Here is a 55,031-nt window from a genome sequence, read left to right as displayed (position 1 = left end):
TCGTCCCAGTTCACGGCGAGCTTCTTCTCGTTCTTGTCGACCATGGTCTCGATGAAGGAGAACAGATTGCGGGCATAGAGGCTGGAGGCCGAGGCTGCGACGCGGCCGGCGACGTTGGTGTAGCCCACGATCTTGATGCCATCGAGGTCGACGACCTCGCCGGCCTTGGCGCCCTCGACATTGCCGCCGCGCTCGACGGCGAGATCGACCAGCACCGAGCCGGGCTTCATCGATCTCACCATGTCGGCACTGACGAGCTTCGGCGCCGGCCGGCCCGGAATCAGCGCGGTGGTGATGACGATGTCCTGCTTCTTGATGTGCTCGGCAGTGAGCGCGGCCTGCTTGGCCTGGTACTCTTTGGACATTTCCTTGGCGTAGCCGCCGGCGGTCTGTGCGTTCTTGAACTCCTCGTCCTCGACGGCGAGGAACTTTGCGCCGAGCGACTCGACCTGTTCCTTGGTTGCGGGTCGGACGTCGGTCGCGGTCACCACGGCGCCGAGACGGCGGGCGGTCGCGATCGCCTGGAGGCCGGCGACGCCGACGCCCATCACGAACACCTTTGCGGCGGGCACGGTGCCGGCCGCGGTCATCATCATCGGAAAGGCGCGGCCGAAGGCCTCGGCGCCCTCGATCACGGCACGGTAGCCGGCGAGGTTGGCCTGCGAGGACAGCACGTCCATCACCTGCGCGCGGGTGATGCGCGGCATCAATTCCATCGCGAAGGCCGCGACGCCCGCATCCGCGATCGTCTTCAGCGCGGCCTCGTTGCCGTAAGGGTCCATGATGGCGATGACGAGGGCGCCGCGCTTGTACTGCGCAAGCTCGGAGGCCTCGGGACGCTTCACCTTGATGATGATGTCGGCGTCCTTGAGCGCGTCTGTGCTGACGATGGCGCCCACGGCGGTGAATTCGGAATCCGGAAGGCCCGACTTGATGCCGGCACCCGGCTCGACGGCGATCTCGGCGCCGAGCGCCTTGAATTTTTTCACCGTATCAGGCGAAGCGGCGACGCGCGGCTCCGACGGATCGATTTCCTTGGCAACGGCGATCTTCATAGGCCCTCCGGCGACGCGGGACAAAGCGCGCACGCGAACTTAGCGTTACTCCCGCAACGTTGGATACCGGTTTTAGAACCGGCTTGAATGCAAATTTTATGGGCACCGACAGCGCTGGCGGTGCGGCAACGGACGGATCAGGTGAGGAAGATCGCCATCAGGATCACGATGAGCGCGACCGAGGCCGTGCCGTATTTCACCAGTTTGATGAAACCCTCATAGGTCTGCTCGTGGGCAACGTAGTCGTTGCCGTCGGCAGTGGTGTACGCCACTTCGCTATGATCAGCCATGGATTGTCCCCAGTCGAACGTCGAATTCTCGGGCTGGGATACCTGAAAGATTTAGACAGGGCAACGGCACCGAAGCGGGGTTTTCCCGCAAATCGGGTCATTTGGAATTCCAATTGTCGCGAATCCAGCGCGTCAGGCTCTGCTCGCTGACTTCGCCGGCGGCGAGCGAGAGGATGATCGTCGTCGCCTCCGCAGGATCGGGACTGAAGGCCACGCCGTTCTTATGAAGGAAGACCATCATCACCATGAAGGCGATGCGCTTGTTTCCGTCGACGAATGCATGGTTCTTCGCGAGGCCGAATGCATAGGCTGCAGCGAGTTCGTCCATCGGCGCCCGTTCATAGCGCCGTTTATTGAGCGGGCGCTCCAGCGCGGAGCGCAGCATGCCCTCGTCGCGCAATCCCGGCGCACCACCGAAGTGCCGGAGTTGGCGGCCGTGAATTGCGACAGCCTGCTCGTAGGTCACCCAGAGCGGCTCCTGAGGATCGCTCATGCGCGTCGCCGACTTATTTTGCGAGAGCGGCGAGCGTGTCGCGATACTTGTCCATCACCTCGTCGGCGATTTCCATCGTCCGCTCGAAGTCGGGATCGTAGGGCAGCAATTGAAAACCACCGCCAGGCAATTCCACGACATGCAATTGCTGCCCCCGCTTGAGATCGAGGCGCTGCATGAGCTCGCGGGGCAGTAGCAATCCGTCCGAATTGCCAATCTTCTTGATCTCGATTTTCATGACATGGGCTCCAGCACGTTATACATATGTATAACATCGCCGAAGCCCTAGTTCAACAGATGTTTTACGCGCGCCCATCGCCAAAAGCGCCGCGCGCCTCAGCCCATCGCCTCGAGTTCGTCGATCATCCCCGCGATGACGCTGAGCCCGCGGTCCCAGAACTTCGGGTCCTTCGCATCGAGCCCGAACGGGCGCAGCAGCTCGGAATAGTGCTTGGTGCCGCCGGCGGCGAGCATGTCGAGATAGCGCTCGGCAAAACCCTCGGCCGCGTTCTCATAGACCGCATAGAGCGAGTTCACGAGACAGTCGCCGAATGCGTAGGCGTAGACGTAGAACGGCGAGTGGATGAAGTGCGGGATGTACATCCAGTAGTTCTCGTAGCCCGCCTTGATCTCGATCGCCGGCCCGAGGCTCTCGCCCTGCACCGACAGCCAGATCTCGCCGAGCCGCGTCGCGGTGAGCTCGCCGTTCTTGCGCTCGGTGTGGACCGCGCGCTCGAAGGAATAGAACGCGATCTGCCGAACCACGGTGTTGATCATGTCCTCGACCTTGCCGGCGAGCAGCGCCTGGCGCTGCTTTGCGTTCTTGGTCTGGGCCAGCAGTCGCTTGAAGGTGAGCATTTCGCCAAACACGCTCGCGGTCTCCGCCAGCGTCAGCGGCGTCGGCGCCATCAGCGCACCGTTCTTTGCCGCGAGCACCTGATGGACGCCATGGCCGAGCTCATGCGCGAGGGTCATCACGTCGCGCGGCTTGCCCTGGTAGTTCATCAGCACGTAAGGATGAGCCGATGGCGTGGTCGGATGCGAGAACGCCCCCGGCACCTTGCCCGGCCGCACCGGCGCGTCGATCCAGCGGTCGGTGAAGAAGCGCTCGGCGATATCGGCCATTTTGGGCGAGAAGCCGCGATAGGCCGTCAGCACCATGCTGCGCGCCTCCGGCCAGGCGATGACGTCAGTCGCCGCAAAAGGCAGCGGCGCGTTGCGGTCCCAATAGGCCAGCCGCTTCTTGCCGAACCATTTCGCCTTCAATGCGTAATAGCGATGCGACAGCTTCGGATAGGCTGCGCGCACCGAGGCGACCAGCGCGTCGACGACCTCGCGCTCGACGCGGTTGTTCAGATGGCGGGAATCGGCAACGTCCTTGAAGCCGCGCCAGCGGTCGGAGATGTCCTTGTCCTTGGCGAGCGTGTTGGTGATCAGCGCAAAGGTGCGCTCATTGGCCTTGAAGGTCTTCGCCAGCGCCTCCGCCGCGCTCTTGCGCTTGGAGCCGTCGCGGTCCTGCAACAGGTTGAGAGTCGGCTCGATCGCGAGCTCCTTGGTGCCGAGCTTGAAGCGCAGGCTGGAGATGGTCTGGTCGAACAGCCGGTTGAAGGCCGAATAGCCGGTTTGCGCCTTCTCCAGGAAAAGCTGCTCGAGCTTGTCGTCGAGCTGGTACGGCTTCTCCTTGCGCAGATCCTCGATCCAGGGACGGTAGTGCGCGAGCTCGGCGGCCTGCATCGCGCGATTCAAAATATCGTCATCGATCCGGTTGAGCTCGAGCGCGAAGAACAACAGATGCGTGGACGCCGCCGTCAGCCGTTCGGACACATCGCCGTAAAACTTTGAAATCGCAGGGTCCACGCTGTCGCCGGCATGGACGAGGCCGGCATAGGAGCCGAGACGGCCGGCGAGATCGTCGATCGCCTCATAGCGTCGCACCGCTTCGGCGAGCCATTTTCCGCCATCTTCGTTTGCTGTCCCTGTCGCCAGCTTGCCCTTGTAGTCCGTCTCGAAGGCGACGCAGTCGGCATCCATCTTTTCGAGATCGCGCGCCACTTCCGGCGCGTCGATCCCGGAGTAGAGGTCGGCCAGGTTCCACTCGGGAAGCTTGCCGGTCTTGCTCGCAGCTTTGGAGGGTCTTGCCTTGGCGACGGATTGTTTGGCGCTTGGCTTACGGAGAGCGGGCTTGCTGGAAGCGGACTTCTTCAGAGCGGTCTTCTTAAGAGCGGGCTTGTTCGAGGCAGACTTGGAGCGCGAATTCATTGTGTGGGAAACCTGTGTTCAACAATCGCGGCGGCGGGCGGGGGCATCAAGGATTAAGCGTGCGTTAATCGGCTTCGGCCAGAGTGCCCCGATTCGAGACAGATAGTAGTAGCGTGCGGGGAACACCATGGCTGCCAGTATTTTGATCGCCGACGACGACGCTGTAGCCCGCCGGCTGGTCGAGAACATGGTGCAGAAATGCGGCTATGAGACGGTCGTCGTGGACTCCGGCGACGCCGCAATCGCCGCCCTCACCGCTCCCGACGGACCGGCCATCGACGCCGTCATCCTCGATCTCGTGATGCCCGGCCTCGACGGCATGGGCGTATTGGCCAAGATCCGCGAAGCCGGCCTGAGCGTCCCCGTCATCGTGCAGACCGCCCATGGCGGCATCGACAACGTGATCTCCGCGATGCGCGCGGGCGCGGCCGATTTCGTCGTCAAGCCGGTCGGCGTCGAGCGGCTCCAGGTCTCGCTGCGCAACGCGCTCAACACGTCCGCGCTCAAGGGCGAATTGCAGCGCATCCGTCACAGCCGCGAAGGACGGCTCACCTTCTCCGACATCATCACCCGCTCCGAAGCGATGGCGGGCGTGATGCGTGCCGCCCAGAAGGCGGCAAACTCCGCGATCCCCGTGCTGATCGAGGGCGAGTCCGGCGTCGGCAAGGAGATGTTCGCGCGCGCCATCCATGGCAGCGGCGAGCGCAAGGCCAAGCCGTTCGTCGCGGTCAATTGCGGCGCGATTCCAGACAACCTCGTCGAGTCCATCCTGTTCGGGCATGAGAAGGGCGCCTTCACCGGCGCCACCGAGCGGCACACCGGCAAGTTCGTCGAGGCTCATGGCGGCACGCTGTTTCTGGACGAGGTCAGCGAGCTGCCGCTGACGGCGCAAGTGAAGCTGCTGCGCGCGCTCCAGGAAGGCGCCGTGGAATCGGTCGGCGGCCGCAAGCCGCTCAAGGTCGACGTCCGCATCATCTCGGCCACCAATCGCAAGCTGCTGGAGCGGGTCAAGCAGGGACATTTCCGCGAAGACCTGTTCTATCGGCTGCACGTGTTGCCGCTAACGATCCCCTCGCTGCGCGCGCGGCGCGAGGATATCCCGCATCTGCTCAGGCATTTCATCGCGCGCTTCGCCGCAGAGGAGAACCGCCCGATCACCGGGATCAGCGGCGAGGCGGTGGCCCACCTTGCCCAGCTCGACTGGCCCGGCAACATCCGCCAGCTCGAGAACGCGGTCTACCGCGCCGTGGTGATGAGCGACGGAGACCAGCTCGGTCTCGGCGACTTCCCGCTGCTCGCCTCGCAGCCACATCCCGCCACGGAAATTCCGACCGCCCCGCTGATGCTCGAGCCAGCGGCGACGCCCTCCCTGGTGTCGGGTAACGAAATACCAATCGCTCCGCTCCCCCTGGTGGGAACGCTCTCCATGCTCACTGCGACCGGGGATGTCCGCCCGCTGGAAGACATGGAGAACGAGATCATCCGTTTCGCGATCTCGCACTATCGCGGCCAGATGTCCGAAGTGGCTCGCCGCCTCAAGATCGGCCGCTCGACGCTCTACCGCAAACTCGACGAGGCCGGGGTTCCCGGGCATGGCGGCAAAAGCGGTGAAGAGACGCACTGAGCCCAGCGTGAATGGGGGTTCGCGCCGCGGTGCGAGACCGCTCTAAGCCGTTCGCGTGCCGACGGAATTCGTCTGCGATTTGAACCGTGACTTGGAAGTGACAGACAGAGGGAAAAGCGCGTGGCAGAAGCGTACAATCCGTTGCCAAGAGGCTCCCTTGAAGTCAGTTTGTCGTGAGTCGTCCCGGGTAGCGCTGGCTGCAAAATCGGGGCCTGTATATCGTCTGCGTCAGAATCGTTGCGTGCAGGCGTGCAACTTTCGAGAGGCCGGCGCGGTTTTAGCCGTAACTCATCACTAGGCGATAACGAAGCTGTTCCACGAAGGAACAGCTCACCCGAGGGGTGCGACACAATGCGTGACTGTTTGAACCATCGTGTGGGCTTTGACCGTGTCTTGATGACGGTCGCGGCAACCTTCCTCACGGTGTCGGCCAGCTCGGCCCTGGCGCAGGATCAGGTGCGCAGCAGCGCCGCCGAGCTCGCGATCGAAGCTGCGATCCCGCGCCCCGAGCCCGCAAACGTCCCGCCCCCGACTGCAGCCGACATCAAGCTCGACACCACCGCCACGGTGCAGGATTCGACGAAGGACGCCGCGAGGGACTCCGCCAAGATGGACGTCGCGCCAGCGCCGGACAAGGTCGAGACCAAGCCGTCCGACGTCGCCACCACACCCGCGCCAGAAGCGCCGAAGGGCGAGACTGCGAAGACCGAGCCGGCAAAGACCGAGCCTGCCAAGGCCGACACCGCGACCGCCACGCCGGCGGCTCCCGCCGCACCGGCCGCCGAGCCGGTGAAGGCCGCAAGCACCGTGCCCGCCGCCGACCAGCCGGTCGCGGACAGGCTCAAGGACATGATCGGCGCCAAGACCTCGCGCCATTTCGACCGCAAGAACGAGCGGGCGGCCGTCGAGAAGTTTTACGGCGCGCGCGACTTCGCGCCGGTCTGGACGCAAGGCGGCAGCCTGACTGCTGCGGCCAAGGGCGTGATCGCGCGGCTCAAGGACGCGGCCTCCGACGGTCTCAATCCCGCCGACTATCCGGTGCCGGATTTCGCCGCCGCCACGACGCCCGATGCGCTGGCCGATGCCGAGCTCAAGCTCACCGCCGGGATGTTCGACTACGCCCGCCACGCCCAGAGCGGCCGCATGCATTGGTCGCAGGTCAGCGGCGACATCCTCTATCCCGAGCACCCGGTCGACCCCGGCGAGGTGCTCGCCAAGGTCACGACCGCGAGCGATGCCTCCGCGGCGCTCGACAGCTACAACCCGCCGCACAGGCTCTACAAGGAGCTGAAGGCCAAGCTCGCCGAGCTGCGCGGCCAGGGCAGCGGTCCGGTGATCGAGATCGCCGACGGTCCGGCGCTGAAATATACCCCGGCCGGCAAGAAGCAGGCTGAGATCGTCGTGGAAGATCCGCGCGTGCCGCAACTGCGTGCCAAGCTCGGCCTCGCCGAGAATGCCAGCGACACCCGCTACGACGCGGCGGTGGCCGAAGCCGTGCGCAAATTCCAGACCAGCGTCGAGCTGAAGCCGACCGGCATCCTCGACGACAAGACGGTCAAGGCGCTCAACACCCCCAAGCGCGACAAGCAGATCGACGTGGTGCTGGTGAACATGGAGCGCTGGCGCTGGCTGCCGCGCGACCTCGGCACGCCGGCGCTGGGCGATGCCTATGTCATCCTCAACATTCCGGACTTCACGCTGAAGGTGATGCAGCGCGGCCAGCAGGTCTGGACCACCCGCGTCGTGACCGGCAAGCCGGGCTCGCATGCGACCCCGCTGCTCACCGAGACGATGAAGTACATCACGGTCAATCCGACCTGGAACGTGCCGCCGTCGATCGTCTACAACGAATACCTGCCGGCCTTGCAGCAGGACCCGACCGTGCTTCAGCGCATGGGCCTCAGGCTCGAACAGAACCGCGACGGTTCGGTGCACATCTCGCAGCCGCCCGGCGAAGCCAACGCGCTCGGCCGCATCCGCTTCAACTTCCCGAACAAGTTCCTGGTCTATCAGCACGACACGCCGGACAAGCATTTGTTCGCCCGGGACGAGCGCGCCTTCAGCCACGGCTGCATGCGCGTGCAGAATCCGGATCAGTACGCCTCCGTGCTACTCAACATCGCCATGCCGAACGAGAAGTACACGCCGGAGCGCGTGCGCAGCATGTACGGCAAGAGCGAGATCGATCTGAAATTTCCGACCCCGATCCCGGTCAACATCACCTATCAGACCGCGTTCGTGGACGACGCCGGCAAGCTGCAATTCCGCAAGGACGTCTATGGCCGCGACGCGACCATGATCAACATCCTGAAGAACAACCGCGGCAAGGACCTCGAGGCCGTCGTGGCGCATTCCCAGCCGAGCTATTCGCGTCCGGCGACGACGCTGCCCTCCGGGGTGGCCGTGGCCAACAGCGGCTTCGGCTCGTCCGGGCCCAACTTCTTCGAGCGGCTGTTCGGGGCGCCCACCCAGGCCGTGCCGCCGGCGCCGGTCGGCCGCCGTCCGCAGCGGGTGTTTACCCGCTGAGCCTCGCTCGGCACCCTTAGCTTACAGGAATTATGTAATGAAATCAGCGGCCTCATCCCCAGGATGAGGCCGCTTAACGTTAACCATGCTGCGACCCGCCCTGGGGCGGCGGGCGTTTTTTTGCCACAGTCAACGGCTTAGGATCGTATTCTGACTTGGTTTGGGGGCGGGAAGGTCAACTTCAAATTAACCTTCTCGCTTTAAGAAAGCGTTCATCCTCTTTCGCGCTGCTAACGGGGTTGGCGGGAGAGTCCATTTGAACGCTCGTCGACTGGGTGGGCTCATACGTGCTGACTGGTCTCGCACGCCAACTTGCTGTGCTGTCGTTGTCCCATGCGGGCGTGAAGGCCGGATCCCGGATCGGCCTCGCGGCTGCATTGCTGCTTGCGGCCGCCGGTTCGGTTCATGACGCCGCCGCGCTGAACGAGACCAAGACGCTCTCGTTCCACCACACCCATTCCGGCGAAGACCTCACCGTCACCTTCAAGCGCGACGGGCGCTATGACGAGGCGGCGCTGAAGCAGCTCAACCACTTCCTGCGCGATTGGCGCACCCAGGACGAGACGGTGATGGACCGCCGCCTGTTCGACATCCTCTGGGAAGTCTATCGGGACGTCGACGGCAAGCAGCCCATCCAGATCATCTCCTCCTATCGCTCTCCCGCCACCAACGCCATGCTCCGCCGCCGCTCCTCCGGCGTGGCGCGCGCCAGCCAGCACATGCTGGGACATGCGATGGACTTCTACATCCCCGGCGTGCCGCTGGAGCAGATCCGCTTCGCGGGCCTGCGCCTGCAGCGCGGCGGCGTCGGCTTCTATCCCACCTCCGGCTCGCCCTTCGTGCACCTCGACACCGGCAGCGTCCGGCACTGGCCGCGCATGACGCATGACCAGCTCGCGCGCGTGTTCCCGGACGGCAAGACGGTGCATCTGCCAACCGACGGCGTGCCGCTGAAGAACTATGAGCTCGCCAAGGCCGAGATCGAGCGCCGCGGCAGCGGCGACGATGCCGGCAGCAAGCCGAATTTCTTCGCCGCGCTGTTCAAGGGCAAGTCGGCAGCTCCGGCCGCCAGCGACGAGGATGACGAGGGCGCGCCCGCTCCGGCCGCGAGGCCGGCGGCACCGACCGTCGTCGCAGCCACCGCCAAGCCCGCAGAGCCGGTGCCGACGCCGCGCGCCAAGCCGCAGATCGCCACAGCGATCCAGCTCGCCTCGGCCGATGCGCAGATCGTCGCGCCGCCCAAGCCGAAGCCCGCGCCCGTGGCTGACAAGCCCGCTTCCGGCAAGCCGGAGACCCCGGCCGACATCATCAATGCGCGCGGCTTCTGGGATGACGTTCCTGCGACGCCGCAGCAGGCGACGCCGGCGCAGGTCGCAGCGCTGAAGGCGCGCCAGGCGCTAGCTGCGGCTACCGATCCGCAACCAACAGCGAGCGTGCCCAACGCGGCCCTCCAGGCCCTGGCTTTCGCGCCGGCGGCCTCGCCGGTCGACCGCGCCAATGTCGTCGCCGCCTCCGCGCCGATCCCGCGCACCGCCCGTCCCCGCAGCGCGGCCCAGGCAGCGGAGATCAACACGGTGGTCGGCAAGAGCATCGACGGCAGGATCGCAACCGCGACCCGCCTCTCCGCGGCCAAGGGCGAGAGCATCTGGCTCAAGATCGTGATGCTGTCGCCGAGCGCCAGCCGCGCGATGTCGGTGACGCTGATGGGCGAGCTCGATACCGCGGCGCTGCGCGGCTATTTCGTCAAGCCGAAGGCCGTGATCGCGATGGGCTTCTCCGACGATCCGATGCTGGGCCTGTCCTGCGACAATTTCTCGGGCAGCGCGACCGCAAAGCTCGAGACGACGTCGTTCGTCGTGCGCACCGCCGCGCTGCGCTGAGGCGCATAGCGACCTCCACGAATTCAGTCTCGTAGTCCATCTTGCGATGATCGCAGGCAGTCTCCGCCGCGCGCCAGATCAAGCCGGCAGGCCTGCCCGAAGAAGGCCTGCCTCATAGCGCTGACGATCGACCTGCTGCTTGTAATGCTGGGTAGCAAGATGATTGGCCACCGAGAACGCCGGCTCACGCTTGAGAACTTCGGCCGCGTGCGCACCGGCAGCCACTGCATTGCCCATCTGCGCGAAGATCCCGGCAAGGAACGCATGATGGGTGTGATCGGGACGTGAGATCCGCGAGAAAGCTTCGGCGGCTTCGGCGTATTTCTCGGCACAGTAATAGGCACGCCCGAGATGGCTCCAGAATCGTTCCGGGTGATATGGGTTGAGCCGCATCGCCTTCTTGATCCAGTCGATGCCCTCCTCCGGCCTCCCCAGCCAGGTCAGCAGTTCGCCCTGCTGCACCACCACGAGATCATAGTTCGGGTTGAGCGCGAGCGCGCGTTCCTGATGGTAAGTGGCCTTATCATGGTCGTCGCGATTCAGATTGAGTGCCGCGAGGATGCGATGGACGTCGCTGTCGTTGTCGTCGAGGACCAGCGCGGTTTCCAGCTCTGCAGCCACCTGTTGGAAGGTGGCGTCGCGATCCGCGCACCAATTATAGACCCAGGTCTGGCCGAGGACGCACGCCTTCCACGCATGCGCGTGCGCATAGCTCGCGTCGAGTTCGAGCGCCCGGTCGAGCAGAAGTTGCGCCCGCGCATTGTCTTCGCGATTGGAGCGATGGTGCAAGACCTTCGCGGCCAGCACGCATTCGTAGGCCGCCATGTTGTCCGTCGGCTTGCGGTTCGCGCGATCGTGCGTCGCCGCCTCGACGCGGCCGGGCAATGTGGCGGCGATCGCGCGGGTCATCTCGTCCTGGATGGCGAAGATGTCCTTGAGCTCGCCGTCGTAACGCTCGGCCCAAATGTGCCGATCCGTCTCCGCATCGATCAGCTGCACGGTGACGCGGACGCGATCCCCGGCCTTTCGCACGCTTCCCTCGATGACGTAGTCGACGCCGAATTCGCGGCCAACATCCTGTACCTTGACCGACTTTCCCTTGTACACGAAGGTCGAGTTGCGCGAGATCACCAGCAGGTCGTGGAAGCGTGAAAGCTCGGTGATGATGTCCTCGGTGAGACCGTCGGCGAAGAACTCCTGTTCCGGATCGCCGCTCATGTTGGCGAAGGGCAGCACGGCGATTGACGGCTTCTTCGACTTGCCAATCGGCTTTGCGGCGGCCGTCGCACCGGCTGGCGTGCTTGCCGGCGCATCCTCCAATCGGATCCGGTAGACGCGGATGGCGCGCGCGATGTTCTTGACGTTCTGCTCGCCGATGTCCTCGAATGCGACGCCATCGAGGCGCTCGCCCAGTTGGTCGCGAACCGCGCTGGAGATGCAGATGCCTCCAGGCTCGGCCAGCGTCTCCAGCCGTGCCGCGACGTTGACGCCATCGCCAAAAATGTCGTTCTGATCGACGATGACGTCGCCGAGATTGATGCCGATGCGGAATTGGATCCACCGCGGCGGCGCGACATCGGCATTACGCCGCGCCATGCGGCGCTGAACCTCGGCCGCACATAGCACGGCATCGACGACGCTGTGGAATTCCGCGAGCATGCCGTCGCCGGTCGTCTTGATGATACGGCCGCGATTTTTCGCAATGGCGGGATCGATGAGTTCGACCCGATGGGTCTTGAGGCGCGCGAGGGTGCCGGCCTCGTCGACCTCCATCAGCCGGCTGAAGCCGACCATGTCGGCGGCAAGAACCGCGGCAAGCCTGCGCTCTGGTCCCGGCACATCCATCGCTCGGTCCCTTCACCGAGCAATCTAGCAGATGCCGAGATTTTGCCCAAGCTTGGTGCGCTGCAACGCCGACCGGGCGAGGCGCCTCAGAGCATCCCCAGCGCCTGCATGTAGGTCTCGAGAATGGTCTCGGCCTCGGCGCGCTCGTTGGGGTCCTGCTTGCGCAGGCGCACGATGGTGCGCAGCGCCTTGACGTCGTAGCCGTTGCCTTTGCTCTCGGCATAGACGTCGCGGATGTCGTCGGAGATCGCCTTCTTCTCTTCCTCCAGCCGCTCGATGCGCTCGATGATGGATTTGAGCTGGTCCTTGGCAAATTTCGTCGCGGGCTCGTCGTCGCGGACGGCGGCGGAGGTGGCCATCTTGGTACTCCCAATGGAACTGGCAAAACGAGGTGACGCCGGCATCCCTCACCGCGCGTGCTGGGTAGACCCTTAGGGTCGGCGCTCCCAGCGTTCAAGCAAGCATCACGCTCGTCCACAGCGCGCCCACACCTTCCTGCACTGATGCAAAGAAAGCTGTTGTGTGGTGCGACTCAGGGCACCGCGATGTTCCGTTCAATGCCCGTGGGGATGGACCTTCTTCATCGCCTCGATCTGCTCGGGCGTGGCCGTGCCCTGGTGCTTCGCCTTCCAGGTCTCGTAGGGCATGCCGTAGACGGCCTCCCGGCTCTCGTCCTTGCTCAAGGCGACGCCCTGGGCGTCCGCGGCGTCCTTGAGCCAGTTCGAGAGGCAGTTGCGGCAGAAACCGGCCAGATTCATCAAGTCGATGTTCTGGACGTCCGTCCGGCTCCGCAGATGCTCGACCAGGCGCCGGAAAGCGGCCGCCTCGAGCTCCGTTCTGGTTTTGTCGTCGATTGCCATGGCTGTCGTCCTTAACCGTGCCGGTGGAGGTTAGCGTTAGGGGATCAGGTGGGTGTTGTCACAGATTTTGCCATATCGCGGCGCAAAGGGACCACGGCCCGGCTGGCCCCGGCCCAACGCCAAATCGTCAATGATCTGGTATAGCTTCCGCGACAATGACGACCGAATCTCCCCGCTCCCCGCTTTACCTGCTCGCCCGGTTGGTCCCGGTGCTGGTGGTCGCCCTGCTGTGCCTTGCCGCCAGCCCCGCCTCCGCCGATTTCCGCCTCTGCAACAACACCTCGAGCCGGGTCGGGATTGCGCTCGGCTACAAGGATGCCGAGGGCTGGACCACCGAGGGCTGGTGGAACATCTCGTCCCGCTCCTGCGAGACGTTGCTGCGGGGCACGCTGGTCGCCCGCTATTACTACATCTACGCCATCGACTACGACCGCGGCGGCGAATGGTCGGGCCAGGCCTTCATGTGCTCGCGCGACAAGGAGTTCACCATCCGCGGCACCGAGGATTGCCTGGCGCGCGGCTATGACCGCACGGGCTATTTCGAGGTCGACACCGGCGAGCAGCGGGCCTGGACGGTGCAGCTGACCGACGCCAACGAACAGCCGGCGCAGCAACGCGTGCCTGGCCTGCCCGGTCCGGTGGGCCCGGGCGGGGTTCCGGGTTTGCCCAATAGCCCGCCCGGTGCTACGCCCCCGGGCTCGCCCGGCCTGCCACCCCCGCCTGGAAATAAGCCATGAGGCGTCTTCGCCGTATCAAGATTCTCGCGACCCTGGGACCGGCCTCTTCAGACCTCGCGATGATCCGCCGCCTGTTCGAGGCCGGCGCTGACCTGTTCCGCATCAACATGAGCCACACCCCGCATGACAAGATGCGGGAGCTGGTGGCGACGATCCGCAACGTCGAGTCTAGCTACGGTCGGCCGATCGGCATCCTAGTCGACCTGCAGGGCCCGAAGCTGAGACTGGGCTCCTTTGCCGAGGGGGCGATCCAGCTCCAGAACGGCCAGACCTTCACGCTGGATTCCGACAAGGCGCCGGGCGATGCCACGCGCGTCAATCTCCCGCATCCGGAGATCCTGGCCGCGCTCAGGCCCGGCCATGCGCTGCTGCTCGACGACGGCAAGGTGCGGCTGATCGCGGAGGAGACCTCGAAAGAGCATGCGGTGACCCGTGTCGTGGTCGGCGGCAAGATGAGCGACCGCAAGGGCGTCAGCCTGCCCGACACCGATTTGCCGGTCTCGGCGATGACGCCCAAGGACCGCGCCGACCTCGAGGCCGCCCTCGTCACCGGCGTCGATTGGATCGCGCTGTCCTTCGTGCAGCGCGCCGACGACGTGATCGAGGCCAAGAAGATGATCCGCGGCCGCGCCGCCGTGATGGCCAAGATCGAGAAGCCGCAGGCGATCGACCGCCTCGCCGACATCATCGAGGCTTCCGATGCGCTGATGGTGGCCCGCGGCGACCTCGGCGTCGAGCTGCCGCTGGAGCGGGTGCCGAGCCTGCAGAAGCAGATGACGCGGATGGCGCGCCGCGCCGGCAAGCCGGTGGTGATCGCGACCCAGATGCTGGAATCGATGATCCAGTCGCCGGTGCCGACCCGCGCCGAAGTCTCCGACGTCGCCACCGCCGTCTATGAGGGTGCCGACGCCATCATGCTGTCCGCGGAATCGGCCGCCGGCAAATTCCCGGTCGAGGCGGTCTCGACCATGAACCGGATCGGCGAGGAGGTCGAGCGCGACCCGACCTACCGTTCGGTGATCATGGCCCAGCGCCCGGCACCGGAATCCACCGCGGGCGATGCCATCGCCGACGCCGCCCGGCAGATCGCCGAGACGCTCGACCTGCCGGCCTTGATCTGCTGGACCTCGTCGGGCTCGACCGCCGTGCGCGTGGCGCGCGAGCGGCCGAAGCCGCCGATCGTGGCGATCACGCCGAACATCACCGCCGGCCGCCGGCTCGCGGTTGCCTGGGGCGTGCATTGCGTGGTGGCGGAAGACGCGCGCGACCAGGACGACATGGTCAGCCGCGCCGGCCAGATCGCGTTCCGCGACGGCTTCGTCCGCGCCGGCCAGCGCGTGATCATCGTCGCCGGCGTGCCGCTCGGCATCCCCGGCACCACCAACATGGTGCGCATCGCCTCGGTCGGCCCCGAGGGCGACGCCAACCTGTAAGCCTCGCCAGAGGCCGCCAAACACAAAGTCGAAAAACAACCCCATGCACAGTAGCCGGCCGCTTGGCCGGATTTGCCGGGGTTTTGCGAAAAGGCATGCTCAGGCAAAGGCCTGAGCGCGATCACCTCGCCACCGCACGCGCGGCGCGATTTTTACGCGCCGACCAGCGCCTTGGTCGTCGGCAGGAGCGTCTGCTGCACCACGAGGCCGCGGGCGCGGGCGTCCATGACGCCGACGGCGCGCAGCGCCAGCAGCGTCACCGTCTGCACCGCATCGCGCATCTTGACGGGATCTTCGAGATTGTCGGGCGCGAGCGGGCCGACGAGAGCCTCATGCAGGGCCCCAAGCAGCGCGGTGGCGGCGAGCGCGGTGTCCTGCGCCGGCAGATGGCCGGCGCGCACCGCAGCGTCGATCCGGGAGGCGATCTCGCCGGCGATCTCGCGCCGGCTAGCGAGGCGGGAGGCGCTGACATCGACATCGACCGGCTCGGCCAGGATGCCCCAGGCCAGCCTGCGCTGCGACAGCGTATGGACCGCCACTGTGGTGACCGCAGCCGCCAGCGCCGAGGACGGCCCCGGCGCGGCATCGGCCGCCCGGCGGATCGCCGCGAGCTCGTCGCGGGAGACCTCGGCAATGAGCTCGGAGATCAGCTCGGCCTTGGAGGGGAAATAGCGGTAGACGGTGCCGGCTGCGACATTGGCCCGGACCGCGACCGGCGCGATCTGCACCGCCGCCATCCCGCCTTCCGCCGCCGCCTCCCGCGCCGCCGCCAGTATAGCGCTGCGCCGCGCCGCAAGGCGCTTCACCACTTGATGCGTCCGCCGATAAACCATGGCGCGCTTCCTGTCCCACACGCCGTCCGCACGCCCTGCGGCCCAACGCTTCTCACGCAAAAGATGCAAATCGCCCCGCAAGGACTGAACAACTATTCAGGATGAATGACAAGATGAGAAATGCGTGGAGCGCCATGGTGAGCGGACGGGGGCGCCAGGCCTGCGTCGGCGCCATCCCTGTCGAGGCCGCCTTCCGAGGGTGGCAGTTTGCCAGGAGCAGAGCGGAATCAGCGTCACGTCTGTCCGGTACGATCGATCTCCAGCGAACCTTCGCGAGGCCGAACGAGTAGGGTTGGAGGACCTGGACCGCCGTTCACAATGAGCTCGGTAGTCGCGGCAGAGGTCGTGCGGCATGCGCGCCATCCGGAGCTCCGCCGAGGTCATCGAGACGCCGGCCCGCTGCAGCATCCAGTCTCGTGCTCTTGGGCGCGATCTATCCGCTCTATCCCTTGAAAGAAGCCTACGAGCATCTAGATAGCATCCATATGCCATCCATACGGATGGTAAGAATGGATGCTAGCCATGGCCGATAATGTGCGCGAGCTGCGCCCCAAGGTCCCCGACACCGAGAAGATCACGATCAACCTTGGCTATGTCGACCTCGGTCATGTCGATCTCATGGTGCAGGAAGGGTTCTATTCGAACCGGACCGATTTCATTCGGACAGCAATCCGGAACCAGCTCGAGCGCCACGCGGAGGTCGTCAGACAATCCACGGTCCGGAAGAACCTGGACCTCGGGCTGCGCAACTACGCGCGCGAGGATCTCGAAGCGGCGCGCCGCGCCGGCGAGATGCTGCAGATCAATGTTTTGGGCTTGGCCACTATCGCCCAAGACGTCACTCCCGAGTTGGCTCGCGCCACGATCGCGTCGGTCTCGGTGCTGGGGGCCCTCCACGCCACTCCCGCGGTCAAGGCCGCTCTCGCCGACAGAATGAGGTGAACGATGCTGAATCAAGACATAGTCCGCGAAGCAACCCGCCTTACGCGTGCCGGCCAACTGGTCGAGGCCACCGCGCTCCTGCAGCGCATGCTCCAGGGCGGTTACGCTCCAAGACCGGAGTCTCGTAGCGCCGCTCAGGCTCGGCTTCCGCTCGATCCGCTTACTATCGACGCCACTGCCGACGTCGTCGAGGAGCGGGAAGCTCCGCCGATCTCGCCGGCCCGCTCTGCTCAGGGACGCAGACGCGCTTTACCGCTCGACGGCATGCGGGATTTTCCCGGGGTCGGCCTGCGAAGTCCGATCACGCGCGCTCCCCTGTCCCCATCGGACATCGTGCCCGAGGGCACACAATTTATCGCCGGTACCTTCAGTAACGCCGCAGGAAGCCGGACCTACAAGCTGTTCATTCCAAGCCGCTTTCAGGGACAACGTCCCCTGATAGTCATGCTTCATGGCTGCACCCAGTCGCCGGACGATTTCGCGGCCGGCACCCGGATGAACTTCCTGGCGGAAGAGCAGAATTGCTATGTGGTCTATCCTGAGCAGCCGAGCGGAGCCAACCAGTCGAAGTGCTGGAACTGGTTTCGCACCGGCGACCAGCGTCGCGGCGGGGGCGAGCCGTCGATGATCGCCGGTATTACCCGCCAGATCATGCGCGAGCATCCGATCGATCCGAAGCGCGTATACGTCGCGGGTCTGTCGGCCGGCGGGGCCGCCGCCGCGATCATGGGCGCAACGTATAACGACCTGTACGCGGCCGTCGGTATTCATTCAGGCCTCGCGTGCGGGGCCGCGAGCGATCTTCCCTCCGCGTTCGTCGCCATGCGGCAGGGAGGCGGCTCCAAGGCAAATGCGGATGGCAAAACTTCTGTGCCGACCATCGTTTTCCATGGCAATCGCGACACTACGGTGCATCCAAAGAATGGCGATCAGATTATCGAGCAGTCCGCCAGGGCGACGAGGCCGACGACGAAGGTACTTCGCGGACGCGTACCCCACGGCCATGCCTATACTCGCACCGTCCTGATCGACGGGGCCGGTCGGGCGATCTCGGAACACTGGGACATCGATGGCGCCGGACACGCGTGGTCAGGCGGCAGCCCCGCCGGGTCTTACACTGATCCGCAAGGGCCGGATGCCACAAGGGAAATGCTGCGCTTCTTCCTCGAGCATTCGCTCGGTGGGTAACCCAGCTTCACAGGGCGCTCGGGTCCTCGAGCACGTCGCCGAGCTTCCGGATCAGCTTGCCGGCCTCTATCCGCCAGTCTCGCGATCAAGGCACGAATGCGAGCGTAGTCGCCGCAACTTAAAGCGGTCTCTGGAGAGCACAACGAGCGGAGAGCTGATTGTTCTCAGACCGACACCCGTTGAGTATAGGTCTGGAAGATCGCCAGCTATACGCTTGTTGGTTGGAGTTGCGACATCGCAGAGCGTGCGATTGATCTCGGGACTCCAACAATGCGCGGGTTGGAACGCCAGCTCACAAAGCCTGTTGTCCGTTCAGAAATGACCGTTGTGGTCGCACCCCATTTTATTGGAGCGTCAGATGAGCAAACGCAAACCGGCATCAGCCTCAAAGCGCGCCCGCAATCCGAAAATGGCCGTGCGGACCGAACGGAACAAACAGGCCGTTGTTAGAAGCCCGAAAGAGAATTTTCTTCGCTCGGTTGCGGCAGTTTCGATTGAACCGCCTCTTAAGCTTCAGGATGATCCTAACCACGAGGTTCCTACCATTGAGCCTCGGGTGGATGCCTTGCCAGATGACGTCAGTCAGAGAATGACGGAAATCGATCAAACGAAGAGCTTTGTTTTAGCCACGGCAAACATGCAGGCATATCAAACGAAGCTTTTTGAGGTCGCCCGAGCCAACGTGCAATTTGCTTTTGAATTTGGCCTGAGATTTGCGACGATCGGGTCACCGACTGAATTTTTCGGCGTCCTTGCGGAGTTTACAAGCAGACAGGTCGATATGTTCGGGCAGCATTCGAAAGAATTGGCGGCATATCCATTCTGGCGCATCGAGCCGCCCCGTTCGCAAGTCACCAAGGAAGCCTCTAGTTTGAAGTAACGGACGCCGGCCGCCGTTGCCAACACGATCATCCCCGCAGCCATTCGAGTTGATGCAGTCGAGACAGGCCCTAAGGATGAAAATACGGGTTGGCTTCGAAATGATCTACGACTTCCAGCAAGTCACACCATTGATTGCTATCGTCGGTATGCATTTTACCCGGGCATCCGACATCATTGTGCCGGATTACCTCATCACCGAGCCTTCCGTCCCGATCTCGCCCTACCGCGACGGCTTCGGAAACTGGTGCAGTCGGTTCGTTGCGCCCGCCGGCCGCATGCGCCTTTCCGCCAACGGTACAGTGCGCGATAGCGGTTTGCCTGATGTGATCGCGCCTTCCGCCACGCAATACGCGGTCGAGGATCTTCCACCTGATACCATCGTTTATCTGCTTGGCAGCCGCTACTGCGAAACCGATCGGCTTTCCGACATCGCATGGAAGCTGTTCGAGAATGTGGCGCCGGGTTGGCCACGGGTCCAGGCGATCTGCGATTTCGTGCACAATCACATCGCGTTCGGCTACGAGCACGCGCGGGCCACCATGACGGCTTGGGAAGCATTCAACGAGGGCAAGGGCGTCTGCCGCGACTATGCGCATCTTGCCATTGCATTCTGCCGTTGCATGAACATTCCAGCACGCTATTGCACCGGCTATCTCGGCGACATCGGCATCCCGCCGCCCCACGCTCCCGGGGACTTTGCAGGCTGGTTCGAAGCCTATCTTGGCGGTCGCTGGTACACATTCGATGCACGCAACAACACTCCGCGAATCGGCCGCGTCCTGATCGCGCAAGGCCGCGATGCGGCGGATGTTCCGATCGCCCAGACTTTCGGACCCAACACGCTCGTCAGCTTCAAGGTGTGGGCTGATGAACTTGTATAAAGCGCTCGCCTTGGGCGATTGGGTACGAGGCGGCTGAGATTGATCTCGGCTGATTGCTTGGAAGACTGTTACACAGTTCGCATCACCGCCCGAAGTCCAGCTCGTACTTCTCGCAAAGAAGGGCCAACAGGTCGTTCGTGAGGAAATAGAATTCGAAGAAGATGATGGTTGGCAAGAGATACAGCCCCGTCTCAGAGCTCAGACTTTGCAACGTCCTGCTCCATTGCAGCCCAAGGATGCCAGCCAACGGGATCGCCGAGATCGCCGGCAACTACGCCAGCAAGGGTGTCGCTCAGCGAGGCGCGTGGTTCCGCGACAGCGAAGGCAATCTTCCTGGTATCGAACAGCCAGTTCGATCCTGACGTTCCAGTAGAAAGATCGATGCGCGTGCGGGCCGAACGGATCGTGGTCATGTTGCCGCGCGGCCAAAACGCGCGCGACCATCAGTAGCATTGTGCTTCTGACTGCAAGGGTCGTCTTTAAGCGGTGAAATCTATCGATCGTGGGGTGCGCTCTCGAGAGAGGCCAGCACATGATTGAGCTTTGGAACAGGTGGTATGAAACCTTGGCCTCCGTCGAGGGGCTGGCAGCCGTTGTCATTGTTGCCGTAACGACCGCTGGCGTTCTTACGTTGATTGAGGGTCGGCGGCATAGGACAACAAGACATTCATTTGAGAGGCGGAAAACGCCCAAGTAGACCGGATAGTTCAACGAGTAGATGGCTCCTACATAAAGCGCTCGTATGCAGGAGGATCAAATGATCGCTTCTCATGCAAATTGGAACAGGAATGCGCCTTGGCGGGACACATTCTGCTTATTCGCGTTGTTGAGCATCCTGGTCGCGACTCCCGCCCTCTTTATGATCCTCCTGCTGGATTCCCAACTCGTCTTACCAGCGCTCAGTCTTCTATTTTTCTCAGACGCGATGATCACCGCGCTCTTGGCCTGGGCAAAGCCCGAACATGTAACGCCAGAACATGTAACGCTCTGGGATATCGCAGGTGCATTCACCATGATGTGTTGCGCCGCAGCGATTTTTGGCGAACCAGATCAAGTCGCAATGCTTTTCGGGGCGCCGGTCGGACAGCATTCGGACGCCGTTTTGGGAGATCGTCACCTGGCGCCCGGATTGCCGGCGACGTCGGACTAGAGCTGAATTGGCCGCTCTGTTTTGGATGGTAACGCGCATCGGTCAATCCGTAAGAACGTATGCGACCATCGCTCGGAGTTGCCATTTCCCTGGCATCGGGGACCATGATCCGTGTTAGATTCTCTCAATACGGATGTTCTTAGCGTACTCTTGCAGGTCGTTCTAATCGACCTTGTGCTCGCCGGCGATAATGCCATCGTCATCGGCCTTGCCGCGGCGGGACTTCCTCAGGCCCAACGAAGCAAGGCGATTTTGATCGGTATAGTCGCCGCGACGATACTGCGCCTTCTGTTAGCCGGGATAGCGACGCAGATCCTGCAGATCGTCGGCCTCCCGCTCGCCGGCGGGATCCTGCTATTGTGGGTATGCTGGAAAATGTGGCGAGAGTTGCGCACGTCCCGCACGGGCCCCACCGATAGGAAAGGGGCAAGTGAAGCAATCCCGGAAAGCAAACCTCGTAAAACACTCATCCAGGCGAGTTGGCAAATTATCGTTGCCGACGCTTCGATGTCTCTCGACAATGTTCTGGCCGTCGCGGGGGCTGCGCGGGAGCATCCATTGGTCCTGATCTTCGGCTTGGGCCTTTCCATCGCGATGATGGGAATGGCCGCTTCCTTCATTGCCCGCCTTCTGGAGACTCATCGCTGGATTGCTTACGTCGGTCTGGCCGTCATTCTCTACGTGGCACTTGAGATGATCTTTCGCGGAACATTGGATGTCATGAAGGTCGCGTCGATATGACGGCCCTGTTGTGTCCGACGGCACGGCAACATTTCCCCCTTGCCCGACGAGACACTGACTGCGCTCCACTCCGGAGGCTGCGCCGCTTTGCCCCGTCACGGTCCCATACCAATTCTTGCGAATGCCATCGCTTGGGAGCAATCTCGAGCTAGCTGTCTGGTCGGTCGCGGACTTCGGCCTTGAGGGTCAGGTGCCCCAGTTTTCGAGTCTACTGATTTTGCACAAATTGATGGCGGCATTTGCAGCCGTGGTAGCGGTCATATTCGTGAGCGGCGCAATCGTCTACGACAGACTTAGCGTGATCGAAGAGGCCAAAAACCGGCGGGTCCACACCACTGACGTGTTGGACACGCTAGAGGCGGCAGTAGCCGCAACGCTGGATCAACAAACTAGCCTACGCGGCTATTTGATCAGCGGCGACGAGAAATTCCTGGACCCGTACCGCAGAGGCAGCGCCGACTTCAGCGCGGCAATCCGAAAATTGAGAGAACAGACTTCGGATAACCCAGACCAGCAAAGTCGTCTCGATGAATTGAACAAGCTGGCGATGACGTGGCGCGTCGAGACCGCCGAGCGGGAGATCACGCTGATGGCGGATCCCACGACGCGGGAGCAGGCGCGCACGTTGGAGGGGGCGACCGGCAAAGCTGCCATGGACGCAATCCGCGCCAAGGCGCGCGAAATCGAGAAGGTTGAGCGCGATCTGTTGGCAAGGCGTGACGCCGTACAGAACTCGGCATATGCTACTGCATACACGGCAACCGTGATGGGCGCCGCAGCCTCACTCATGATCGCAGTGTTGATGGGCATACTACTCACACGCGCGATCGCGCGGCCGATCACACGCATGACCGGGGCTATGGCAGCACTTGCCAAGGGAGACACGAGCATCGACGTGCCCGGAATTGACCGGCGTGACGAAATCGGCGCAATGGCGGCCGCGGTCAATGTTTTCAAGAAAGGCATTGTCGAACGCCAAAGGACACAAGTCGAGCTCGCTCATGTCAGTCGCGTAGCCACAATGGGCCAGCTGACGGCCTCGATTGCCCATGAGATCAATCAGCCGATCTCGGCCGTGCTTAGTAACGCCGACGCCGCCTTGAACTGGCTCGCCGTGGACCCGCCAAACCTGGGCAAGGGCCGCGAGTCCCTCCACCACATTGTCACAGATTGCCAACGAGCTGGCGACATCGTCCACCGGATCCGCGATATGGTCAGGAAAGCGCCGGTGCCCAAAAGTCGGCTCGACGTCAACGCAGCCGTTCTGGACGTCATCGCCATGGTCCGGAGCGAGGCGGTGAGGCATGGAATCTCGGTACAGATGCAACTCGCTGAGGATCTGCCGCAAATCGAAGGTGAGCGCATTCAGCTGCAGCAAGTGCTCCTTAATCTGATCCTCAATGCCGTGGAAGCCATGAACAGCCTCGAGGACGGCAAGCGGGAGTTGCAGATCAGTACCGAAAGAGACGTTGCAGGCAGCGTGCTCGTCGCTGTACGGGATTCGGGCCCGGGGATCGAGCCGACGAGTGCGGAACGTGTTTTCGACGCGTTTTACACGACCAAGTCCGACGGCCTAGGCATGGGGCTTGCCATCTGTCGGTCGATCATTGCGGCTCATGGCGGACGGTTGTGGGTCACCGTGAATAAACCGCGGGGCGCCGTCTTCCAGTTTACCCTCGCTCCCCTCCAGGACTAGATGACGCCACTTGCCCTGCGCGGCTGCTGAGTTTTGCGGCCGATGCTCGGGTTGCGCGAGATGGGCCCGAGGGCTCACACGCCCCTCGCGCCTCACCCGGAGCCCGATCAAAGCGTAATCGAGCTTCTCAGCTCGTTCGCGCGATCGCGGGCTGCGCCGATGCGGCCTCGGCGGTCCGCCAGGCTGCACAGCGTCCGAGGATCAGCCCGAACACGATCAGGATTGCCGGGAAGCCCACCGGTTGCCCGAGAAACAGGAAGCTCGCAAGCAGCGCAAAGACGAGCGCCAGCGCCAACACCTCGTGGCGTGCGAAACCCTCATCGAGTCCGGCGCGGATGAGGAAGGCCACCGCGATGCCCAGCACGACCAGGTCGTACATGAAGAGATAGGGCGTCGTCAGCAGCGTCGCCGTCGCGAGCATCGCCGCCTTGAGGGCGTGGGGCAGCCGGCTCCGCCACACCACGGCCAGCACGACGGCAACGGCTGCGGTCAACACCCACTGGAAGATCCATCCGAGCTGCTCGGTGCCGCCGACATAGCGCACCAGCGCGAAGATGCTCTGCATCTTGAACCAGGGCGCCCTGCCCTCGGTCAGGAAGGCCTGGGAGAACATCGGGATCCAGTGGAAGAACGCCTGCCAGCTGTCGGTGCCGAAGGCGAACCAGGACACTACAGCGATCGCAGCGGTGACGATTGCGGCCGTGAACAGCACGGTCCATTCGGCGGCGGCGAGCAGTGCAAGCGGAAACAGGAGTCCGTATTGCGGCTTGTAGCTGAGCAGGCCGAGACAGATTCCGGCCAGCACCGGCCGCGTCGGCAACAGGTAGAGCGTGCCGCCGATCAACGATGCCGTGAGGAAGCCGTTCTGCCCGACCAGGGTGTTGAGGAAGGCGGCGGGAAATCCAACCCCAATCACGAGGCCCGCATTGCGCCCGATGATCGCGCGCATCACGGCGAGATACGGCACCATGCTGAACGCGGCCCAGCCGATGAAGGCGATTGCATAGGGAAACTGCGCAAGGAACGACGCGACGAACAGGAAGGGCGGCGGATAGTGCCAAGCGAAATGGCCGACGAAATCCTGCTTGAGCAGCGCAAGCTCGACCTGCTTCTGAATGTCCCAATCCCAGGCCTGCGCGGGATGCCCCTCGAGCGCCAGCTTTCCGGCCGCCCAGACATTGACGAAATCAGTGGGGATGCCGCGTCCGTCGGCGTCGAAGATCCAGAGATGGGTGAGATAGGCCGTCGGAAAATACGCCAGCGTGACGATCGCCAGCACGAAGGAGATGTTGACGAGGATCGCAGGGACCGCATCGTGACGGCCGACGGCTGGCGGGACGGACGAAGCTTCGGCCATGCGGCTTCCTTACGCGATACGCTGACGCAGATGCGTTCAAGCCATACACCCGAGTGGCTTGAAGGAGGCTTAAGCCCGATCGTCGCGCCTCGCGCCGATACCGGCAAAGCAAAAGAGCCCCGTCGATGACGGGGCTCTTCGCTATTTCGCTGGTCGTCCGGCCTTACTTGAGGCTGGTCGAGATCGAGGTGAACTTGGCGTTCAGTGTGGTGCCGAGGTTGTTGACGACGGTGATGATCGCCAGCGCGATGCCGGCAGCGATCAGGCCGTATTCAATGGCGGTGGCGCCCGATTCATCCTTCATGAAACGCGCAACGAGGTTCTTCATAGAGTGCTCCAAATGAGTACACGAGGCTACAACTGATCTGGTCTCTTCGGCTTCCCAGCGCCGCCCGACCATGGGAACGAAACGTAGAGGCAAAGAATTGCGCCGCAGTTAATTCGACTGCGTAAACACTGAGCGGATTGCGTGTATTGGCCCATGGTAAATCCAAGTTCGAAACAATCCGTTAAATTGTAAGTATATGACGCCGGTCTGGCGCGGCCGGTTTACCCGAAGTTATGACCGGCGTGGTCCAATGCCGCCCGCTCGGACTGAAGCGCGGCGAGATGGTGCGCACGCAGCCCGCCGGGTCCGGATCATGGCCGGACCGGCAAGAACAACCAGGACGACGAGGCGGCATGTCCCTTTCCTTCGCCAACAGCATCGCGGTGCAGGGCCGCGCACGCGCCCTGGTGCCATTGTGCGTCGGCGCCGGCGCCTATCTGTTCTTCCTGTTCCTCGGCGACACGCTGCTTCAGGATTCCGACTCGTTCTGGCAGATCAAGATCGGGCAATGGATCCTCGATCACCGCGCCATTCCCATGATCGACTTCTATTCCTTCACGCGGACGGGCGCGCCGTGGATCTCGACGTCCTGGCTGTCGCAGGTCGCGTTCGCCTTCTCCCATGCGCAATGGGGCTGGGCGGGTCCCGTCATCCTCACCGCGGCCGCCGTCGCGTTCACCGTCGCAATCTTCGTCCATCTGCTCGAGGCGCATCTCGAAGCCCCGCGCGCGGTGCTGTTCGCGATGCTGGCGCTGCTGCTGTCGATCCACCACGTGCTGGCACGCCCGCATATTCTGGCGCTGCCGGTGATGGTGGCGTGGGTCGGCTTGCTGATGGCGGCTGCAAGCCGCAAGAGCGCGCCGTCCTGGACCTGGCTGCCGCTGATGGCGCTCTGGGCGAACCTGCATGGCGGTTTCGTGCTGGGGCTCGCGCTGATCGGCCCGATCTCGCTCGAAGCGGTCGAGCATGCCGAGAAGGGCCGGCGGCTTGCCCTGTTCATGCGCTGGGTGCTGTTCGGAATCGGGGCACTGATCGCGAGCTGCTGCACGCCCTATGGCTGGCGAACGCTGCAGGGCGCGACCAACATCCTCAGCCTCGGCGAGCTGCTGACGCTGATCCTCGAATGGATGCCGGCCAACTTCGCCACCTTCACCCCGTTCGAAGGCGCCCTGCTCGCCCTGATCGCATTCGGCTATTATCGCGGCCTGGTGCTGTCGGCGCCCCGGATCTTCCTGATCCTGTTCCTGACCTGGAGCGCGCTGAGCCACGTCAGGAGCATCGAGGCATTTGCATTCCTGGTACCGCTGGTGCTGGCAAAGCCGCTCGGCGAGATGTTCCCGCAGCCGGCGCCTGAGGCCGCCGGTGCCGAAAGCTGGCCGGGCCGCACCCTCACAGCACTCGGCGCGCTGATGATCATGGCGGCAAGCTGGACCTCGACCTCGCTCTACATGGGGCACCACCGTTTCACCTTCACCATGACGCAGACGCCGGTTGCGGCGGTCGATCTGCTCGAGCAACGCAAGGTGCAGCGTGTCTTCAACGCCTACCAGTTCGGTGGCTATCTGATCTCGCGCGACATCCCTGTTTTCGTCGACGGCCGTGCCGAGCTCTACGGCGAGAAGTTCATCATGGACTTCTTCAAGGCAACCGAAGGCAAGAAGCCCGAGCTGCTGCCGCGTCTACTGGAAGAATACAAGATCGATGCGACGCTGCTGGGCGCCGATGCGCCGGGCCCGCAGATCCTCGACCAGCTCAAGGGCTGGAAGCGGATCTATGCGGACGACATCGCCGTGATCCATGTGCGCGACACCGCAGACAGCACGATTGCGGCGCCTGCGAAGTGAGGACCGGCTCCAGCGCGCGTCGTCGGCCTCAGCGGCTCCATCACATGGTTCCTTTCGGCAAGCCGACCCTGACAGATCCGGCTCGTCCCGACCCGGACCGAGCCGTGACGATGATCGTGCTTACGATGCTGGCGGCGGTCTCGTTTGTTCCGGTGCTGCTGACGCCCATTCCGGCGATGGTCGATTATCCCAATCACCTCGCCCGCATGTACATTCTGAGCCAGAACGGCACCCCGGGGGCCAATCCGTATTACGAGGTGAGGTGGGCCTTCTATCCCAACCTCGGAATGGACCTGCTGGTCCCGCAGCTGGCGCGGCTGATGAGCGTCGAGAACGCCACGCGGCTGTTTCTGCTGCTGAGCCAGGTCCTGATCGTCACCGGCGCGCTGCTGATCGAATGGGTCCGGAAGGGGCGCATCCATCTCGCCGGCTTCGCCGCGCTGGCTTTCCTCTACTGCCTGCCGTTCAGCTGGGGCTTCGTGAATTTCGAGTTCGGGCTCGGCCTCGCGCTCTGGGGCATCGCCGTCTATCTGATGCTCGCCGAGGGCCCCTGGCCGCTGCGCTTCGCCGCCAATCTGATCTTCGTCGCCGTGCTCTATGTAGCGCATTTCTTTTCGCTCGGCATCTACGGCGCGACGCTTGGCCTCTTCGAACTGTCGCGCATCCGCCGAGGGCAAGTCGCGTATCCGATCGCGGCCGCGCGGCTTGGCGCGCTCGCCCTGCCGGCGCTTGCGCTGCTTGCGATCATGCATCTCACCGCAGGCTCGATCGGAAGCGAAGGCAACAGCTGGTTCGCCGCATTCAAGCCGGTCTGGCCGCTGCGTATCATGAACGGCTACAATCTGACGATCGCGGCGATAACCGGCCTGGCGCTGATGACCGGTTTGCTGTTCGCCGCAAGGCGCGGCGTTCTCAGGCTCGAGCCGGCGGGGGTCTGGCTCGCGATCGGCTTCGCGCTGCTTTACCTCGTCATTCCCTCAAAACTGTTCGGAACCTCGTTCGTCGACCTTCGCATGATTCCCGCCGCGGCTCTGATCCTGCCGGCGTTCTGCTCGCTGTCCTTGCCGAGCCGGGCCTGGAGAATGGCTGCGCTCGCTGCGATCGGTGGCATCATATTGCTCAATGTCGCCGTCGTTCTGGCGGTCTGGCTGCCTTACCGCGCCGACTATGCGGCGATGATCGCCTCGTTCCAGAAGATCGATCGCGGCTCGCGCGTTCTCGTCGGCAGCACGGATGACAAGGGAGATCCGCCCTTCGCCGACCTCACCTCCTATCCGATGTATTATGCGCCGACGCTGGCGGTGCACTATGCCGACGCGTTCGTGCCCAACCTGTTCACCGAAACGGGCAAGCAGCCGGTGCGGCCGCGCGAGGCGGTGCGCAATATTGCCATTCCCTATGGCGGGCCGGTGCCGTCGGGCCTGCTTGCCGCGATCGCGATGGGCCAGCCGGCGGCGGACGCTCCGCAATTCGTCCGCACCTGGCACCGGGATTTCGACTACCTCTATGTGCTGGGATCGCCGGCCGCAAATCCGCTGCCGGATCGGCTGGAGGTGTTGGAGACCTCGAAGCGATTCGTCCTCTACAGGATTCGCCGCACGCCCTAGCGCGAAGCCGCGGCCGCAAAGCGTGGTTAACCGCACTTCACCATTCCGGTCCGCCGCCCTCACCAATGCTCCGGGCGATAGACCCTTAACGGTTGCGGCAAGGCGACCTTAACCACCTGCTCATAGACTTCCGCCCCTGCAACCCCAGCCGGACTCCTTCGCATGGCGGCCAATTCCAGATCGATCCGCTACAGCCTCGTCATCCCCGTGTTCAACGAGGAAGCGGTGTTGCCGGTGCTGCTGCGCCGGCTCGACCAGGTCATGTCCAAGCTGGACGGGCCGGCCGAAGCGATCTTCGTCGACGACGGCAGCAGCGATTCCAGCTCGATCGTGCTGCGGGCGCTCGCCGCGCGTGACGAGCGCTTTCGCTATATCGGCCTGTCGCGCAATTTCGGCCACCAGATCGCCATCACCGCCGGCATGGACGCCACGCAGGGCGACGCTATCATCGTCATGGACGCCGATTTGCAGGATCCGCCCGAAGTGATCGAGCAATTGATCGCGAAGTGGAAGGAAGGCAACGACATCGTCCACGCCCGCCGCCTGTCGCGCGAGGGCGAAAGCCGTTTCAAGCGTGCGACCGCGCATCTGTTCTACCGGCTGCTCGGCAGGATGTCCTCCGTCGGCATTCCCGCCGATGTCGGCGACTTCCGCCTGATCGATCGCAAGGTGCTGGACGCGCTCATGCAGATGCCGGAGCAGGATCGCTTCGTGCGCGGCATGATCGCCTGGCTCGGTTTCCGCCAGGCCGAGGTCGCCTTCCATCGCCTCGAGCGCGCCGCGGGCGAGACCAAATACCCGCTGTTCAAGATGGTTCGGCTGGCGGTGAACGCCGCGCTCGGCTTTTCCGATCTGCCGTTGCGGCTGGCGATCTGGTGCGGATTGACGGTCTCCGGACTTGCGCTGCTCTACGGCGGCTGGGTGGTTCTGTTGTGGCTCAGCAAGGACAGCCATCTCGTCACCGGCTGGTCCTCGACGATCGTCGTCGTGTCGCTGCTGTGCGGCATCAACATGCTGATGACGGGCATCGTGGGACTCTATGTCGGCCGCATCCATGCCGAGGTCAAACGCCGCCCGCTCTACGTGGTGCAGGCACGCATCGGCTTCGATCGCGGCGAGGCCGCGGCGACACCCGCAATCCACGCCGTCAACGAGTGACCCAGCGCATGGCCGAACTGTTCGACGGCTATCACGACAATTACCGTGATGTGGTCCAATCCTCGATCGACTTCTCGGGCCTGCCGCATGATTTCTTCATGCGCGCGAAGGCCGACCTGCTGCGCGATCTGATCGCGCAGCGGCTCGGCGCGGAAAGGCCCGACATGCTGGACGTCGGCTGCGGCGTCGGCAGCCTTCATCCGCTGCTGCACGGCATGGTCGGCCGCCTCAGCGGCATCGACGTCTCGTCCGCAAGCCTGACGCAGGCGCGCGCTCACAACGCTGCGGCCGACTACAGGGAGTATGACGGCCGCACCTTTCCGTTCGCCGACGCCAGCTTCGACCTGGTCACGGCCATCTGCGTGATGCACCATATCGTGCCGGCCGAATGGGCGCAGTTCATGGCCGAGATGCGGCGGGTGACGCGCCCTGGCGGGCTCGTCTGCGTGATCGAGCACAATCCGTACAACCCGCTGACGCGCCTCGCGGTTGCGCGCTGCGAGTTCGACCGGGACGCCGTGTTGCTCGGCGCCGGCACGACCCGGAAGCTGATGGCGGCGAGCGGCCTGCGCGAGATCGGCGCGCGGCATTTCCTGCTGCTGCCCTGGGACACCAAACCGGCGCGGCGCCTTGAAGCAGCGTTGAGCGGGGTCTGGCTCGGCGGCCAATACGCCGCGTTCGGGACCGTTTGAATTATTGCGGCGTGGCCCGCCGCTTGTGCACGACCGCCACATCGTCGCCGTAGACACGCTGCCATTCGGGAAGCCGGTCGAGCAACGCGACGGCCGGTGTGCCAGGCGCAAGCAGCGTCGCGCCGATCCTGTATTCATCGAGCAGCTTGAGCAGATCTCCGAGGTCGACCAGCGCCAGCGCACGGTTGTAGCGGTCGATGAACGGCCCGCCGTAGAGCTCGCCGCGGCCGTCGATGAAGGTGGGAATGCCGGCATAGATCAAGTAGCCGCCGAAGGAATAATCGTTGAGCACGCGCTCCGCCTTGGCGAGGCCGGCTCGGGCGATGGCGGCCTCGGGGGTGATGATCGGCGCGGGCCGGATGTCGCGCGCCAAAGCCAGGCCGCTGATCGCGGCCAAGACGCCGAACGCGGCCAGATTCAAGCCGCGCGAGGGGCCGTCGGTCTCGCTCTCGCTCGGCCCGCCGAAGGTGCGGCCCAGCGGGGCCGCCAGATAGAGCGGCGCCAGCATGGCCAGCAGATCCGCATTGCGCATCTGCGCCAGCGCGAAATGCAGCAAGCCGATCACCACCAGGGTCCGCACCACCGGCAGCGTCACGCCGCGCGAGAGCGCGAAGATGCTCCCCAGCAGCAGCAGCTCGAAGCCGCCGACATGGCTGAAATCCTGCGGCCGCCATTCCGCGATCCAGGCGAGCGCGGAGCCGAGGCCGAGCGTGGTCAGCGGCATCAGCAGCGGTTCCGGGCCGTGCGGCGTCAGGCAGGACGCCGCCAGGGCAAGCACCGAGAACGGCAGCCATCGCAGCAGCACGCGCGGCCATTCGCTTCGCTGCTCGCGCAGCAGCGCCTCGAGCACCGCCGGGCCGATCAGCCCGAGCGCCAGCACCACGCTGCCATGCAGGTTGGTCCACAGCACCAGCAGCGGCAGGGCCCAATAGGGCGGAGGCATGCTGCGGTCCATGCAGCGAACCAGCGCAGCCGCCCAGGTCACCATCAGCGGCAGCACGAGGACATGGGGCCGCGCCAGCATGTGCGGCGCCAGCAGAACGATGGCCGCGATCACCATCAGCATGGTCAGGGCCGGCGAAAGCTCGCGCAGCAGGAAGAACGTGAGCAGGCCAAAGGCGAGTGCTATCGCCGCGGCGGCGATGGCGACGACGCCCGGCCAGCCGGCCGGCGCGTAGACGGCGGCATAGATGACCTCGGACAACCATTCGAAGGTGATCCAGGGCGCGCCGTGCTTCGAAAATGAAAACGGGTCGCTCGTCGGCAGGGTGCCATGCGCGATGATCCAGCGTCCGACCTCGATGTGGGAATAGCTGTCGGGATCCCCGAGCAGACGCGGCCCGATGGCCAGCAGCACGGCATAGAGCAACAGCCCCACCGCCCAAGGGAGCGCTGCACGCGCCGAAAACGGTTGAACCGCGCTGTGGACGACCTGATCAGTCATGGCGGGCCAAGGTAGGCCGCAAGCGTTAAGTTCTTCTTTAGGGTTTCGCGCATTTGCCCCGGAGCGCAGTGCGCTTCTGCCGCCCGCTTCAGGCTGCGCGCGCTGGCTTGCGCCCCGGGGGCCAACCAACAAAAAAACGCGGCGTTGCCGCCGCGTTTTTCAATCTCAGTTGCCGCCTGGGTTTACGCCTGCGGCTGCGGCTCGAGGCCGGGATCCGGATCGGGACGCGGGCGCGGCTTGCCGGCCGGGGGCACGGCGGAGGCGCGCGGGGTGGTCGGCTCGAGCACGGACTCGCGGTTCGGCTTCTTGCCCTTGAGCAGGTCGACGATCTCGTCGCCGGTCAGCGTCTCGAACTCGAGCAGGCCCTTGGCCAGCGTCTCGAGATCGGCGCGCTTCTCGGTGAGGATGCGGGTCGCTTCCTTATAGCCTTCCTCGACCAGGCGCTTGATCTCGGAATCGATCTTCTGGACGGTGGCTTCGGAGGCGTTCTGCGTGCGCGACACCGACATGCCGAGGAAGACCTCGTCCTGGTTCTCGCCGTAGGAGACGGTGCCGAGCTCTTCCGACAGGCCCCAGCGCGTCACCATCATGCGGGCAAGGCGCGTGGCCTGCTCGATGTCGGAGGCCGCGCCCGAGGTCACCTTCTCGCGGCCGAAGATCAGCTCTTCGGCGACACGGCCGCCCATCATGATGGCGAGCCGCGAGGTCATCTGCTCCAGCGACATCGACAGCTTGTCACGCTCGGGCAGCTGCATGACCATGCCGAGCGCACGGCCGCGCGGGATGATGGTCGCCTTGTGGATCGGATCGGTCGCGGGCACGTTGAGGCCGACGATGGCGTGGCCGCCCTCGTGATAGGCCGTCAGCAGCTTCTCTTCCTCGGTCATGACGAGCGACTTGCGCTCGGCGCCCATCATCACCTTGTCCTTGGCCTCCTCGAACTCGGCCTGCGTCACCATCCGCTTGTTGCGGCGGGCGGCGGTCAAAGCGGCCTCGTTGACGAGGTTCATCAGGTCGGCGCCGGAGAAGCCCGGGGTGCCGCGCGCGATGGTCTTGAGGTTGATATCGGGCGCCAGCGGAACCTTGCGAACATGCACCTTCAGGATCTGCTCGCGGCCGACGACGTCGGGGTTCGGCACCACGACCTGACGGTCGAAGCGGCCCGGACGTAGCAGCGCGGGATCGAGCACGTCGGGACGGTTGGTGGCGGCGATCAGGATCACGCCCTCGTTGGCCTCGAAGCCGTCCATCTCGACCAGCAGCTGGTTCAGCGTCTGCTCGCGCTCGTCATTGCCGCCGCCGAGGCCGGCGCCACGGTGGCGACCGACGGCGTCGATTTCGTCGATGAAGATGATGCAGGGCGCGTTCTTCTTGGCCTGTTCGAACATGTCGCGGACGCGGCTCGCGCCGACGCCGACGAACATCTCGACGAAGTCAGAACCGGAGATGGTGAAGAACGGCACGTTGGCTTCGCCCGCGACCGCACGCGCGATCAGGGTTTTACCGGTGCCGGGAGGGCCGACCAGGAGCACGCCGCGCGGAATGCGGCCGCCGAGGCGCTGGAATTTGCCGGGGTCGCGCAGGAATTCGACGATCTCCTGCAGGTCCTGCTTGGCCTCATCCACGCCGGCGACGTCCTCGAAGGTGACGCGGCCATGGGCCTCCGTCAGCATCTTCGCACGCGACTTGCCGAAGCCCATCGCCTTGCCGGCGCCGCCCTGCATCTGCCGCGACAGGAAGATCCAGACGCCGATCAGCGCGATGAAGGGCAGCCAGGAGACCAGCAGCGAGACGAACCACGGCACGTTGTCGCCGGGCGGCTTCGCGGTGATCTGCACCTTGCTGTCATAGAGGCGCTTCACCAGCGTCGGGTCGTTCGGCGCGTAGGTCTGGAAGCTGGAACCGTTGGTGAAGGTGCCGTGGATGTCCGGCCCCTGGATCACGACGTCGCGCACATTGCCACGGTCAACCTCGCTCAGCAGCTGCGAGAAGGCGATGTCCTGCGAGGAAGCCCGCTGACCCGGATTCTGGAAGAGCGTGAACAACGCCAACAGCAGCAAAACAATGATGACCCAGAGGGCGAAATTGCGCAGATTGGCGTTCATCGATCTTCCTTCGTGGTCGCGCGGATCGCGGCCCTGATCCTTGGGTCGTTACTTCCGTCAATGCGAGGAAATCCCAAGGAATCCTCATCGTTGGACGCATACAATTTAGGTGCCGCCCCGGTCGCTGCCAAGGGAACGAGATGGGACTATTTATCCCATCTTACCGCGATTCCCGCTGAAATAATGGCGCCCAAACCGGGGTTTTTCCTGCCTGGTTAAGGTGGCCTGACGGGCACGGACGCGAATTGACCGGTGTCATGATCCGCTTCTCTGTCGCGCTCATTTGCCCTTGCGCCGCCGGGCCGGCGCCGGCGCGATCTGGATACGCCCGCCGGCAAGGCTGATCAAGGCTCCCGCAAGGGTTTGCTTCAGGACCGGCCGGCCATTTGCGGCTGCACGGGGGCTGGCGGCCGCCCGATCAAGCACGGACATCAGGGTTTCGACCTTGCCGAGTTCCGCCGGCCCTTCATGACCGAGCGCGTTGATGGCCCGCAGCAGCAGCCGCAGCCGCACCTCCTCGGGCAAGGCGGCAAAAGCCGAGGCCTCGAAGCTACGGACGCCCACCTGCGGCGCATCGCCGCGATCCCGCACGCGGAGGAAGCGCTCGGCGCCGTCGGCGAGCACCTCGATCGCCGCGTTGGCCCGCGCCAGCCTTGCCGCGAGCCGCGCCAGATTTCTGGCATCGCCGCCCTCGGCTGCGAGAAGCGGCAGCAGCGCGCGCAACCGCGGCCGGGTGAAGGCGGCGTCCCGGTTGCTGGGGTCCTCGACAAAGCCGATCTTCGCCCGCCGCAAGGTCGCGATCAGCTGCGATTTGGGGACATCGAGCAACGGACGCGCCAGCACGATTCCCTCGCGCGCGGTGAAAGAAGCCATGGCCGCGAGCCCGGCAAGTCCGCTGCCGCGGAACAGGCGCATCAACAGGGTCTCGGCCTGATCGTCACGGGTGTGGGCCGTCAGGACATGGCTCGCGCCGGCGGCACGCGCGGCCTTTGCAAGCAGACGGTAGCGGGCCTCGCGCGCAGCGGCAGGCAACCCCGTCTTCGGCTTTTCACCGCGCCAGCGCAGGGTCCGGTGCGGCAATCCGAGCGCGGCGGCGAGCCGCTTGACCTCGCGCGCCTCGCGGGCGGCTTCCGGGCGCAGGCCGTGATCAATCGTCACGACCGTGATTTGCGGGGCTCGCGTGAGGCTGCGCTGCCAGCGGGCCGCAAGCCACATCAGCGCAACCGAATCGGGCCCGCCGGAGACCGCGAGCACCAGCGCCGGCGCATCTTTCAGGCCCGCGAAGAGCCGCCTCGCCTCGCGCGCCGAGATCGGTGAATTGTCGTCGTCTGACATGACGCTGCAATCATCCGCGGATGGACCGAGTGTTTAGCGCAACGCCATCGGTTTTGTCAGCGGATCAGCACTTCACCCGCTTCTGCTCGCGATCGACGGTGGCTTTGACGCTCGCCGAGGCGCGCGGATATTTGCGGCCGATCTCGCCGAAGGCGGCGCAGGCGGCCTCCTTCTCCTTCAGCGCGGCGAGCGACTGGCCGAGCCGCAGCAGCGCATCCGGCGCCTTGGCCGATTTCTCGTATTTGGTGGTGACGGCGAGGAAGGCTTCCGCGGAGTCACGATATTGCTGGCGCTGGAAATAGCTCTCGCCGAGCCAATATTGCGCGTCACCAAGCAGCGGGTCACTCGGATATTTCTGCGTGAAGTTCTTCATGGTCTGCTCGGCCAGCGCGTAGTCCTTGCGCTGCATGTAGCCGATGCCGAGGTCGAACTCGTCGCGCGGCGTCGCCGAGGGCGGCAGGGTGGCCAAGGCAGCGCCCCCGGCCGGTGCGGGATAACCCGATTGCGCCGGCGGATAGCCGGGCTGCGCGGCCGGCGGCACACCTTGCTGGTAGCGGGGGCTGGTGTTGGCGAGATCGAGCGGCTCGCCGGCATTGCGGCCGCCGCCGGGCGTGACCGCCGGCATCGGCTGCTGCCCGCCGCCGAGTGCGCGCGGCGCACCGGGCGCGTTCGGGTTCTGGTTGGGGTCGAAGGCATCGCCGCGGCGGCGCGTGCCGGGTGCGCCGGGCGTCGGCTGCTCCTGAACGATCGGCGCGGGCGCGGCGATCTGCGGCTGCTCGTAAGCAGGCTGAGCGGCCTGCTGTTGCGACGGCGGCTGGCGGTAGCCGGGCGCGGCCTGACCTGGTGCAATCTGGCTCGGGGCGATCTGCGCCGGCGGCATCGCCGCGACGTTGGGTGCCTGCCCGGGCGCGGCTTGCGCGCCGCCCTCGAGCGCCCGCAGCCGCTCTTCGAGCTGGCGGTTGCGATATTGCAGCTCTTCGTTCTGGCCGGTGAGCTGGCGCAGCCGGTTCTCCAGCCGCTCGATCCGCATCTCCGGGTCGGCATCTTCCGACTGCCCGTAGCCCGATTGCGCAAGTGCGGGCGAGCACAAGAAGAGCAGCGCGGCGGTCGCCACGGTGCCGGTAAAGACCTTAAATCTGGATGACATCTTGCCCTGACGACGAAAGCGAAATGGCCTGCGACGGAACCCTCGACGCGCCACACATTGAAGTGGAGTACGCCAAAAATGTGACTGATACCAAGGGGTTTTCAGTCACAGAATGCTGAAACGAAACCGGCGCCCGAGAGGGCGCCGGCATCATCCAATTCCCAAGCTGAACGGCACCTGACTGACCGCCCGCGACCTGACCGATCGTCAGGAGCTCGCGTTCAAGACAGTGACTGCGCGGCGGTTCTGCGACCAGCAGGAGATGTCGTTACAGACGGCGACCGGCCGCTCCTTGCCGTAGGAGATCGTACGCATGCGGTTCGGGTCGATGCCGCGCGAGGCGAGGAACGAACGCACCGACTGGGCACGGCGGGCGCCGAGCGCGATGTTGTATTCGCGGGTACCGCGCTCGTCGGCATGACCTTCGATGGTGAAGGAGTAGCGCGGATAGGTCTGGAGCCACTGCGCCTGCTTCTCCAGGGTCACGATCGCCTGCGGGGTCAGATCGGTCTGGTCGCTTTCGAAGAACACGCGGTCGCCGACATTGACGACGAAGTCCTGCTGGCTGCCCGGCGTCGCCGCATTGGCCATCGCATCCGTCGCGGCATTCTTGTTGGCGCAGGCGCCCATCGACAGCGCGACGGCGAGCACCGCGGCCAGCTTCAATCCCTGGAGGATACGCATAGGATGTTTCATTCCGGAGCCTCCACGCTCACGTTAGTCCACTGCTGTCCGGTCTACAGGGGGTTGGTTAAGCGAACGTTCCGTCAACCTTGACGGAACCTTGCCACAGCCGGTCAAATGCCCCCAACCAGCGAAAAGCAAACGCCATGGTTAATGGGTTGTAAATGTGGCGCGAGGGTGAAGGCAAGCCGGTCGATGATCAAAACACCGTTCCGCCAGGATCGACCCCGGCGGCCGAGCGGCTGAAGCCGCTCACGGACCGAAGAGTTCAGGCCGGCGCAGCCGCGCCGGCAACGAGAACCGGCCGCGATGGGGCGATCCGGGGGGTGCTACGTTCGAACAGCATCCGCCGCTCGAACGCACTGGATCGCATGATGGGAAAACGCGTGAGGATTTTTTCCCGGACTCTAGGATAGTCCGAAGCCATCAGGACGGCTTTCTTGGTCGGCCAGCCCGGAAATGAACGCGGCTCGGTGAGAGTCTCGGACAGGAACACGCGGCGGTAGAACGCCTGATGATCGGTGCGCACCATCGAGAGTCCGACATCGGCGTTGAAGTGCTCGCAGGCGACGAAGGGAAGCCGCACCGTCAGATAAGGCAGTTCGGGGAACCGCTGCTGCATTTCCGGATCAGCGACGAATCGACAGGGGTCGATGAAGACCTCGCCCCGGTCCAGGCGCGGATGCAGCACGTCACCGAACACCTCGGTCGTGTAGGACATCCGCCATTCGAATGTCAGAACGTGGATGCGGACGGCACTGCAGAGTTCGTTGTCGACGTAGACTCCGAAATTCCAGACGTTGGGCGCGTCGTCGAAACGGTCGGTCACCCGCTGGGATTCCGACGGCGGAATCAGCCCGGCGTGCAAATAGGCATGGTAACGCACCCGATGGAGGCGATCCTTGTCCTCTTCCGTCTCGATGAGCCGATAATCCACACGCTCAAACAGCGCGGCTCCGCGTGGAACAAGCGCCGTTTGCGGTTCGGCCCCGGACTTCATCGATAACCCCTACGCTGCAAGCAACTTCTGCGAGTGAGCACAAGTTAATAGTTCCTTAAAGAAATTGCAAAGCGTTAGAAACGTTAGGGTTAACCTTTTGCGCCCCGTAAAAACACCGACAAGAAGAGCCTTTGTGAAGTCGGAAGGGAGGTCAGGCGATCGATCGCGCCGAAGCTGCGAGGGACTGATCGTTGCCGCCGCGAACGCCGTAGGAGGCATTGAGCAGCTGACGAATGCGCACGGCAGGGACTGGCCGGCTGAACAGGTATCCCTGCGCTTCGGTCACTGTCCCGTCGGCGTTGATGAGCTCGAGTTGCTCGTTGGATTCAATTCCTTCCACCACCACCGACATACCGAGGTCGGCGGATAGCCGCGCCACCCCCCGCAGCAGCGTCAGCGGACGGTCCGAGTCGATGCCTTCCAGGAAGGAGCGGTCGATCTTCACCTTCTGCATGGGGAAGTTGTGCAAATAGCTGAGGCTGGAATAGCCGGTGCCGAAATCGTCCAGCGAGATGCGCACGCCGAGCGCGTGCAATTGCGACAGGATGTCGTGCGTCAGCTGGGTGTTGCGCAACAGCGAGGACTCGGTGATCTCGATCTCGAGCCGATGCGCCGGCAGGCCCGACACTTCGAGGGCATAGCGGATTTCACTCAGGACGTCGCGCTGGTGGAATTGCTGCGGCGAGAAGTTGACGGCGACGCTGACGCCTTCCGGCCACTTCATGCATTCCACGCAGGCGCGGCGCAGGATCCAGCGGCCGAGATCGACGATCAGGCCCATGTCCTCGGCGACCGGGATGATGTCGATCGGCGACACCGTGCCGCGCACCGGGTGATTCCAGCGCAGCAGCGCTTCGCAGGTGGTGATCTTGCCGGACTTCAGATTGACCAGCGGCTGATAGAACAGCTCGAACTCCTCGTTGGCGAGCGCCTTGCGCAGGTCGAGCTCGAGGATGCGGCGGGCCTCGACGGTCGCCGCCATCTCGTCGCGGAAGAAGCAGAAGGTGCCGCGACCGTCGGCCTTGGCACGGTACAGCGCCATGTCGGCATTCTTGAGCAGCGTGTCGGCGCTGGTGCCATCCGGCGAGGTCAGCGCGATGCCGACACTGGCGCCGATCTCGACCAGGTGATTGTCGATGCGATAGCGCTCGCTCAGCCGCTCTACGATGCGGCGGGCGAGCGCCGCCGCGTCCTCCGGCGAAGCGAGGTTCTGCTGGAACACGACGAACTCGTCGCCGCCGAAGCGGGCGACGAAATCTTCGGGCCGCAGCATCTCGCGCAGGCGGTTGGCCACCGCACACAGGAGCTGGTCGCCGCAGGGATGGCCGAGCGTGTCGTTGACCTGCTTGAACTGGTCCAGATCGATGAACAGCAGTGCGGAGAGCCGCTCGGCATGATGCGTGCTCGCCAGCAGTCGCTCGATCTCGTCGCGGAAGCTGACGCGGTTCGGCAGCGCCGTGAGATCGTCGAAGCGGGCCAGATGGCTGATCCTGGCCTCCGCCGTGCGCCGCTCCGTAATGTCCTCGAGCAGCACCACCGCACCGCCGTCAGCCATCGGCTGGACGGTCCATGACAGCGAACGGTTCCTTTGTGAATCGGGGTCGGCGGTGATGATCTCTTTCGCATGCGCGTTTTCGATATCGGCAATGATCGCAGCGCCGCTCGCGGCCGAAATCGACCCCCCCTCGACACATGCGGCGACGATGTCGCGCGCTGTCATGCTGCTCTGGGTGAGATTGCCGGGCAGTTTCATCATGGCGGCAAAGCGGTGGTTCATCACCGCGAGCTGGCCGTCGATGCGAAACATGCAGAGCCCGTGCGGCATGTTGTTGAGCGCCGTGTCGAACTGGCCGGCGAGCGCAGCCTCGCGTTCGCGTGCGACAACCGCGCGCAAGAATATCTTGTGCAGATTGCCGGACAGCCGCATGACCGAAAGGAGGAACGCGGCGCAGACGACGGACATCGCGACGTAATAGGGCGTGCGGTGCAGCGCCAGCGCGATCACGGCCGGTCCGAAGATCAGAGTGGCTTGCAGACGAAATATCCACTGCCGTCCATAAGCCCTCCCGGCCCCTCCCGCCACGATTCCGGTGGTGACCGAGAGCGCAATCATGTGGGCGACGGCATCTTCATTGCTCAACAGCGTCGTGGAACACCAGAGACCGATTACGGCCGCCTGAATGAGCGCTCCAATCTGGTAGCGCTTCTGCCAACGCGCCGCTTGTTCGGCGCTCAGAACCGATTTTTGGGCCTGGTATCGACTGAGATCGAAAGCGCGTATAGCTCCCGCAAGAATGAGAAGCGGAACAAAGCCCCAGAGCAGCACCTGTCCGGTCTTGAGCGCCGTCAGCGAGGCCGAGAATGCCGAGAACACAATGCCGGTAAGCACCGTGCCGGGAGCTTCGAACAGCGAATCGGTCAGCGCCGCCGAGATCGTCGGCGAGGCCTGGTCCGGCTCTCTGCTCTGGCTTGCGAACTGCATTGGTGTTTGTACGCGCGTCCTGTTTGCCGCGTACTTTTACCCACTTCAGGTGAAGCCTTTCTGAGGGAACATCGTTAAAGTCGAGTTGTTTTCGGCAACGACGAAATGGCTTTCGCCTGATATATCAGGCAGGTAGGAAACTCTCGCCGGGGCCCAAGGTGAAGGAAGTGTTGCCCTTCGTAGAGAACGCGGAAAAATCGGCGCGTTTTTTCGAAAACATCGCGCGTCTGAACGCGCGATGTTTCAGATGTCGTCAGCCCGAGGTCGAGGACAAGAGCGGCGACCATGCCGGGTCCGAGGCGAAGCCCGGCGTCGGCACCTTCAATTCGTTGCGGCCGGAGATGTCGACCGAGTACAGCGACGGCCCGCCGTTGCCGCCGGGATCGCGGAAGAACATCAGCACGCGGCCGTTCGGCGAGAAGGTCGGGCCTTCATTGTGGAAGCCGGAGGTGAGCAGCCGCTCGCCCGAGCCGTCGGGCTTCATGACGCCGATCGCGAACTGACCGCCGCCCTGCCGGGTGAAGGCGATGTAATCGCCCTTCGGCGACCACACCGGGGTGGAGTAGCTGGCGTTGGTGTCATCCTTGGAGAAGGAGATGCGCTGCGCCTGTCCGCCACCCGCACTCATCACGTAGATCTGCGACCTGCCGCCACGATCGGACTCGAAGCAGATCCGGCTGCCATCGGGCGAATAGGACGGCGAGGTGTCGATCGCCGGCGTGTCGGTGAGACGCGTGGTCGAGCGCGAGCGCAGATCCATCACGAACAGGTTGGAATTGCCGCCCTGCTGCAGGCTCATGATGACGCGCTGGCCGTCCGGCGAGAAGCGCGGCGCAAAGGTCATGCCGGGGAAATTGCCGACGATCTCGCGCTGGCCGGTCTCGATGTTGTAGAGATAGACCTTCGGATCACCCTGGCCGAACTCCATGTAGGTGATCTCTTGCGAGTTCGGCGAGAAGCGCGGCGTCAGCACGAGGTCGGAGCCGCGGGTCAGATAGCGCACATTGGCGCCGTCCTGATCCATGATCGCGAGCCGCTTGACGCGGCGCTCCTTCGGCCCGGTCTCGTCCACGAACACGACGCGGCTGTCGAAATAGCCCTTCTCGCCGGTCATGCGCTCGTAGATCTGGTCGGAGATGATGTGGGCGATGCGGCGCCAATATTCCGGCGAGGTGAAATATTGCTGGCCGGCGAGCTGCTGGCCGGAGATGACGTCCCACAGACGGAATTCGGCCTTGAGACGGCCGTCCGGCTGCCGCGTCATGCGGCCGGTGACGAGCGCCTGCGCGTTGAGGGTCTTCCAGTTCTGGAATTGCGGCGCGACGTCCATGTTGCTGATGCGCTCGATGAAGGCGGCCTGGTCGATCGGCGCGAACAGGCCCGAGCGCTTCAGATTGTTGGTGATGACCTGCGTGACGCCGTTGCCGACGTCGCCGTCGGACGGCGAGCCCGGCAGGAAGCTGGTGATCGCGATCGGGATCGGCTGGAATGCCGTGGGATCGATGCGCAGGCGCCCCTCCTGCCCTTGAGCGAAGGCGCGTCCGCTCCCGAGCATCGCGAGCGTCGATCCGGTCAGGGTCATGAAGCGGCGGCGGTTCATCGAGCTCACGTCATTCATCGCAAAATTCTTTTGTTCGGATGTCACAACATATCTTTCAGGCCGAAAGTCATCGGAATGAGCTTCCAGCTCTCGTACTGCTGCTTCGGCATGAAGGAATAGACCTGGCACTGCACGATGGCACGCTTGGCGCTCTCCGCCACCGCCTGTGCGATCGACCGCGACGGTCCACGCACTGCGACGACGATCGGCTCGGAGGCGAGCGATCCGTCGATCTTCATGGGAATGTCGATGTCAGCCTCGTACTGATCGGCATCCTGCCCGTTATAGGTGGGGGTGAAGCAGCGCTTGACGGCGCCCTGGAATGCACCGCGCCAGGTCGCGACGTTGTTGGCGGCCGTCCCGGTCGCCGCCCCCAGCGATGCCGACGCGTTCAGCGTCGACCCGGCGAGCTCGTGCCGGGTCGCGGCGCGCTTGTCGAGGTCGCGCTGGATCTGCGCGGGATCGAAGGTGCGCTCCTTGGGCTTGGGCTGCTGCTGCGGCTGCACCGCCGCGACCTTCTGCTCCACGGGCTTCGGCGGCGGCTTCTTGGTCTCCATCTTCTTCTGCAACTCGGCGATCGGATCTTCCTTGGCCGGATCAGGCTTCTTGTCCTGCGGCTTCGGCTCTTCCTTCGGCTTGGCCTCGGCGACGGGCTTGGGCGGCTCCGGCTTCTTCTCGACCGGCTTCTCGACGGGCTTCGGCGGCGGCTCCGGCTGCGAGTTGGTCTTGATCAGCTCTTTCTTCTCGGTGACCTTGCCGACGGCGTCTTCCTCGGGCTTGGGTTCGGCGATCTTCTCGACCTTGGGTTTCGGCTCTTCCTTCTTGCCGGTCTTCTGCCCCGCCATCATCTTGGCGAGCTGATCGGTGGAGATGATGTCGACCGGAAGCGACTCCTCCGGCGCGATGTAGGCCTTGCTGCTGAAGGTGACGAGCCCCCATCCCAGCACGAGGACATGCAGGGCAATCGACGCAACGAGTGTCTTGTCGACGTTCACCTTCACGGCCTCAAGACCCCTGATCCGCTTCCGTGACGAGCGCCAGCTTCTTGAATCCGGCGCCCGAGAGCTGGCCCATCACCTTGGCGACGGTGCCGTAATCCGCCTTCTTGTCGGCGCGCAGATAGATGCGCTCCTCGAGGCCGCCGCGCGCATCGGTGATCGCCTTCAGCTTCGGGATCAGCTCATTCAGCGCAATCTCGGTATCGTTGATGAACACCTTGCCCTTGATGTCGACCGACATCTGGATCGGCTTCTGGTCGTTGTTTTCGAGGCTCTTGGCATTGGTCTGGGGCAGGTCGAGCGGCACGCCGACCGTCAACATCGGCGCCGACACCATGAAGATGATGAGCAGCACCAGCATGACGTCGACCATCGGCGTGACGTTGATCTCGGCCACGACCGGCTTGCGCCGGCCGCGGCGCCCGCCGCCGCCGGACGAACTCGCAACGTTCATGGCCATGATCGCGTGCCCAAATTGCCCTTCACACTATACATGCCGTCGTTCAGCCCCGCTCGTCGATCTGACGGGACAAGATGGCTGAAAATTCATCAGCAAAGCCCTCGAGCCGCTGGGCCTGCCGGTTCACCTCGGAGGTGAACTTATTGTAGAAAATAGTGGCAGGAATGGCGGCGATGAGGCCGACGGCGGTCGCAAACAGCGCCTCGGCGATGCCGGGGGCGACCACCGCCAGAGAGGTATTTTTCGACGCCGCGATCGACTGGAAGCTCGACATGATGCCCCAGACCGTGCCGAACAGGCCGACGAAGGGGCCGGCGGAGCCGACGGTCGCGAGCACCAAGAGGCGCCGTTCCAGCCGCTCCACCTCGCGCGCGATCGAGACGTTCATCACCTTGTCGATGCGCATCTGAAGCCCTGCGACCGAGCGGGCATGGCTCTCGAACGAGCGCTTCCACTCGCGCATCGCCGCCACGAAGCAGGCCGCCATGGAATGCGTCGGCTTGGCCGACAGCGTGCGATAGAGCTCCTCGATCGACTCGCCGGACCAGAACGCCTGCTCGAAACGGTCCATCGAGCGGCGGGTGCGCGCGTAAAGAAAGATCTTGTCGATGGCGATCGCCCAGACCCAGACCGAGCAGGCCAGAAGCCCCAGCATCACCGCCTTCACGATCCAGTGAGCCTGCCAGAACAGCGCAATCAGCGACACGTCGGCGGCGGCAGCAACCGGAAGGGCTGACTGAGCCAATTCGGCCGGATTCATAAGCAGTATCCTCTCAAGGCGATCGTTACCTAATGTCCTTCGGCCAGCAAATCTCGGCCGGTGTTCCCCAACAGCCGCGCTGGACCCGCGCGGCGGGCAAGCCCGCTCAAAGCCTTGTTTTTCTGGGGTGCAGGGCTAGTCCAAAGCCGGCCGCCTGCATTCCCCGCCAAGATGTCAAAACTAAGGGGCCTTGACCCCAGGCCTTGACGTCGGGCTCCGGGCACGCCTGTCCAGCCTTACCAGAGCCCGCCGATGGTTAATGCGGGGTTACCGGCGGCGCATTTGGCTGCGGGAAACCTAGGCCGTGCAGGGGGATCGGCACGGGTTCCGCGTACATGGTGCGGCCGGAGGAACCAGCTTTCTCGCCAAAAATTGTCCGGAAAATCACTTTCAGCGAGGTCTTGCCATGTCCATCAACCCCAAGACGACCGCCGCCATCGGCGATCACCCGCTCCACCCCATGCTCATCCCGTTCCCGGTCGCGTTCCTGGTCGGCGCGCCCATCGCCGATCTGGCCTTCATCGGAACCGGTGACAGTTTCTGGGCGCGCGCCGCGATGTGGCTGATCGGCGCCGGCATCGTCATGGCGCTGGTTGCCGCCGCAGCCGGCTTCACCGACTTCTTCAGCGAGCCCCGCATCCGCCGCCTGAACGATGCCTGGTATCACATGGTCGGCAATCTCGCCGCGGTCGTGCTGGCCCTGGTCAATTTCTATCTCCGCTACGCCCAAGGCGCGGAGGCTGCGATCAAACCGTGGGGCGTCGTGCTCTCCCTGGTCGTGGTCGGCATCCTCCTGTTCACCGGATGGAAGGGCTGGGAGATGGTCTACCGCCACCACGTCGCGGTGCTGGATGCGCCGGGCCAGACCAGCTCGGAGCCGGTCAACCCGCATCACGGCGGCGAACATCGCCGCGCCGCGTAAGCGAGGGCCCTCAGGCGGCCGATGCTGCCTCGGGGCAGTTGGTCAATCGCGCGGGATTGCCGACCGCGGTGCAGCCGGCGGGGATATCGCGCGTCACGACGGTGCCGGCGCCGATCTTGGCAAAATCGCCAATAGCGATGTCGCCGAGAATGGTCGCGCCCGATCCGATGAAGACGCCGCGGCCGACCCGCGGCGAGCGTGTCGGCAGCTCGCTGCGACGGCCGATGCTGACGTTCTGCAGGATGGTGACCTCGTCGCCGATGACGACGTTGGCGCCGATCACGATGCCCGTGGCGTGGTCGAGATAGACCGCCGATCCGATGCTGGCGGCCGGATGAATGCTCACCTGCAAGACATTCGACGCCTCGTTCTGAAACAGCAGCGCCGCATCGATTTGGCCACGATGCCACAGCCAGTGCGAGACGCGCCAGGCTTGCAGCGCGACGTAGCCCTTGTAGTGCAGCAAGGGCGGCAGCAGCTCGGCGATGGCGGGATCGCGAGATGCGATGGCCTGCAAGTCGCGGCTGGCGGTCTCGATCAGGTCCGGCTCGCCGTGAAAGGCGTCGCGGGCAAAGGATGCGAAGCGCGCGCGTTCGGCGGCATTGCTGCCGAGGCGCTGGCCGATCAGATCGGATAGGGCTGCGGCAAAATTATCATGAGCGAGAATGGCGCCGGCGAGCGCCTTGCCGAACACGGGATCGGCAGCGGCCGCGCGCTGCGCCTCGCTGCGAAGTCTCCGCCAGAGGCTGTCGCTCGCCATCGTCGCAGCTTCCGCCATTGCCGCCTCCGGTATTCTTGCGCGTCCTACTCAGGTGCCGAATATAGGACGTGGCTGGCCCCCGCGCCACGGCGCACGCGTGGCCCCCAAACAGCATGCCGCAGCTCCCCGTGAGGCTACGAGCTTGCATGCCAGGCACCCGCGACCATATAGTTCGCTTGCTATTCGGCCGGCGCTGCGTTGGCCGGGGATGTACACGCAGAGCATCTCAAGCCCCCGCGGTGGTCCGCCATCCGCGGGTTTTTCGCACCCGACGTCCTGCGCGGCCGATGCGAATACCCGATCCCCCTCACCCAAGGTCACGCCAAGACATGTCGCCCAACGCGCTCGCCGACGACCACCATGACGACGTCATGTACCCCTCCGCCATACCGTTCGTGCTGGTCCATCTCGGCTGCTTCGCGGCCATCTGGTCGGGCGTCACCTGGCAGGCCGTCGCGATCTGCGGTTCGTTGTACGTCGTGCGCATGTTTGCAATCGGGGCAGGTTACCACCGCTATTTCTCTCATCGGGCCTTTGCGACAGGGCGCGCGTTTCAATTCATCCTGGCCTGTCTCGCGCAGAGCAGCGCACAGAAGAGCGTTCTGTGGTGGGCGGCCAAGCATCGGCACCATCATCTCCATTCCGATACCGAATTGGACGTGCACTCACCGCGCCAACGCGGCTTCCTGTACAGCCATGTCGGCTGGATTTTTTACCGGCAGCACGACGCGACCGACCTCGTGAAGGTCGGCGATCTCACGGTCTATCCGGAGCTGATGTGGCTGCATCGGCTGGAGCTTCTGCCGGCCGTCGTGCTTGCAGCGCTCTGCTTCCTGGTTGCGGGCTGGTCAGGTCTGATCGTCGGCTTCCTCTGGAGCACGGTGCTGGTCTATCACGCGACCTTCTGCATCAACTCGCTGGCCCATGTCCATGGACGCAAGCGCTACGTGACAGGCGACGATTCCCGCAACAACTGGCTGCTGGCCTTACTCACCCTGGGAGAGGGCTGGCATAACAATCACCACGCCTACCAGAGCAGCGTGCGACAAGGCTTTCGCTGGTGGGAGGTCGACGTGACCTATTACATCCTGAAGGTCCTGTCCTGGTTCGGCATCGTCTGGAACATGAAGGCGCCGCCCGAACTGGTGCTGCGCAACGAGCAGCAGCTCGGCGCACGGGTCATCAACAGGGCAGCCCGCCAGCTCGCCGGACAGTTCGACGCTCACGCGCTGGCGCACGCGATCTCGTCGGCGCTGCACAGGGCCGACATGGCCCAGCTGCAACTGCCGACGCTGCACGACATCTTTAATCGCGCCCACGAGAGCGTCGATGCGCTGACGCATCTGCATCTGCCGAAGATCCCGACCCGCGACGAGTTTCTCGCCGAAGCCAGGGCGATGTTCGCGCGAACGCGATCGCTCAACGAGATTGTGGACCACGCCTACGAGCATTTCCTGACGTCGGTTCGCGCGCAGCTCGCCACCGCGCGCTGACCAGGGTGACCTGCAAGGCCATCTGAACGTCGCGGCTGCCCAGCCGCACTCCCCCCAAAACCAAACCGCCCGCCTGCGGGTTGCGCAGGCGGGCGGCTCGGGGCCATCAGGACTTTGGGGGCATGCGCCTGAAGGCTTTGAGAGGTGGACTTCTTCGGATCAACCCTGCTGCTGGTCGGTCGGCGGCGGGGTCGGACGCGTCTTGTGCTGCGCCATGAACTGGTCGAACTCCTCCTTGTCCTTGGCGTGACGCAGGCGGGTCAGGAAATCCTTGAACTCGCGCTGCTCTTCCTCGAGGCGCTGCAGCGTCTCGGCGCGATATTCGTCGAAGGCGCGGTTGCCGGAGGACGGCGGGCCGAAGCCAAAGCCGAAGCCGCGGCGATCCATGCGGTCGCGCATGCGATCCATCTTGTACTGCATCTTTTCCATCTTGTTCTGCCAGCGATCCTGGTGGCTCCAGCACGACATTCTTCTGCTCCCGAGTGTGAAAAAGAGAAGGGCAAGTCCGATCGGCCACCAGATGATGAAGCCGAGAATGGTCACGGCGATCCAGCCGGGATGCCAGGGCGTATCGAGCATGCGGGGGCGCTCGTACTGTTGGTATTGGTCCGAAGGGCCGCGCCATCGATTGACATCAGCGGTGTAGGCCATTTCCCATCTCCATCACGGCAACTGCGCCGTTGTGAATGTAAATAACATTTACATAGCTAGACTATCCCGCGATTTTGTCAAGCTGGCCGCCAGACACGCCCGCGTGATTATTCGCGCAATCTTATTTCGGCTTGCCCCAGGGACCGCCGGGCGGGACGCCCGAACCGGAGGGAGCCTCCGGCGGCACCGGCGGCGGCGCGGCGCCCTTGCCCGCAGGACGGCGGTCGGTCGGGAAACCGAGGCCGCGCAGATAGATCAGCACTTCGGCCTCCAGCAGCTCGTCCGGCGACATCGGCAGCTTGCGTCGCGCGGCATCGCCCCGCGAGAACAGCGAGGCCACGCCATGCGCCATCGACCAGATGTGCAGCGCCATCATCATCGCCGGTGGTCGGGGCGTGCCGGGCGGCGTCAGCGCGGCGAGCCGCTCGGCTGCGGCTCGGATGATGTTGAAGGCGCGTTCGCTAGCCGCCTGAAGTGCGGAATTGGCATCGACCGGCACGCCAGATTCGAACATCGCATTGTAGAAGGCCGGCTCCTCGCGGGCGAAGGCGAGATAGGCCTTGCCGACGCGCTCGAACGCGGTGACCGTATCGGGCCGCCCGTCGTCCCAGGCCGCGGACAGGCGCGCCTCGAACTGCTCGAAGCCGCGCTGCGCGATCGAGGACAACAGCTCCTCGCGGTCGCGGAAATGCCGATAGGGCGCCGCCGCACTGACGCCGGCCATGCGCGCGGCATCGGCGAAGGTGAAGCCGGCCGCCCCCTTCTCGGCGATCAGCCCGAGGGCCGCCTGCAACAGGGCTTCCTTCAGATTGCCGTGGTGATAGCCGCGCTCGGCGCGGCGCTGCTCCTTGCGCCAGCTCATGTGAACGACCTTTACATGAGCCGGGCGTGAAGGTCACTAGCGGCGATGGGGCGTGATTAACCCCGTAGTCTCCGCAGTCGTTCCGAAGTGGCTCGAAGAGCCGCCCCGGAATGACGATCGCCGGAAGCTACATCTGCGGAATCGGCAGCACGGGCATGACCTCGATGGCCTCGCCCGGGAAGATCGCAAAATGCGGGTGGTTCTCGAACAGCTTTGCAGCGTCCTCCTGCGAGGCGGCGCGCACCACCGTGAAACCGGTCAGCGCGTTGCTGATCTCGGTGATGCCATTGGCGTCGATCCTGCGGGTCTTGCCGAGCGGGCCGCCCATCTCGACGATCACGGCTTTGTGCTTCTCGACCCAGCCTTGCCAGGCCGCCATGCCCTCCTGCTCCTTCGCCTTCCGTTCGGCCTCGGGCAGTGCGCGCCACGCCGCCATTTTCGATCCCGTCGTGCTGCCGAGATAGATGGCGAGGAATTTGTGTTCGGTGCTCATGGTTTTCTCCTGGGGTTGAAAGATTGGGGACATCACGCAGCGGCTGTGTCGTCTACGTCTTCAGGTCGCCAAACCCGGCGAGGATCTCCTGCACCTCGGGCGAGTAATCGGCGATCTCGTGCACCTGCCGGATTTCGACGATCTCGTTCGGCGAAGCCGGGCACTTCCTGGCCCACGCGATCGCTTCCTCGCGCGAGGCGACCTCGATCATCCAATAGCCGCCCAGGACTTCCTTGGCTTCCGCGAAGGGCCCGTCGGTCACCACAGGCTTGCCGGTCGCGAACGAGACGCGCGCGCCGGTCGACGGCGGGTGCAGCCCGTCCAGCGTGATCAGCACGCCCGCATCCTTCAGCGCCTCGTTGTAGCGCATCATCGCCGCAACGCGCTCGGGATCGAGCTGCACCTCCGGCGGCGCATTCTCGTAGCCGAGCGGGATCATCAGCATCATGAATCGCATGGGACTCCTCGCTGTCAGTCCATTCCGATATGTCCTGCGGGCGGAAACGGCTGGCCCGCGCTCCCCTCCAAGACGAACGACCTTCTGCCGGGCCGACAGCGGGACAGAAATTATTTGGAGGCCGCGGGCGCAGCCGCGTCTGGCGCATTCTGGGCCACACCGGGCTCGATCGGCACGGCGCGAGGCCTTTCATGCCGAAACGAAAGCGCAGTAAAAGGGGCCGGCGCTCTCGCACGCCCCTCCCCGACACAGGACAGATCAGCCGATGCCGCAAGCCACGCAAAAAGTCGCCCTCGTCACCGGAGCCGCCCGCGGCATCGGGCTTGCCACCGCGAAGAAGTTCCTCGCAGAAGGCTGGCGCGTGGCGCTGCTCGACATCGAGGGCGAGCTGCTCGGCCGCGCGGTTGCCGAGATCGGCCAGAGCGAGGTAACGCTGGCGCTCACCTGCGACGTTTCCGACGCGGCCGCAGTCAGCGATGCGATGACGGGGATCGAGCGGCGGTTCGGCCGGTTGGATGCGCTGGTCAACAATGCCGGCATCGCCGTGTTCGCGCCGCTGATGGAGACGTCGGAGGCCGACTGGCGCCGCGTGCTCGAGGTCAACCTCACCGGTCCGTTCCTCTGCACCAAGGCGGCCGTGCCCTTGATGCGCGACGGCAATGGCGGGGCCATCGTCAACATCACCTCGATCTCGGCCGTGCGCGCCTCGACGCTGCGCTCGGCCTACGGCACCAGCAAGGCAGGCCTTGCGCACCTTACCAAGCAGCTCGCAGTCGAGCTCGCCTCGCTCAACATCCGTGTCAACGCGGTCGCGCCGGGACCGGTCGACACCGCCATGGCCAAGCAGGTGCACACCAAGGAAATCCGCGCCGACTATCACGACGCCATTCCGCTCAACCGCTACGGCCTGGAGGAGGAACTCGCGGAAGCGATCTATTTCCTGTGCTCGGGCAGCGCGAGCTACATCACCGGCCAAATTTTGGCCGTGGACGGCGGCTTCGATGCGGCGGGTATCGGCCTGCCGACGCTGCGCGGGCAGAGGCGCAACGGGTAGAATTTGTAGGGTGGGTTAGCGCTGCGGCTGCGCGAAGCGCGGTCGCGGCGCGTAACCCACCACTTCTCACGCGGTCAGAAAGATGGTGGGTTACGCCAACGGACTGCGCTTCGCGCATCCGTCGGCTAACCCACCCGACGGAATCGAGTTCGTGGAGAGTACCATGCAACGCATCACCTTCCTCAAAACCCTGATGCTTGCATCCGCGCTGCTCGTCGCCGCGCCGGCGGCGGCCGAGATCCGGATCATCCAATCCCCGGGTGGACAGGTCGGGCCGTTCCTCGATCTGTTCGAGAAAGTGCGCGAGAGCGGCGAGCGCGTCGTGATCGACGGCCCCTGCCTGTCCGCCTGCACGCTGGTGCTGAGCATCGTGCCGGGCGAGCGCATCTGCGTCACCAAGCGCGCCGTGCTCGGCTTCCACGCCGCGCGATCGGTGGACCGGCGCGGCCGCTTCTATGCCGAACCGGAAGCATCGGTCGCGGTGCTTGCCGCCTATCCAGGCCCGGTGCGCGACTGGATCAGCCGCCGTGGCGGTCTTAGCTCGCGGCTGCTCCTGTTGAAGGGGCGCGATCTCGCCGCGATCTATCCGCGTTGCCGCTGATACAGCCGGCAGCCGCCAACCGCTTTCAAAAGAGCGTCTGGATCACCGGCACCAGCTTCGCGCTGGCGCAAATGAGCATTCCCCAGAGAGCAAAGTTGATCTGTAGCGCCGCCGCCATCGGTCGCTCCCCTTCCACGTGACGTCCATCCCAGTTTGTAGCTTTTATGACTCACCAATAGCGATTCTGACGTGCATATCACAGCCCAATATTGCGCCAATTGTTGTGCGATGCAGCCGGCGCCTCACTGCGTCCGCAAAGTGATGCGAAAGCACGACTCATATTCGGCCATGCCGGCAAGCTTGTTTTGCCTTGAGTTCCATTGAACCGATGAGGCGCGTGTCTCTCGCGCGCCGCTTATGGAGGCAAAAGCCCGGCATGATTCGACACGGCTTCATCGTGCTTACTTTTTGCACAGCGCTGATCGGCTGCGCAGAGGCGCAGGAGCGCCGCGCCATCGCATGGGATGGTCTCGGCAAGGATCCGAACCGTCCGCATGTCGCCAAGCGGCGCGTCACGACCGGCGCGCCGGCCGCAAGTGATCCCAATCAGGAGCGGGAAAAGGTGCTCGGCACATTGCGCCCATATTCCGAGGCGTGGTGGGCGGTCCAGGACGAGATTCAGGCGGAGAACGACAAGAAGCTCGGCGCCAAGCTCGTGATCTGTCCTCGCTGCGTGGAATCGTCGCCGCCGCGCGAGGACGTCACCGGATCAATCCGGTGAGAGGAGACACGGCCGATCGACTCGTGACGTAACGAAGCGTACGTCCCCTCTCTCGCAGCATTGGAGAGAGGGGATCGCAACGCGACGGATCGCGCTCGCGCCCGTCACATGCCTTCGGCCGGGCAATTCACCATCCAGGGAATGCCGAACTTGTCGACGCACATGCCAAAGCCCTTGGCCCAGAACGTCTTGCTGAAGGGCATGGTGACGCTGCCGCCGTCGGCGAGCGCGTTGAACTTGCGCTCGCCATCTCCAGGATCCTTGACGGTGAGCGAGACCGAGAAGCCCTGCGGCTTGTGAAAGTGCTCGGCCGGCGCATCGGAGGCCATCAGCACGCTGCCGTCGGGCAGCGACATGCGCGCATGCATGATCATCTTCTCGCGGCCGGGCGCGGCCGGCATCTCCGGCGGAGCATCCGATGCGCGCATCATTGCGTCGATCTTGCCGCCGAGAACCTTGGCGTAATAGTTGAATGCCGCTTCGCAATTGTCCTGGTAGAACAGATAGGGATTGAGCATCGTTTCTCTCCTCTTCGTTGCAGTCCTATTGCTTCTCGGTGAGCTTCTTCAGGCCGGCGAGGCCCGCCTCGAAATCCTTGCCGATCATGCCGTCCATGTTGATGAACACCTGCATGACCTTGGACAGGAACGGGGCCGGACCGTACATCGCCCATGTGACGAGTGTGGCATCGCCTTGCGGCACAAAGGTGAACTCGGCGGTGTTGTGGCCTTCGAACGGCCGCTCGAAATCGAGCTTGATGCGGAGCTTGGAGGGCCCGTTCGCCTCCAGGATCTCCATATGGCCGGCGCCGACATTGTTGTTGCCGTCCCAGGCATAGGTCGCGCCCTTGCCTGCCGCGGTTCCGCCGAACGTCCGCTTCATGGCGGGATCGCGGGTCTCATAGGGCGACCAGGCGGTCCAGCGATGGAAGTCGGCAACCAGCGGATAGATCGCAGTGGCCGGCGCCTTCACGGCGAGCGCGCGCTCGACACGGAGCGTATCGGGTTTGGTCAGGGCAAAGACGAGGACCGCGGCAATGCCGACGGCGAGAACGATGGCGATGACGGCAATGGCTTTCAGCATGAGGGCTCTCCTGGATACGGGATTAAGACGAAGGAGAACGGCTGGGGCCGACAAGACGGAAACGGAATTATTTCAGCGTCATTCCGGGGCACCCGAAGGGTGAAACCGGAATCTCGAGATTCCGGGTTCGATGCTTCGCATCGCCCCGGAATGACGGTTTAGGGGCACCTGCCCTACTTCGTCTTCGCGCTTTCCTTTGCCCTCGGCTGGCTGTCCCGGATCAGGCGATCGAGATGCATGCGGATGTGGGCGGCTTCGGCCGAGGTGTTGGCGAGCGCAATGGCGCGGTCGAAGGCGATTCGGGCTTCGTCGTTGCGGCCGAGCTGCATCAGGAAGGCGCCGCGCACGCCGTAGAAATGGAAATAGTTGGCGAGCTTCGGCGCCAGCGGCTCGATCAGTTCGAGCGCGGCCTGCGGCCCGCGCACCTTGGAGACCGCGACCGCCCGGTTGAGCGTGACCACCGGCGAGGGCTGCACCACTTCGAGCGCGCCGTAGAGCAGGTCGATCTCCGTCCAGTCGGTCTCCTCCGGCGTCGCTGCGCGCGCATGCAGCGCGGCGATCGCGGCCTGGATCTGGTAGGGCCCGCTGCGGCGGTGGCGCATCGCCTTGTCGATCAGCGCGAGGCCCTCCGCAATCATGGTGCCGTTCCACAAGGACCGATCCTGATCGTCCAGCAGGATCAGCGAACCGTCCGCGGCAAAGCGCGCGGCGCTGCGCGCGTGCTGCAACAGGATCAGCGCGGTCAGGCCCATGATCTCCGGCTCGCTCGGAAACAGCCGCAGCAGCAGCCGCGCCAGCCGGGTCGCCTCCTCGCACAGCGGCTTCCTGATTTCGGCTGTGTCGCCGCTCGCCGAATAGCCTTCGTTGAAGATCAGGTAGATCATCGCGGCGACGCCGGCGAGCCGTTCGGAGCGCTCGACCGCGCCGGGCGCCTCGAACGGTGTCCCGGCCTCGGCGACCTTTGCCTTGGCGCGCGTGATGCGCTGCTCCATCGCCGCTTCCGAGACCAGGAACGCGCGTGCGATCTGCTTTACCGTGAGGCCCGAGACGATGCGCAACGCCAGCGCGATCTGCTGCGTCGCCGGCAGTCCTGGATGGCAGCAGATGAACATCAGCCGCAAGATGTCGTCGCGATATTGCGAGCCGTCGAGCCGCTCGGCGAGCGCGCCTTCGGCGTCGTCGAGATCGGAGATCGCCTGGTCGTCCTCCGGCAGCGGCTGCTGCCTGCGCGCGCGTCGCACTTCGTCGATCGCAACGTTGCGGCCGACCATGATCAGCCAGGCCGCGGGATCGCGCGGAGGCCCGTTCTGCGGCCAGGTCTTCAGCGCGCGCAGGCAGGCGTTCTGAAAGGCCTCCTCTGCGGTGTCGAGATCGCGGAAATAGCGCAGCAGCGCGCCGACCGCCTGGGGTCGCGCCGAGGTCAGCGCAGTCTCGATCCAGGCGGTATCGGCCTCGCTCACGTCAGGTTTCCTCCGGGCCGGAACACGCCGACGGGACGCACCTCGTAGGCGCCGCCGGGGTTGGCGGCAGCCAGCTCGCGTGCGACGTCGAGGGCGTCGTCGAGGTTCTTGCAGTCGACGATGTAGAAGCCGAGCAGCTGCTCCTTGGTCTCGGCATA

General features: G+C 64.4%; 53 protein-coding genes (2 of these 53 cut by a window edge). 21 read left to right on the top strand and 32 right to left on the bottom strand.

Annotated features, from left to right (window positions below; genetic code table 11):
- From ACNJYD_RS07115 to ACNJYD_RS07095, 5 genes are all read right to left on the bottom strand, one after another.
- Positions 1-1,055, bottom strand: partial view of a Re/Si-specific NAD(P)(+) transhydrogenase subunit alpha gene (locus tag ACNJYD_RS07115; protein WP_439365755.1) — the 5' portion only. The gene continues 73 nt to the left of window position 1, outside the view; only the first 1,055 of its 1,128 coding nucleotides appear in the window; the start codon lies at positions 1,053-1,055; its stop codon lies off the left edge, out of view.
- Positions 1,056-1,192: 137 nt separating this feature from the next.
- Positions 1,193-1,345, bottom strand: a complete 153-nt coding sequence (locus tag ACNJYD_RS07110) for an aa3-type cytochrome c oxidase subunit IV (RefSeq protein WP_008136857.1) — start codon at positions 1,343-1,345, stop codon at positions 1,193-1,195.
- A 97-nt stretch (positions 1,346-1,442) separates the two neighbouring features.
- Positions 1,443-1,838 (bottom strand): type II toxin-antitoxin system death-on-curing family toxin, encoded by a 396-nt coding sequence (locus tag ACNJYD_RS07105; protein ID WP_439365754.1) that lies wholly within the window; start codon positions 1,836-1,838, stop codon positions 1,443-1,445.
- 13 nt (positions 1,839-1,851) lie between these two features.
- Positions 1,852-2,076, bottom strand: a complete 225-nt coding sequence (locus ACNJYD_RS07100) for an AbrB family transcriptional regulator (RefSeq protein WP_124162834.1) — start codon at positions 2,074-2,076, stop codon at positions 1,852-1,854.
- Positions 2,077-2,174: 98 nt separating this feature from the next.
- On the bottom strand, positions 2,175-4,097 hold the full coding sequence (locus tag ACNJYD_RS07095) for a M3 family oligoendopeptidase (protein ID WP_439365753.1): 1,923 nt from the start codon (positions 4,095-4,097) through the stop codon (positions 2,175-2,177).
- Between the two features lie 127 nt (positions 4,098-4,224).
- On the opposite strand from ACNJYD_RS07095, the gene ACNJYD_RS07090 reads away from it, so the two are divergent.
- The 3 genes from ACNJYD_RS07090 to ACNJYD_RS07080 all read left to right on the top strand — a co-directional run bounded on the left by ACNJYD_RS07090 (position 4,225) and on the right by ACNJYD_RS07080 (position 10,127).
- Positions 4,225-5,721 carry a sigma-54-dependent transcriptional regulator gene (locus tag ACNJYD_RS07090; RefSeq protein ID WP_439365752.1) on the top strand — a complete coding sequence of 499 codons (1,497 nt, stop codon included), beginning with the start codon at positions 4,225-4,227 and terminating at the stop codon, positions 5,719-5,721.
- A gap of 351 nt (positions 5,722-6,072) precedes the next feature.
- The gene (locus ACNJYD_RS07085) at positions 6,073-8,247 is read left to right on the top strand and encodes a L,D-transpeptidase family protein (protein WP_439365751.1); all 2,175 of its coding nucleotides are present in this window, start codon (positions 6,073-6,075) and stop codon (positions 8,245-8,247) included.
- A gap of 275 nt (positions 8,248-8,522) precedes the next feature.
- Positions 8,523-10,127, top strand: coding sequence for a DUF882 domain-containing protein (locus ACNJYD_RS07080; protein WP_439365750.1), 1,605 nt, complete (start codon positions 8,523-8,525; stop codon positions 10,125-10,127).
- Between the two features lie 78 nt (positions 10,128-10,205).
- On the opposite strand, the gene ACNJYD_RS07075 is transcribed toward ACNJYD_RS07080, so the two are convergent.
- The 3 genes from ACNJYD_RS07075 to ACNJYD_RS07065 form a co-directional block, all read right to left on the bottom strand.
- Complete coding sequence (locus ACNJYD_RS07075) at positions 10,206-11,972, bottom strand: adenylate/guanylate cyclase domain-containing protein (RefSeq protein ID WP_439365749.1); 1,767 nt, start codon at positions 11,970-11,972, stop codon at positions 10,206-10,208.
- A gap of 86 nt (positions 11,973-12,058) precedes the next feature.
- Complete coding sequence (locus ACNJYD_RS07070) at positions 12,059-12,331, bottom strand: DUF2312 domain-containing protein (protein WP_018641571.1); 273 nt, start codon at positions 12,329-12,331, stop codon at positions 12,059-12,061.
- Positions 12,332-12,526: 195 nt separating this feature from the next.
- Positions 12,527-12,832: a DUF1244 domain-containing protein gene (locus ACNJYD_RS07065; RefSeq protein ID WP_172784759.1), complete on the bottom strand. Its 306-nt coding sequence runs from the start codon at positions 12,830-12,832 to the stop codon at positions 12,527-12,529.
- 155 nt (positions 12,833-12,987) lie between these two features.
- Here ACNJYD_RS07065 and ACNJYD_RS07060 point away from each other — a divergent pair, with 155 nt between their 5' ends.
- Positions 12,988-13,569, top strand: coding sequence for a DUF1036 domain-containing protein (locus tag ACNJYD_RS07060; RefSeq protein ID WP_271503822.1), 582 nt, complete (start codon positions 12,988-12,990; stop codon positions 13,567-13,569).
- Positions 13,566-15,002 (top strand): pyruvate kinase, encoded by a 1,437-nt coding sequence (gene pyk, locus ACNJYD_RS07055; RefSeq protein WP_172784761.1) that lies wholly within the window; start codon positions 13,566-13,568, stop codon positions 15,000-15,002. The genes ACNJYD_RS07060 and pyk overlap by 4 nt, the downstream gene beginning before the upstream one ends.
- Positions 15,003-15,154: 152 nt before the next feature.
- Here the strand turns inward: pyk and ACNJYD_RS07050 are convergent, their stop codons facing one another.
- Entirely contained in the window at positions 15,155-15,835 is a 681-nt protein-coding gene (locus ACNJYD_RS07050) for a TetR/AcrR family transcriptional regulator (RefSeq protein ID WP_063694085.1), read from the bottom strand.
- 522 nt (positions 15,836-16,357) lie between these two features.
- Here ACNJYD_RS07050 and ACNJYD_RS07045 point away from each other — a divergent pair.
- The 4 genes from ACNJYD_RS07045 (at position 16,358) to ACNJYD_RS07030 (ending at position 19,728) form a co-directional block, all read left to right on the top strand.
- Positions 16,358-16,777: a CopG family transcriptional regulator gene (locus ACNJYD_RS07045; protein ID WP_172784762.1), complete on the top strand. Its 420-nt coding sequence runs from the start codon at positions 16,358-16,360 to the stop codon at positions 16,775-16,777.
- 3 nt (positions 16,778-16,780) lie between these two features.
- Positions 16,781-17,965 (top strand): extracellular catalytic domain type 1 short-chain-length polyhydroxyalkanoate depolymerase, encoded by a 1,185-nt coding sequence (locus tag ACNJYD_RS07040; RefSeq protein ID WP_172784763.1) that lies wholly within the window; start codon positions 16,781-16,783, stop codon positions 17,963-17,965.
- A gap of 358 nt (positions 17,966-18,323) precedes the next feature.
- A complete protein-coding gene (locus tag ACNJYD_RS07035; protein ID WP_212254271.1) occupies positions 18,324-18,845 on the top strand; it encodes a phasin family protein in 522 nt (173 codons plus the stop codon).
- Positions 18,846-18,921: 76 nt separating this feature from the next.
- Positions 18,922-19,728: a transglutaminase-like domain-containing protein gene (locus ACNJYD_RS07030; protein ID WP_439365748.1), complete on the top strand. Its 807-nt coding sequence runs from the start codon at positions 18,922-18,924 to the stop codon at positions 19,726-19,728.
- Positions 19,729-19,919: 191 nt separating this feature from the next.
- Here ACNJYD_RS07030 and ACNJYD_RS07025 read toward each other — a convergent pair whose 3' ends face one another.
- Positions 19,920-20,141 carry a hypothetical protein gene (locus ACNJYD_RS07025; protein WP_439365747.1) on the bottom strand — a complete coding sequence of 74 codons (222 nt, stop codon included), beginning with the start codon at positions 20,139-20,141 and terminating at the stop codon, positions 19,920-19,922.
- Positions 20,142-20,485: 344 nt separating this feature from the next.
- Here ACNJYD_RS07025 and ACNJYD_RS07020 point away from each other — a divergent pair, with 344 nt between their 5' ends.
- The 3 genes from ACNJYD_RS07020 (at position 20,486) to ACNJYD_RS07010 (ending at position 23,315) form a co-directional block, all read left to right on the top strand.
- The gene (locus ACNJYD_RS07020) at positions 20,486-20,878 is read left to right on the top strand and encodes a hypothetical protein (RefSeq protein WP_439365746.1); all 393 of its coding nucleotides are present in this window, start codon (positions 20,486-20,488) and stop codon (positions 20,876-20,878) included.
- Between the two features lie 111 nt (positions 20,879-20,989).
- Positions 20,990-21,619, top strand: a complete 630-nt coding sequence (locus tag ACNJYD_RS07015; RefSeq protein ID WP_439365745.1) for a TerC family protein — start codon at positions 20,990-20,992, stop codon at positions 21,617-21,619.
- A gap of 229 nt (positions 21,620-21,848) precedes the next feature.
- Positions 21,849-23,315 (top strand): CHASE3 domain-containing protein, encoded by a 1,467-nt coding sequence (locus ACNJYD_RS07010; protein WP_439365744.1) that lies wholly within the window; start codon positions 21,849-21,851, stop codon positions 23,313-23,315.
- A 127-nt stretch (positions 23,316-23,442) separates the two neighbouring features.
- Here the strand turns inward: ACNJYD_RS07010 and ACNJYD_RS07005 are convergent, their stop codons facing one another.
- A complete protein-coding gene (locus ACNJYD_RS07005; protein ID WP_439365743.1) occupies positions 23,443-24,672 on the bottom strand; it encodes a glycosyltransferase family 87 protein in 1,230 nt (409 codons plus the stop codon).
- A gap of 163 nt (positions 24,673-24,835) precedes the next feature.
- A complete protein-coding gene (locus ACNJYD_RS07000) occupies positions 24,836-25,000 on the bottom strand; it encodes a Flp family type IVb pilin (RefSeq protein ID WP_172784770.1) in 165 nt (54 codons plus the stop codon).
- A gap of 353 nt (positions 25,001-25,353) precedes the next feature.
- Here ACNJYD_RS07000 and ACNJYD_RS06995 point away from each other — a divergent pair, with 353 nt between their 5' ends.
- The 4 genes from ACNJYD_RS06995 to ACNJYD_RS06980 all read left to right on the top strand — a co-directional run bounded on the left by ACNJYD_RS06995 (position 25,354) and on the right by ACNJYD_RS06980 (position 30,301).
- Positions 25,354-26,844 carry a hypothetical protein gene (locus tag ACNJYD_RS06995; RefSeq protein ID WP_212254265.1) on the top strand — a complete coding sequence of 497 codons (1,491 nt, stop codon included), beginning with the start codon at positions 25,354-25,356 and terminating at the stop codon, positions 26,842-26,844.
- Positions 26,845-26,954: 110 nt separating this feature from the next.
- Complete coding sequence (locus ACNJYD_RS06990; RefSeq protein ID WP_439367421.1) at positions 26,955-28,451, top strand: hypothetical protein; 1,497 nt, start codon at positions 26,955-26,957, stop codon at positions 28,449-28,451.
- A gap of 162 nt (positions 28,452-28,613) precedes the next feature.
- Positions 28,614-29,609 carry a glycosyltransferase family 2 protein gene (locus ACNJYD_RS06985; protein WP_439365742.1) on the top strand — a complete coding sequence of 332 codons (996 nt, stop codon included), beginning with the start codon at positions 28,614-28,616 and terminating at the stop codon, positions 29,607-29,609.
- Positions 29,610-29,617: 8 nt separating this feature from the next.
- The gene (locus ACNJYD_RS06980; protein ID WP_439365741.1) at positions 29,618-30,301 is read left to right on the top strand and encodes a class I SAM-dependent methyltransferase; all 684 of its coding nucleotides are present in this window, start codon (positions 29,618-29,620) and stop codon (positions 30,299-30,301) included.
- Between the two features lies 1 nt (position 30,302).
- Here ACNJYD_RS06980 and ACNJYD_RS06975 read toward each other — a convergent pair whose 3' ends face one another.
- From ACNJYD_RS06975 to tolQ, 11 genes are all read right to left on the bottom strand, one after another.
- Positions 30,303-31,745, bottom strand: a complete 1,443-nt coding sequence (locus ACNJYD_RS06975; RefSeq protein ID WP_439365739.1) for a hypothetical protein — start codon at positions 31,743-31,745, stop codon at positions 30,303-30,305.
- A 182-nt stretch (positions 31,746-31,927) separates the two neighbouring features.
- Positions 31,928-33,850 (bottom strand): ATP-dependent zinc metalloprotease FtsH, encoded by a 1,923-nt coding sequence (gene ftsH / locus ACNJYD_RS06970; protein ID WP_035998585.1) that lies wholly within the window; start codon positions 33,848-33,850, stop codon positions 31,928-31,930.
- Between the two features lie 279 nt (positions 33,851-34,129).
- Positions 34,130-35,185, bottom strand: coding sequence for a tRNA lysidine(34) synthetase TilS (gene tilS, locus ACNJYD_RS06965; RefSeq protein WP_439365738.1), 1,056 nt, complete (start codon positions 35,183-35,185; stop codon positions 34,130-34,132).
- 64 nt (positions 35,186-35,249) lie between these two features.
- Positions 35,250-36,332, bottom strand: a complete 1,083-nt coding sequence (gene ybgF, locus ACNJYD_RS06960; protein ID WP_439365737.1) for a tol-pal system protein YbgF — start codon at positions 36,330-36,332, stop codon at positions 35,250-35,252.
- A gap of 207 nt (positions 36,333-36,539) precedes the next feature.
- Entirely contained in the window at positions 36,540-37,028 is a 489-nt protein-coding gene (gene pal / locus ACNJYD_RS06955) for a peptidoglycan-associated lipoprotein Pal (RefSeq protein WP_018641585.1), read from the bottom strand.
- Positions 37,029-37,284: 256 nt separating this feature from the next.
- A complete protein-coding gene (locus ACNJYD_RS06950; RefSeq protein ID WP_439365736.1) occupies positions 37,285-38,016 on the bottom strand; it encodes an N-acyl amino acid synthase FeeM domain-containing protein in 732 nt (243 codons plus the stop codon).
- A gap of 151 nt (positions 38,017-38,167) precedes the next feature.
- On the bottom strand, positions 38,168-40,498 hold the full coding sequence (locus ACNJYD_RS06945) for a putative bifunctional diguanylate cyclase/phosphodiesterase (protein ID WP_212254257.1): 2,331 nt from the start codon (positions 40,496-40,498) through the stop codon (positions 38,168-38,170).
- 253 nt (positions 40,499-40,751) lie between these two features.
- Positions 40,752-42,098, bottom strand: a complete 1,347-nt coding sequence (tolB, locus tag ACNJYD_RS06940; protein ID WP_172785222.1) for a Tol-Pal system beta propeller repeat protein TolB — start codon at positions 42,096-42,098, stop codon at positions 40,752-40,754.
- A 41-nt stretch (positions 42,099-42,139) separates the two neighbouring features.
- Complete coding sequence (locus tag ACNJYD_RS06935; RefSeq protein WP_172784780.1) at positions 42,140-43,099, bottom strand: protein TolA; 960 nt, start codon at positions 43,097-43,099, stop codon at positions 42,140-42,142.
- Positions 43,100-43,103: 4 nt separating this feature from the next.
- Positions 43,104-43,556: a protein TolR gene (gene tolR, locus ACNJYD_RS06930; protein WP_172784781.1), complete on the bottom strand. Its 453-nt coding sequence runs from the start codon at positions 43,554-43,556 to the stop codon at positions 43,104-43,106.
- A 43-nt stretch (positions 43,557-43,599) separates the two neighbouring features.
- Positions 43,600-44,316 carry a protein TolQ gene (gene tolQ / locus ACNJYD_RS06925; RefSeq protein ID WP_212254256.1) on the bottom strand — a complete coding sequence of 239 codons (717 nt, stop codon included), beginning with the start codon at positions 44,314-44,316 and terminating at the stop codon, positions 43,600-43,602.
- A gap of 406 nt (positions 44,317-44,722) precedes the next feature.
- Between tolQ and ACNJYD_RS06920 the strand changes: the two genes are divergently transcribed.
- Complete coding sequence (locus ACNJYD_RS06920; RefSeq protein WP_439365735.1) at positions 44,723-45,238, top strand: DUF2231 domain-containing protein; 516 nt, start codon at positions 44,723-44,725, stop codon at positions 45,236-45,238.
- A 10-nt stretch (positions 45,239-45,248) separates the two neighbouring features.
- Here the strand turns inward: ACNJYD_RS06920 and ACNJYD_RS06915 are convergent, their stop codons facing one another.
- Positions 45,249-46,016: a serine O-acetyltransferase gene (locus ACNJYD_RS06915; protein ID WP_212254254.1), complete on the bottom strand. Its 768-nt coding sequence runs from the start codon at positions 46,014-46,016 to the stop codon at positions 45,249-45,251.
- A 311-nt stretch (positions 46,017-46,327) separates the two neighbouring features.
- On the opposite strand from ACNJYD_RS06915, the gene ACNJYD_RS06910 reads away from it, so the two are divergent.
- Complete coding sequence (locus ACNJYD_RS06910) at positions 46,328-47,491, top strand: acyl-CoA desaturase (protein WP_172784785.1); 1,164 nt, start codon at positions 46,328-46,330, stop codon at positions 47,489-47,491.
- A gap of 159 nt (positions 47,492-47,650) precedes the next feature.
- Here the strand turns inward: ACNJYD_RS06910 and ACNJYD_RS06905 are convergent, their stop codons facing one another.
- The 4 genes from ACNJYD_RS06905 to ACNJYD_RS06890 form a co-directional block, all read right to left on the bottom strand.
- A complete protein-coding gene (locus tag ACNJYD_RS06905) occupies positions 47,651-48,142 on the bottom strand; it encodes a DUF2852 domain-containing protein (protein ID WP_172784786.1) in 492 nt (163 codons plus the stop codon).
- Between the two features lie 121 nt (positions 48,143-48,263).
- The gene (locus tag ACNJYD_RS06900) at positions 48,264-49,004 is read right to left on the bottom strand and encodes a TetR/AcrR family transcriptional regulator (protein ID WP_212254253.1); all 741 of its coding nucleotides are present in this window, start codon (positions 49,002-49,004) and stop codon (positions 48,264-48,266) included.
- A 127-nt stretch (positions 49,005-49,131) separates the two neighbouring features.
- Positions 49,132-49,497, bottom strand: a complete 366-nt coding sequence (locus ACNJYD_RS06895; RefSeq protein WP_172784788.1) for a YciI family protein — start codon at positions 49,495-49,497, stop codon at positions 49,132-49,134.
- Between the two features lie 52 nt (positions 49,498-49,549).
- Entirely contained in the window at positions 49,550-49,954 is a 405-nt protein-coding gene (locus ACNJYD_RS06890; protein WP_172784789.1) for a YciI family protein, read from the bottom strand.
- A 265-nt stretch (positions 49,955-50,219) separates the two neighbouring features.
- Here ACNJYD_RS06890 and ACNJYD_RS06885 point away from each other — a divergent pair, with 265 nt between their 5' ends.
- From ACNJYD_RS06885 to ACNJYD_RS06875, 3 genes are all read left to right on the top strand, one after another.
- Positions 50,220-51,008 carry an SDR family NAD(P)-dependent oxidoreductase gene (locus tag ACNJYD_RS06885; protein WP_212254252.1) on the top strand — a complete coding sequence of 263 codons (789 nt, stop codon included), beginning with the start codon at positions 50,220-50,222 and terminating at the stop codon, positions 51,006-51,008.
- Between the two features lie 163 nt (positions 51,009-51,171).
- Positions 51,172-51,609 carry a hypothetical protein gene (locus ACNJYD_RS06880; protein ID WP_172784791.1) on the top strand — a complete coding sequence of 146 codons (438 nt, stop codon included), beginning with the start codon at positions 51,172-51,174 and terminating at the stop codon, positions 51,607-51,609.
- A 376-nt stretch (positions 51,610-51,985) separates the two neighbouring features.
- On the top strand, positions 51,986-52,330 hold the full coding sequence (locus ACNJYD_RS06875) for a hypothetical protein (protein ID WP_212254251.1): 345 nt from the start codon (positions 51,986-51,988) through the stop codon (positions 52,328-52,330).
- A gap of 104 nt (positions 52,331-52,434) precedes the next feature.
- On the opposite strand, the gene ACNJYD_RS06870 is transcribed toward ACNJYD_RS06875, so the two are convergent.
- From ACNJYD_RS06870 to ACNJYD_RS06855, 4 genes are all read right to left on the bottom strand, one after another.
- Positions 52,435-52,848: a VOC family protein gene (locus tag ACNJYD_RS06870; RefSeq protein ID WP_212254250.1), complete on the bottom strand. Its 414-nt coding sequence runs from the start codon at positions 52,846-52,848 to the stop codon at positions 52,435-52,437.
- A 25-nt stretch (positions 52,849-52,873) separates the two neighbouring features.
- Complete coding sequence (locus ACNJYD_RS06865) at positions 52,874-53,413, bottom strand: SRPBCC family protein (RefSeq protein WP_212254249.1); 540 nt, start codon at positions 53,411-53,413, stop codon at positions 52,874-52,876.
- A gap of 173 nt (positions 53,414-53,586) precedes the next feature.
- Positions 53,587-54,873, bottom strand: coding sequence for an RNA polymerase sigma factor (locus ACNJYD_RS06860; protein WP_439365734.1), 1,287 nt, complete (start codon positions 54,871-54,873; stop codon positions 53,587-53,589).
- On the bottom strand, positions 54,870-55,031 hold the end of the coding sequence (locus ACNJYD_RS06855) for a YciI family protein (protein ID WP_439365733.1). It continues 207 nt past the right edge of the window; only the last 162 of its 369 coding nucleotides appear in the window; its start codon lies beyond the right edge, outside the window; the stop codon is at positions 54,870-54,872. Before ACNJYD_RS06855 ends, ACNJYD_RS06860 begins: the two co-directional genes overlap by 4 nt.

The organism is Bradyrhizobium sp. SPXBL-02, from assembly GCF_051853065.1.
GTDB lineage: Bacteria > Pseudomonadota > Alphaproteobacteria > Rhizobiales > Xanthobacteraceae > Bradyrhizobium.
The sequence above is the reverse complement of the archived record's forward strand: the minus strand, read 5'-3'. Positions and strand labels throughout refer to the sequence as shown.

What these genes read in the sequence shown, in the direction of transcription:
- ACNJYD_RS07110 (WP_008136857.1), bottom strand. Translation starts at nt 1,345, where the DNA reads ATGGCTGATCATAGCGAAGTGGCGTACACCACTGCCGACGGCAACGAC.
- ACNJYD_RS07105 (WP_439365754.1), bottom strand. Translation starts at nt 1,838, where the DNA reads ATGAGCGATCCTCAGGAGCCGCTCTGGGTGACCTACGAGCAGGCTGTC.
- ACNJYD_RS07100 (WP_124162834.1), bottom strand. Translation starts at nt 2,076, where the DNA reads ATGAAAATCGAGATCAAGAAGATTGGCAATTCGGACGGATTGCTACTG.
- ACNJYD_RS07095 (WP_439365753.1), bottom strand. Translation starts at nt 4,097, where the DNA reads ATGAATTCGCGCTCCAAGTCTGCCTCGAACAAGCCCGCTCTTAAGAAG.
- ACNJYD_RS07090 (WP_439365752.1), top strand. Translation starts at nt 4,225, where the DNA reads ATGGCTGCCAGTATTTTGATCGCCGACGACGACGCTGTAGCCCGCCGG.
- ACNJYD_RS07085 (WP_439365751.1), top strand. Translation starts at nt 6,073, where the DNA reads ATGCGTGACTGTTTGAACCATCGTGTGGGCTTTGACCGTGTCTTGATG.
- ACNJYD_RS07075 (WP_439365749.1), bottom strand. Translation starts at nt 11,972, where the DNA reads ATGGATGTGCCGGGACCAGAGCGCAGGCTTGCCGCGGTTCTTGCCGCC.
- ACNJYD_RS07070 (WP_018641571.1), bottom strand. Translation starts at nt 12,331, where the DNA reads ATGGCCACCTCCGCCGCCGTCCGCGACGACGAGCCCGCGACGAAATTT.
- ACNJYD_RS07065 (WP_172784759.1), bottom strand. Translation starts at nt 12,832, where the DNA reads ATGGCAATCGACGACAAAACCAGAACGGAGCTCGAGGCGGCCGCTTTC.
- ACNJYD_RS07060 (WP_271503822.1), top strand. Translation starts at nt 12,988, where the DNA reads ATGACGACCGAATCTCCCCGCTCCCCGCTTTACCTGCTCGCCCGGTTG.
- pyk (WP_172784761.1), top strand. Translation starts at nt 13,566, where the DNA reads ATGAGGCGTCTTCGCCGTATCAAGATTCTCGCGACCCTGGGACCGGCC.
- ACNJYD_RS07050 (WP_063694085.1), bottom strand. Translation starts at nt 15,835, where the DNA reads ATGGTTTATCGGCGGACGCATCAAGTGGTGAAGCGCCTTGCGGCGCGG.
- ACNJYD_RS07045 (WP_172784762.1), top strand. Translation starts at nt 16,358, where the DNA reads ATGGCCGATAATGTGCGCGAGCTGCGCCCCAAGGTCCCCGACACCGAG.
- ACNJYD_RS07040 (WP_172784763.1), top strand. Translation starts at nt 16,781, where the DNA reads ATGCTGAATCAAGACATAGTCCGCGAAGCAACCCGCCTTACGCGTGCC.
- ACNJYD_RS07035 (WP_212254271.1), top strand. Translation starts at nt 18,324, where the DNA reads ATGAGCAAACGCAAACCGGCATCAGCCTCAAAGCGCGCCCGCAATCCG.
- ACNJYD_RS07030 (WP_439365748.1), top strand. Translation starts at nt 18,922, where the DNA reads ATGAAAATACGGGTTGGCTTCGAAATGATCTACGACTTCCAGCAAGTC.
- ACNJYD_RS07025 (WP_439365747.1), bottom strand. Translation starts at nt 20,141, where the DNA reads ATGACCACGATCCGTTCGGCCCGCACGCGCATCGATCTTTCTACTGGA.
- ACNJYD_RS07020 (WP_439365746.1), top strand. Translation starts at nt 20,486, where the DNA reads ATGATCGCTTCTCATGCAAATTGGAACAGGAATGCGCCTTGGCGGGAC.
- ACNJYD_RS07010 (WP_439365744.1), top strand. Translation starts at nt 21,849, where the DNA reads ATGGCGGCATTTGCAGCCGTGGTAGCGGTCATATTCGTGAGCGGCGCA.
- ACNJYD_RS07005 (WP_439365743.1), bottom strand. Translation starts at nt 24,672, where the DNA reads ATGGCCGAAGCTTCGTCCGTCCCGCCAGCCGTCGGCCGTCACGATGCG.
- ACNJYD_RS07000 (WP_172784770.1), bottom strand. Translation starts at nt 25,000, where the DNA reads ATGAAGAACCTCGTTGCGCGTTTCATGAAGGATGAATCGGGCGCCACC.
- ACNJYD_RS06995 (WP_212254265.1), top strand. Translation starts at nt 25,354, where the DNA reads ATGTCCCTTTCCTTCGCCAACAGCATCGCGGTGCAGGGCCGCGCACGC.
- ACNJYD_RS06990 (WP_439367421.1), top strand. Translation starts at nt 26,955, where the DNA reads ATGATCGTGCTTACGATGCTGGCGGCGGTCTCGTTTGTTCCGGTGCTG.
- ACNJYD_RS06985 (WP_439365742.1), top strand. Translation starts at nt 28,614, where the DNA reads ATGGCGGCCAATTCCAGATCGATCCGCTACAGCCTCGTCATCCCCGTG.
- ACNJYD_RS06980 (WP_439365741.1), top strand. Translation starts at nt 29,618, where the DNA reads ATGGCCGAACTGTTCGACGGCTATCACGACAATTACCGTGATGTGGTC.
- ACNJYD_RS06975 (WP_439365739.1), bottom strand. Translation starts at nt 31,745, where the DNA reads ATGACTGATCAGGTCGTCCACAGCGCGGTTCAACCGTTTTCGGCGCGT.
- ftsH (WP_035998585.1), bottom strand. Translation starts at nt 33,850, where the DNA reads ATGAACGCCAATCTGCGCAATTTCGCCCTCTGGGTCATCATTGTTTTG.
- tilS (WP_439365738.1), bottom strand. Translation starts at nt 35,185, where the DNA reads ATGTCAGACGACGACAATTCACCGATCTCGGCGCGCGAGGCGAGGCGG.
- ybgF (WP_439365737.1), bottom strand. Translation starts at nt 36,332, where the DNA reads ATGTCATCCAGATTTAAGGTCTTTACCGGCACCGTGGCGACCGCCGCG.
- pal (WP_018641585.1), bottom strand. Translation starts at nt 37,028, where the DNA reads ATGAAACATCCTATGCGTATCCTCCAGGGATTGAAGCTGGCCGCGGTG.
- ACNJYD_RS06950 (WP_439365736.1), bottom strand. Translation starts at nt 38,016, where the DNA reads ATGAAGTCCGGGGCCGAACCGCAAACGGCGCTTGTTCCACGCGGAGCC.
- ACNJYD_RS06945 (WP_212254257.1), bottom strand. Translation starts at nt 40,498, where the DNA reads ATGCAGTTCGCAAGCCAGAGCAGAGAGCCGGACCAGGCCTCGCCGACG.
- tolB (WP_172785222.1), bottom strand. Translation starts at nt 42,098, where the DNA reads ATGAACCGCCGCCGCTTCATGACCCTGACCGGATCGACGCTCGCGATG.
- tolR (WP_172784781.1), bottom strand. Translation starts at nt 43,556, where the DNA reads ATGGCCATGAACGTTGCGAGTTCGTCCGGCGGCGGCGGGCGCCGCGGC.
- tolQ (WP_212254256.1), bottom strand. Translation starts at nt 44,316, where the DNA reads ATGAATCCGGCCGAATTGGCTCAGTCAGCCCTTCCGGTTGCTGCCGCC.
- ACNJYD_RS06920 (WP_439365735.1), top strand. Translation starts at nt 44,723, where the DNA reads ATGTCCATCAACCCCAAGACGACCGCCGCCATCGGCGATCACCCGCTC.
- ACNJYD_RS06915 (WP_212254254.1), bottom strand. Translation starts at nt 46,016, where the DNA reads ATGGCGGAAGCTGCGACGATGGCGAGCGACAGCCTCTGGCGGAGACTT.
- ACNJYD_RS06910 (WP_172784785.1), top strand. Translation starts at nt 46,328, where the DNA reads ATGTCGCCCAACGCGCTCGCCGACGACCACCATGACGACGTCATGTAC.
- ACNJYD_RS06905 (WP_172784786.1), bottom strand. Translation starts at nt 48,142, where the DNA reads ATGGCCTACACCGCTGATGTCAATCGATGGCGCGGCCCTTCGGACCAA.
- ACNJYD_RS06900 (WP_212254253.1), bottom strand. Translation starts at nt 49,004, where the DNA reads ATGAGCTGGCGCAAGGAGCAGCGCCGCGCCGAGCGCGGCTATCACCAC.
- ACNJYD_RS06895 (WP_172784788.1), bottom strand. Translation starts at nt 49,497, where the DNA reads ATGAGCACCGAACACAAATTCCTCGCCATCTATCTCGGCAGCACGACG.
- ACNJYD_RS06890 (WP_172784789.1), bottom strand. Translation starts at nt 49,954, where the DNA reads ATGCGATTCATGATGCTGATGATCCCGCTCGGCTACGAGAATGCGCCG.
- ACNJYD_RS06885 (WP_212254252.1), top strand. Translation starts at nt 50,220, where the DNA reads ATGCCGCAAGCCACGCAAAAAGTCGCCCTCGTCACCGGAGCCGCCCGC.
- ACNJYD_RS06880 (WP_172784791.1), top strand. Translation starts at nt 51,172, where the DNA reads ATGCAACGCATCACCTTCCTCAAAACCCTGATGCTTGCATCCGCGCTG.
- ACNJYD_RS06875 (WP_212254251.1), top strand. Translation starts at nt 51,986, where the DNA reads ATGATTCGACACGGCTTCATCGTGCTTACTTTTTGCACAGCGCTGATC.
- ACNJYD_RS06870 (WP_212254250.1), bottom strand. Translation starts at nt 52,848, where the DNA reads ATGCTCAATCCCTATCTGTTCTACCAGGACAATTGCGAAGCGGCATTC.
- ACNJYD_RS06865 (WP_212254249.1), bottom strand. Translation starts at nt 53,413, where the DNA reads ATGCTGAAAGCCATTGCCGTCATCGCCATCGTTCTCGCCGTCGGCATT.